Annotated in this window: 51 protein-coding genes and 1 riboswitch (2 of these 52 only partly in view); of the genes, 16 read left to right on the forward strand and 35 right to left on the reverse strand. The window is 65.7% G+C overall.

From position 1 onward, the window contains the following. From metE to OIU93_RS01815, 7 genes are all read right to left on the reverse strand, one after another. A protein-coding gene (gene metE, locus OIU93_RS01785) for a 5-methyltetrahydropteroyltriglutamate--homocysteine S-methyltransferase (RefSeq protein WP_264268331.1) crosses the window boundary here: on the reverse strand, positions 1–1,470 show its 5' portion. Its footprint begins 888 nt before the window's first position; only the first 1,470 of its 2,358 coding nucleotides appear in the window; the start codon lies at positions 1,468–1,470; its stop codon lies beyond the left edge, outside the window. Positions 1,471–1,524: 54 nt separating this feature from the next. Then, positions 1,525–2,451, reverse strand: a complete 927-nt coding sequence (locus OIU93_RS01790; protein WP_264268332.1) for a methylenetetrahydrofolate reductase — start codon at positions 2,449–2,451, stop codon at positions 1,525–1,527. A gap of 103 nt (positions 2,452–2,554) precedes the next feature. Beyond that, positions 2,555–2,671, reverse strand: a riboswitch (SAM riboswitch). Positions 2,672–3,057: 386 nt separating this feature from the next. Further along, positions 3,058–4,845 (reverse strand): ABC transporter permease subunit, encoded by a 1,788-nt coding sequence (locus tag OIU93_RS01795; RefSeq protein WP_264268333.1) that lies wholly within the window; start codon positions 4,843–4,845, stop codon positions 3,058–3,060. Next, a complete protein-coding gene (locus OIU93_RS01800) occupies positions 4,845–6,368 on the reverse strand; it encodes an ABC transporter substrate-binding protein (RefSeq protein WP_264268335.1) in 1,524 nt (507 codons plus the stop codon). The genes OIU93_RS01795 and OIU93_RS01800 overlap by 1 nt, the downstream gene beginning before the upstream one ends. 58 nt (positions 6,369–6,426) lie before the next feature. Next, positions 6,427–7,692, reverse strand: coding sequence for an MFS transporter (locus OIU93_RS01805; RefSeq protein WP_264268336.1), 1,266 nt, complete (start codon positions 7,690–7,692; stop codon positions 6,427–6,429). Next, entirely contained in the window at positions 7,689–8,480 is a 792-nt protein-coding gene (locus tag OIU93_RS01810) for an ABC transporter ATP-binding protein (RefSeq protein WP_264268337.1), read from the reverse strand. The genes OIU93_RS01805 and OIU93_RS01810 overlap by 4 nt, the downstream gene beginning before the upstream one ends. Beyond that, complete coding sequence (locus OIU93_RS01815; RefSeq protein ID WP_264268338.1) at positions 8,477–9,256, reverse strand: ABC transporter ATP-binding protein; 780 nt, start codon at positions 9,254–9,256, stop codon at positions 8,477–8,479. The genes OIU93_RS01810 and OIU93_RS01815 overlap by 4 nt, the downstream gene beginning before the upstream one ends. Before the next feature lie 356 nt (positions 9,257–9,612). Here OIU93_RS01815 and OIU93_RS01820 point away from each other — a divergent pair, with 356 nt between their 5' ends. After that, positions 9,613–11,145 carry a deoxyguanosinetriphosphate triphosphohydrolase family protein gene (locus OIU93_RS01820; RefSeq protein WP_264268339.1) on the forward strand — a complete coding sequence of 511 codons (1,533 nt, stop codon included), beginning with the start codon at positions 9,613–9,615 and terminating at the stop codon, positions 11,143–11,145. Positions 11,146–11,191: 46 nt separating this feature from the next. After that, entirely contained in the window at positions 11,192–12,136 is a 945-nt protein-coding gene (locus OIU93_RS01825; RefSeq protein ID WP_264268340.1) for a hypothetical protein, read from the forward strand. Positions 12,137–12,196: 60 nt separating this feature from the next. On the opposite strand, the gene OIU93_RS01830 is transcribed toward OIU93_RS01825, so the two are convergent. Both OIU93_RS01830 and OIU93_RS01835 read right to left on the reverse strand, forming a co-directional pair. Then, positions 12,197–14,419, reverse strand: coding sequence for an NADP-dependent isocitrate dehydrogenase (locus OIU93_RS01830; RefSeq protein WP_264268341.1), 2,223 nt, complete (start codon positions 14,417–14,419; stop codon positions 12,197–12,199). A gap of 220 nt (positions 14,420–14,639) precedes the next feature. Further along, positions 14,640–15,224, reverse strand: coding sequence for a TetR/AcrR family transcriptional regulator (locus tag OIU93_RS01835; RefSeq protein ID WP_264268342.1), 585 nt, complete (start codon positions 15,222–15,224; stop codon positions 14,640–14,642). A 156-nt stretch (positions 15,225–15,380) separates the two neighbouring features. Here OIU93_RS01835 and OIU93_RS01840 point away from each other — a divergent pair, with 156 nt between their 5' ends. After that, positions 15,381–16,841: an MDR family MFS transporter gene (locus tag OIU93_RS01840; protein ID WP_264268343.1), complete on the forward strand. Its 1,461-nt coding sequence runs from the start codon at positions 15,381–15,383 to the stop codon at positions 16,839–16,841. A gap of 767 nt (positions 16,842–17,608) precedes the next feature. Here OIU93_RS01840 and purH read toward each other — a convergent pair. Together purH and OIU93_RS01850 are read right to left on the reverse strand one after the other, a co-directional pair. Next, complete coding sequence (gene purH, locus OIU93_RS01845) at positions 17,609–19,276, reverse strand: bifunctional phosphoribosylaminoimidazolecarboxamide formyltransferase/IMP cyclohydrolase (RefSeq protein ID WP_264268344.1); 1,668 nt, start codon at positions 19,274–19,276, stop codon at positions 17,609–17,611. Between the two features lie 88 nt (positions 19,277–19,364). Then, the gene (locus OIU93_RS01850; protein ID WP_264268345.1) at positions 19,365–19,889 is read right to left on the reverse strand and encodes a hypothetical protein; all 525 of its coding nucleotides are present in this window, start codon (positions 19,887–19,889) and stop codon (positions 19,365–19,367) included. Positions 19,890–20,133: 244 nt separating this feature from the next. On the opposite strand from OIU93_RS01850, the gene OIU93_RS01855 reads away from it, so the two are divergent. Continuing rightward, positions 20,134–20,637 (forward strand): sigma-70 family RNA polymerase sigma factor, encoded by a 504-nt coding sequence (locus OIU93_RS01855; protein WP_264268617.1) that lies wholly within the window; start codon positions 20,134–20,136, stop codon positions 20,635–20,637. Continuing rightward, on the forward strand, positions 20,634–21,302 hold the full coding sequence (locus OIU93_RS01860; RefSeq protein ID WP_264268346.1) for a zf-HC2 domain-containing protein: 669 nt from the start codon (positions 20,634–20,636) through the stop codon (positions 21,300–21,302). The genes OIU93_RS01855 and OIU93_RS01860 overlap by 4 nt, the downstream gene beginning before the upstream one ends. On the opposite strand, the gene OIU93_RS01865 is transcribed toward OIU93_RS01860, so the two are convergent. Next, the gene (locus OIU93_RS01865) at positions 21,299–22,060 is read right to left on the reverse strand and encodes a DUF4303 domain-containing protein (RefSeq protein WP_264268347.1); all 762 of its coding nucleotides are present in this window, start codon (positions 22,058–22,060) and stop codon (positions 21,299–21,301) included. The two genes, OIU93_RS01860 and OIU93_RS01865, sit on opposite strands and share 4 nt — an antisense overlap. A 263-nt stretch (positions 22,061–22,323) precedes the next feature. Here OIU93_RS01865 and OIU93_RS01870 point away from each other — a divergent pair, with 263 nt between their 5' ends. Both OIU93_RS01870 and OIU93_RS01875 read left to right on the forward strand, forming a co-directional pair. Continuing rightward, complete coding sequence (locus tag OIU93_RS01870; protein ID WP_264268348.1) at positions 22,324–23,673, forward strand: MFS transporter; 1,350 nt, start codon at positions 22,324–22,326, stop codon at positions 23,671–23,673. Between the two features lie 273 nt (positions 23,674–23,946). Further along, positions 23,947–26,979: a glycoside hydrolase family 38 C-terminal domain-containing protein gene (locus OIU93_RS01875; RefSeq protein ID WP_264268349.1), complete on the forward strand. Its 3,033-nt coding sequence runs from the start codon at positions 23,947–23,949 to the stop codon at positions 26,977–26,979. Between the two features lie 16 nt (positions 26,980–26,995). Here the strand turns inward: OIU93_RS01875 and purN are convergent, their stop codons facing one another. From purN to OIU93_RS01900, 5 genes are read right to left on the reverse strand one after another with little or no spacing between them, the layout of a single operon-like run. Then, on the reverse strand, positions 26,996–27,565 hold the full coding sequence (gene purN / locus OIU93_RS01880) for a phosphoribosylglycinamide formyltransferase (protein WP_264268350.1): 570 nt from the start codon (positions 27,563–27,565) through the stop codon (positions 26,996–26,998). 10 nt (positions 27,566–27,575) lie between these two features. Continuing rightward, positions 27,576–29,315 (reverse strand): ABC transporter ATP-binding protein, encoded by a 1,740-nt coding sequence (locus OIU93_RS01885; RefSeq protein WP_264268351.1) that lies wholly within the window; start codon positions 29,313–29,315, stop codon positions 27,576–27,578. Then, positions 29,312–30,181 carry an ABC transporter permease gene (locus tag OIU93_RS01890; RefSeq protein ID WP_372342849.1) on the reverse strand — a complete coding sequence of 290 codons (870 nt, stop codon included), beginning with the start codon at positions 30,179–30,181 and terminating at the stop codon, positions 29,312–29,314. Before OIU93_RS01890 ends, OIU93_RS01885 begins: the two co-directional genes overlap by 4 nt. A gap of 20 nt (positions 30,182–30,201) precedes the next feature. Continuing rightward, positions 30,202–31,152 carry an ABC transporter permease gene (locus OIU93_RS01895; protein ID WP_264268352.1) on the reverse strand — a complete coding sequence of 317 codons (951 nt, stop codon included), beginning with the start codon at positions 31,150–31,152 and terminating at the stop codon, positions 30,202–30,204. Positions 31,153–31,169: 17 nt separating this feature from the next. Then, positions 31,170–32,696 (reverse strand): ABC transporter substrate-binding protein, encoded by a 1,527-nt coding sequence (locus tag OIU93_RS01900; RefSeq protein WP_264268353.1) that lies wholly within the window; start codon positions 32,694–32,696, stop codon positions 31,170–31,172. 144 nt (positions 32,697–32,840) lie between these two features. Here OIU93_RS01900 and OIU93_RS01905 point away from each other — a divergent pair, with 144 nt between their 5' ends. Continuing rightward, a complete protein-coding gene (locus OIU93_RS01905; protein ID WP_264268354.1) occupies positions 32,841–33,233 on the forward strand; it encodes a hypothetical protein in 393 nt (130 codons plus the stop codon). A gap of 11 nt (positions 33,234–33,244) precedes the next feature. Beyond that, entirely contained in the window at positions 33,245–33,784 is a 540-nt protein-coding gene (locus OIU93_RS01910; RefSeq protein WP_264268355.1) for a DinB family protein, read from the forward strand. Here OIU93_RS01910 and OIU93_RS01915 read toward each other — a convergent pair. From OIU93_RS01915 to OIU93_RS01935, 5 genes are all read right to left on the reverse strand, one after another. After that, positions 33,781–35,109, reverse strand: a complete 1,329-nt coding sequence (locus OIU93_RS01915; RefSeq protein WP_264268356.1) for a DUF6350 family protein — start codon at positions 35,107–35,109, stop codon at positions 33,781–33,783. The two genes, OIU93_RS01910 and OIU93_RS01915, sit on opposite strands and share 4 nt — an antisense overlap. A 64-nt stretch (positions 35,110–35,173) precedes the next feature. Beyond that, positions 35,174–35,920 (reverse strand): sulfite exporter TauE/SafE family protein, encoded by a 747-nt coding sequence (locus tag OIU93_RS01920; RefSeq protein ID WP_264268357.1) that lies wholly within the window; start codon positions 35,918–35,920, stop codon positions 35,174–35,176. 183 nt (positions 35,921–36,103) lie between these two features. Beyond that, positions 36,104–36,919 (reverse strand): aldolase/citrate lyase family protein, encoded by an 816-nt coding sequence (locus OIU93_RS01925; RefSeq protein ID WP_264268358.1) that lies wholly within the window; start codon positions 36,917–36,919, stop codon positions 36,104–36,106. Beyond that, positions 36,904–37,689, reverse strand: a complete 786-nt coding sequence (gene hpaH, locus OIU93_RS01930; RefSeq protein WP_264268359.1) for a 2-oxo-hept-4-ene-1,7-dioate hydratase — start codon at positions 37,687–37,689, stop codon at positions 36,904–36,906. Before hpaH ends, OIU93_RS01925 begins: the two co-directional genes overlap by 16 nt. Before the next feature lie 204 nt (positions 37,690–37,893). Next, positions 37,894–38,394, reverse strand: coding sequence for a DUF6328 family protein (locus OIU93_RS01935; protein WP_264268360.1), 501 nt, complete (start codon positions 38,392–38,394; stop codon positions 37,894–37,896). Positions 38,395–38,571: 177 nt separating this feature from the next. Between OIU93_RS01935 and OIU93_RS01940 the strand changes: the two genes are divergently transcribed. Beyond that, entirely contained in the window at positions 38,572–39,777 is a 1,206-nt protein-coding gene (locus OIU93_RS01940) for a MalY/PatB family protein (RefSeq protein WP_264268361.1), read from the forward strand. Between the two features lie 16 nt (positions 39,778–39,793). On the opposite strand, the gene OIU93_RS01945 is transcribed toward OIU93_RS01940, so the two are convergent. The 9 genes from OIU93_RS01945 to OIU93_RS01985 form a co-directional block, all read right to left on the reverse strand. Then, entirely contained in the window at positions 39,794–40,474 is a 681-nt protein-coding gene (locus OIU93_RS01945; protein WP_264268362.1) for a CE1759 family FMN reductase, read from the reverse strand. 64 nt (positions 40,475–40,538) lie between these two features. Next, positions 40,539–40,793, reverse strand: a complete 255-nt coding sequence (locus OIU93_RS01950; RefSeq protein WP_264268363.1) for a hypothetical protein — start codon at positions 40,791–40,793, stop codon at positions 40,539–40,541. Positions 40,794–40,981: 188 nt separating this feature from the next. Then, entirely contained in the window at positions 40,982–41,269 is a 288-nt protein-coding gene (locus OIU93_RS01955) for a hypothetical protein (RefSeq protein WP_264268364.1), read from the reverse strand. Between the two features lie 117 nt (positions 41,270–41,386). After that, positions 41,387–41,560: a hypothetical protein gene (locus tag OIU93_RS01960; RefSeq protein WP_264268365.1), complete on the reverse strand. Its 174-nt coding sequence runs from the start codon at positions 41,558–41,560 to the stop codon at positions 41,387–41,389. Positions 41,561–42,006: 446 nt separating this feature from the next. Further along, positions 42,007–43,566: a molybdopterin-dependent oxidoreductase gene (locus OIU93_RS01965; RefSeq protein WP_264268366.1), complete on the reverse strand. Its 1,560-nt coding sequence runs from the start codon at positions 43,564–43,566 to the stop codon at positions 42,007–42,009. A gap of 122 nt (positions 43,567–43,688) precedes the next feature. Further along, positions 43,689–44,531 carry an anti-sigma factor gene (locus OIU93_RS01970; protein ID WP_264268367.1) on the reverse strand — a complete coding sequence of 281 codons (843 nt, stop codon included), beginning with the start codon at positions 44,529–44,531 and terminating at the stop codon, positions 43,689–43,691. Beyond that, complete coding sequence (sigK, locus tag OIU93_RS01975) at positions 44,531–45,112, reverse strand: ECF RNA polymerase sigma factor SigK (protein WP_264268368.1); 582 nt, start codon at positions 45,110–45,112, stop codon at positions 44,531–44,533. The genes OIU93_RS01970 and sigK overlap by 1 nt, the downstream gene beginning before the upstream one ends. Before the next feature lie 181 nt (positions 45,113–45,293). After that, positions 45,294–45,980: a fasciclin domain-containing protein gene (locus tag OIU93_RS01980; protein WP_264268369.1), complete on the reverse strand. Its 687-nt coding sequence runs from the start codon at positions 45,978–45,980 to the stop codon at positions 45,294–45,296. A 240-nt stretch (positions 45,981–46,220) separates the two neighbouring features. Further along, the gene (locus OIU93_RS01985; RefSeq protein ID WP_264268370.1) at positions 46,221–46,358 is read right to left on the reverse strand and encodes a hypothetical protein; all 138 of its coding nucleotides are present in this window, start codon (positions 46,356–46,358) and stop codon (positions 46,221–46,223) included. A 191-nt stretch (positions 46,359–46,549) separates the two neighbouring features. On the opposite strand from OIU93_RS01985, the gene OIU93_RS01990 reads away from it, so the two are divergent. The 3 genes from OIU93_RS01990 to OIU93_RS02000 are packed head-to-tail and all read left to right on the forward strand — an operon-like array spanning position 46,550 to position 49,553. Then, positions 46,550–47,689: a type III polyketide synthase gene (locus OIU93_RS01990; RefSeq protein ID WP_264268371.1), complete on the forward strand. Its 1,140-nt coding sequence runs from the start codon at positions 46,550–46,552 to the stop codon at positions 47,687–47,689. An 11-nt stretch (positions 47,690–47,700) separates the two neighbouring features. Further along, positions 47,701–48,411 carry a methyltransferase domain-containing protein gene (locus OIU93_RS01995; RefSeq protein ID WP_264268372.1) on the forward strand — a complete coding sequence of 237 codons (711 nt, stop codon included), beginning with the start codon at positions 47,701–47,703 and terminating at the stop codon, positions 48,409–48,411. After that, a complete protein-coding gene (locus OIU93_RS02000; RefSeq protein WP_264268373.1) occupies positions 48,408–49,553 on the forward strand; it encodes an NAD(P)/FAD-dependent oxidoreductase in 1,146 nt (381 codons plus the stop codon). The genes OIU93_RS01995 and OIU93_RS02000 overlap by 4 nt, the downstream gene beginning before the upstream one ends. Before the next feature lie 70 nt (positions 49,554–49,623). Here the strand turns inward: OIU93_RS02000 and OIU93_RS02005 are convergent, their stop codons facing one another. Further along, positions 49,624–51,081: an MFS transporter gene (locus OIU93_RS02005; RefSeq protein WP_264268374.1), complete on the reverse strand. Its 1,458-nt coding sequence runs from the start codon at positions 51,079–51,081 to the stop codon at positions 49,624–49,626. Continuing rightward, positions 51,078–52,145 (reverse strand): MBL fold metallo-hydrolase, encoded by a 1,068-nt coding sequence (locus OIU93_RS02010; protein ID WP_264268375.1) that lies wholly within the window; start codon positions 52,143–52,145, stop codon positions 51,078–51,080. Before OIU93_RS02010 ends, OIU93_RS02005 begins: the two co-directional genes overlap by 4 nt. 216 nt (positions 52,146–52,361) lie before the next feature. Here OIU93_RS02010 and OIU93_RS02015 point away from each other — a divergent pair, with 216 nt between their 5' ends. Together OIU93_RS02015 and OIU93_RS02020 are read left to right on the forward strand one after the other, a co-directional pair. Continuing rightward, the gene (locus tag OIU93_RS02015) at positions 52,362–52,847 is read left to right on the forward strand and encodes a cupin domain-containing protein (protein ID WP_264268376.1); all 486 of its coding nucleotides are present in this window, start codon (positions 52,362–52,364) and stop codon (positions 52,845–52,847) included. A gap of 72 nt (positions 52,848–52,919) precedes the next feature. After that, complete coding sequence (locus OIU93_RS02020; RefSeq protein ID WP_264268377.1) at positions 52,920–53,687, forward strand: S9 family peptidase; 768 nt, start codon at positions 52,920–52,922, stop codon at positions 53,685–53,687. On the opposite strand, the gene OIU93_RS02025 is transcribed toward OIU93_RS02020, so the two are convergent. After that, positions 53,609–54,511 carry a PaaX family transcriptional regulator C-terminal domain-containing protein gene (locus tag OIU93_RS02025; protein ID WP_264268378.1) on the reverse strand — a complete coding sequence of 301 codons (903 nt, stop codon included), beginning with the start codon at positions 54,509–54,511 and terminating at the stop codon, positions 53,609–53,611. The two genes, OIU93_RS02020 and OIU93_RS02025, sit on opposite strands and share 79 nt — an antisense overlap. Positions 54,512–54,741: 230 nt before the next feature. On the opposite strand from OIU93_RS02025, the gene OIU93_RS02030 reads away from it, so the two are divergent. Then, the gene (locus OIU93_RS02030) at positions 54,742–55,701 is read left to right on the forward strand and encodes a ribonuclease HI (RefSeq protein WP_264268379.1); all 960 of its coding nucleotides are present in this window, start codon (positions 54,742–54,744) and stop codon (positions 55,699–55,701) included. Positions 55,702–55,720: 19 nt separating this feature from the next. On the opposite strand, the gene OIU93_RS02035 is transcribed toward OIU93_RS02030, so the two are convergent. After that, a protein-coding gene (locus OIU93_RS02035; RefSeq protein ID WP_264268380.1) for an HNH endonuclease family protein crosses the window boundary here: on the reverse strand, positions 55,721–56,366 show its 3' portion. The gene runs 260 nt beyond the window's last position; only the last 646 of its 906 coding nucleotides appear in the window; its start codon lies beyond the right edge, outside the window; its stop codon occupies positions 55,721–55,723.

Here is a 56,366-nt window from a genome sequence, read left to right on the forward strand (position 1 = left end):
GGCCTTGAGGAAGACGTCGTAGGCGGCGTCGTCGATGGTGCCGGCCTTGTGCGCGGCGCGGGCGGTGCGGACCTCGGAAGTCTGCGGGAACGAGCCGATGGTGGTGGTCGGCAGCGGCGGCAGCTCCAAGGCGCTTTCCTGGGCGGCTTTGCGGGTCTCGGCGACGGAACGGGAGAAATCGGCGGTGGTGAGGTTGGCCAGGCGCTCGCGCACCGAGGCCACGGTGGTCCCGGCGAATCCGGCGCGGTGCGCGATGGCCGATTCGGCGGCCGAGAGCTGGGCGGCGATCGCGGACTCGCCCTCGGCCAGGCCCTTGGCCAGGGTGATGACCTCGGCGACCTTCTGGTTGGCGAAGGCAAGCCAAGTGGGCAGGTGGGCCGGCAGGTTCGCTTCCTGGGCCACATCGTGCGGAACGTGTTGCAGCGAGGTGGCGGTGCCCACGGCCAGGGTGCCGCCTGCCTTTTCGACCTCGGCGCGCAGCGCGGCGAGCGTGCCCAGCGAGGCCGCCAGGTCGTTGCGCCAGATGTTGCGCGAGTCCACGATGCCCGCGACCAGGGTTGAGCCGGCCAGATCGCCCAGGAATTCGGCGGTGGGGACGGCACCGCGGACCAGGTCGGCGTGTACTGCATCGACACCGGCGCGGGCCAACAAGCCCTGCGTGGCGCCCGGGCGGGTGATGTCCCCGGCGGTGCCGTAGCCCAGGCTCACGAACAGTGCGGGACGCTCGGTGGCGGCGGCCAGCTTGGAGTAGACGGTCTCGGCGAGCGCGCCGGGGACGGCCAGGGCGGCGCCGCGGTCGGTGACCAGGGCCGGCTCGTCCAGCTGCGCCCACGGTGCGCCGGCGGCGGCCAGGGCGGCAAGGATCTCGCCGTAGGCGTTGACCACTTCGTCAATGCGCGAGAGCGGGTCGAAGCCGGCGGGAGCGCCGTCCTCTGCCTTGGCCAGCAGCAGGTAGCTGATCGGGCCGACCAGGGTGGGGCGGATGGTGTTGCCATTGGCCGCATGTGCCGCGAAGGACTCGAGAAGGACGGCGGCGTTGGCCTTGATCGGGGTGGCTTCGCCGATTTCCGGGACCAGGTAGTGGTAGTTGGTGTCGAACCACTTGGTCATTTCCAAAGGCGCACGGGATTCGTCGCCGCGGGCCAGCACGAAGGAGCCTGCGGTGTCGATGGCGCCGTGCTCGCCTGCCAGGTCCGCGAAGCGGGTGGGCAGGGCCGAGAGGGCGACGGTGGCGTCGAGCACCTGGTCGTAGTAGGCGAAGTCGCCGGGCAGCGAGGCGTCATCGGGCTTGAGCCCGAGACCGGTGAGCTTGGCCAGGTTGGCGTTCTGCAGTTGGCGGGCCGCGGCGTGCAGCGTCGCCTCGTCGGTGCGTGAGGCCCAGTGCGCTTCGAGGGCCTTCTTGAGCTCGCGGTTGGGTCCGATGCGCGGGTAGCCGAGGATGGATGCTGCCGGGAAGGATGGCTTCGTCATGATGGTTCTCCTGTTGTTCTGGCGTGGTGGAAAGTGGTGGAAAGGTGGGTGGGTCTAGACGGCGGCGCGGGTGGCCCAGGTGTTGCTGGCCTGCGCGCGGGTCCGCGGCAATTCGAGCTGCTCGATGACATCGAGGGAGCCGCGATGGTCGTTGAAGGTGTACAGGTGCACGCCCGGTGCTCCGTCGTCGAAGGCCCTCCGGGCCAGGGTGACGGCGGCGTCCACACCGATGCGGTGGCGCTCGGAATCCGAGCCGGCGGTTTCCAGCGCGTGGGCCAGGATCGGGTCCGGGGCAATCCCGGCCATCGAGGCCAGCCGGTTCAGGCGCCTGACCGAGTTCAGCGGGATGACGCCGGGGATGATCGGGATGGTGACCCCAGCGCGGCGGGCCGAATCCACGAGGTTGGTGTACTCATTGGCACGGAAGTAGACCTGGGTGATGGCGTAGTTGGCCCCGGAGCGCTCCTTGGCCAGCAACACCTCCACATCGTGTTCGAAGGATGGGGATTCGGGGTGCCGGATCGGGTAGGCGGCGACACCCACCCCCAGTCTTCCTCCGGCCAGGGCGGCCGAGTGGTCGGTCTCAACCTCGCGGATCAGCTCGATCAGGTAGCGGGCGAAGGGGAATTCGCCGCGCCAGTCCTCGGGGTCCGTCGGCAGGTCCCCGCGCAGCGCCAGCACCCCGCGGACCCCGAGGGAAACGAAGTGGCGGATCAGGTTCTGCAGGGATTCGCGGCTCTCCCCCACACAGGTCAGATGGGCCAGCGGGCGCAGGCGGGTGTTCTGGATCAAGTGCTCGATCAGTTCAAGGGACGCGTTCCGGCGTGCCGGGGACCCCGAATAGGTCACCGACACGTAGTCGGGATCCGTCGCCTCCAGGGCCCGGATGCTGTTGAAGATTCCCTCGGCGGCGTCGCGGTTCGCCGGAGGGTACAACTCGTAGGACAGTGACGGCGGTGCGGCTGTCGTTCCAATACTCATGCATGTCTCCTCGTCGATTCGAGGGAGGCATCAGGGATCGCCACAAAAGCCCCAGGGATCCGTCACGGACGTCCTGCGGCGATGATGAGTGAACGCTGAAGCGGCTCCATCGCTTCTGGCAGTAGCACCCTCGCCGATGGAGTCCCAGGGAAGGGAATCCATCGGATGATGGTTGCTGCGGCGTCAACGAGCCAGATCTCTCAGCCGCTCTTGATGGTTGATGTATTCATCTTGGAACAGGTTGGAGGGCACGTGCAAGGAGCGTGCCGGCACAGCCGTCACGAAGGGCAAAATCACTTCATGTGTCCATACGGCGTCATTTTCGCTGGTCTGCCGCGGTCACATTGTTACGGCCGTCCATTCGCGTTTTTCGGTGTATCGTCGGGGATTCCCGGCTCCGGCATGACGCCGCGGGACTTCCGTGAAGCCAATGTGACGCGAAGGAGTGGCGTGCTCGCGACCGGTTTCCGGTGCCGGGATTCGAGGGTGGGGGAATGGTTTTCACCCGTGGTGCCACGGTCTTGACGGACTGCCGGGGCGGAGTTGCGACCCCACCGCGATGACCCTGATCCCTTTTTCGTGAAGCCGCTCCCCCTGCGCAGGGGGTTACTCGCCGGACGAGGCAGTACTTTTGTGCCCTTCGCGGATCGGGGCATCGTTCCCGGGGTTGCCCTGGCGGCGAGTCCAGTTCAGGCCGGAGAACGACACCGCCAGGACAGAGGTAAGCACCAGGGCGGCGGCGGGAGCGGCGACCGTCCACGGCGCCCTTTCAACGTAGTTGATTCCCTCGGCCAGGATGAGCCCCCACTCGGGGGTGGGCTGCCGGGGCCCCAGCCCCAGGAATCCCAGCGAGGCCAGCGCCAGCGCGATCCCGGGAATCCGCAGCATGGCGTGCCTGAACACCGGACCAAGAATCGCCGGCAGGACATACCTGAACAGGATCCGAGCCGGGCCCACGCCCAGCACCGGGAGGATCTTCACGAACGGCCGGGCCCGCGCTTCCTGTCCCAGGGCCGCCGCGTGCGCCGCCAGCGGTGCCCAGCCCACCAATGCGACCGCGATCGCGGCGCCGAGCAGCGACGGGCCGGTGACCACCGCGACCATCAGGCCCACCAGGATCGGCGGGGCGGCGTTGGCGACCTCCACCGGACCGGTTGCCGCATGCGGAAACAGCCCGATGACCAGCCCCAGGACCAGGCAAACCAGCACCACCAGCAGGGAAGTCCCCAAGGTCGCCAGCGCACCATGCCCCACCCTGGCCAATAGGTCGCGTCCGCTGGCATCGGCTCCGAAGGGCAGGGCCAGGCTCGGGGCAGCCAGCCTCGCGTGCTCGGACGCGAACGGGTCGCGCAACAGTCCGGCTACGACCAAAAGCACCAGCGCCGAGGCCACCACCAGCGGCAGGAGCATCTCCCGCCGGCGGGTTAAGCGCATGGTCTCCGGCGCCGGAACCGTACCGGAGCGAAGTGCCCTGCCCAGCAACAGCAGGCGCACCGCAGCGCAGGCCGAACCCACGATGACGGCCAGCAGCAACAGCGCCAGCACCCCGGCTTGCAGCGCCGGAATGTCCTGGGCGCTGGCGGCGCCCAGGATGGCCCGGCCCAAACCGGGGATCGCGAAGACCTTTTCCACAGCCACTGCCCCGCCGGTCAACCCGATCAGGACCAGGCCGACTTGGCTGGTCACCGATGGCATGGCCCGGCGCAGCACGGCCGCGGTGAGCTGGCCGCGGCGCGCCCCGGAGAGCCGCCAGGTCGCCACCCACTTCTCCGCGAAGGCGGCGCTGATGGCTTCGGAGGCCAGGCGCCCGATCAGCCCGCCGGCGGGCAACCCGAGCGAAAGCGCCGGCAGCACCGCGTGGTGCAGCCCCTGCCAGCCGTAGGGCGGGAACCACCCTAGCAAGACGGCCCCGACAATCAGCAGCATGGCGGCCAACAGGAATTCCGGCAGCGCCGTGATTCCCGCCGCAACGGCCCCGGATCCGCTGCCCGGCTTTCCGGCCAGACCGCGCGCCACCGCAGGGACGCACAGCAGCACGGCCAGAACTGCCGCCACCGCCACCGCACATCCCATCAGGGTCAACGAGACGCCCAGGGCGGAGACAGTCCCGGGACCCACCGGGGTGTTGGTGATCCACGAGGTTCCCAGGTCGCCGTGGGCCACCCCGCCGGCCCAGGCCAGGAAGATCGCCACCGGGCCGCGGTCCAGGCCGAGCTCGTCGCGGATCATCGCCAGGGTTTCCGGTGTCGCTTCCCGATCCGCATAGCGGGCACGCAGGATCGTGTATTCGGGCTTGCTGCCCGATAGCCACGGCAGCAGGCCGATCACGACCGTCACCGCGGCAAGGGCCAGCAGGCGGGAAAGTGCGTTGATTGCCGGGGCCGTGCGCGCCATCAGTCGGCGATTTCCGTGCGGTTGGTGATCAGCGCACGTTCGCGGGGGTCGCGCTCAACATCGCGGACCCTGGCCGATTCGCCCTGGATAACGCGTTCGTGCAAAAGCGGCACTGCCGCGTCCTTGGAAAGGATCAGCGCCTCGGCGGCGGCAATGGCGGCCCGGCGTTCCCCGCCGGGTGCCACGGCCGCGGCCTTGGCCAGGGCCGCGTCGACCTCGGCATCGCAGAACTGCGAGATGTTGAACGATCCCTCGCAGGAGAAATCGCTGTACATGTAGGCCACAGGGTCCCCGGAATCCAGGACGGTGGCGCGGGAGAGGATGAATGCGTCGAACTTCCCGTCCAGGGCGTCGGCCTCGATGTGCTGGTATTCGCGCACATCCTGCTCCACGACGAAACCGGCGGCCTCGAGCTGCTGTTCCAGCGCGACGGCAACCTCAGGTAGTTCCGCCCGGTCGGTGAAGGTGCCCAGCGTGATCTTGGTTCCCTTCACGACTGCAGGCGCTGCACGGTTCCCCAGCACCTCGGCGTAGTTTTCGTTCGCGCGTTCGGCTGCCGCCCAGGGCAGGGCGGGGCCCAGCAACCCCTCGGCGATGTCGGCACGGCCCTCGTAGACCCGTTCGACCACGGTGGCCCGCTCGATGGCTTCCCGCGCCGCGGCCCGCACGGCCGGATCGGCAAAGGGGCCGGTGTCGTTGTTCAGGTAGAGGGTGTTGGTCCTGGGCATGGGAACCTCGTGGACCAGCGCGGGATCGATCTGGGCGACCTGTCCCACGGGGATGGTTTCCACGATGTCGGCGTTTCCGGTGCGCAGGGCCGCTGCGCGGGCGGTGCCGTCCGGGACGAATTGGACGTCCACCCCGGCGGCGGCGGCAGGTTCGCCCCAATAGCCATCAAAGCGGTCCAGGGTTGCGGAGCTGGTTCCGTCGAAGGAGGAAAGCACATACGGACCGGTGCCGGCCCCGGTCGGGACGACGACTCCGCCGGACTTGTAGGCCGAGGCCGCCAGGATGGACAGCTGCGGGCTGGAAAGCCGTTGCGGCAGCAGCGGGTCGGCAACCTCGGTGGTGACCACGACGGTGTCGGCGCCCTCGGCCTTGATGCCCAGCTCGACTCCGTCGAGGATGCGGGGCTTGGGGCTGGCATTCGCCGCGGTTTCCAGCGAAGCGGCGACCTGTTTGGCCGTTAGTGCGGTTCCGTCGTGGAATTCCACGCCCTGGCGCAGTTCGAAGGTCCAGGTCCTCTCATCCGTTTGCTCCCATGCGGTGGCCAGTGCGGGCTGGGCTTCTCCCACCTCGTCGAGGACCACCAGGGTCTCTGCCGCCTGCCAGCGGGAGAGCTTGAAGGCGTCGTCGCTCAGCGGGGTCAGTGCCGAACGCGGCGGTTGCATCATGGCCACTTTGATGCGGGTGTCGTCTGCGGCGGCGCCCGCGTCGCCCGCGGCGAAGCATCCGCTCAGGCCCAGTGCCAGGGTGGAGGCCAGCACTGCTGTCGCGGCTGCTTTTGGGCGTGGAAGAACCATGTCGGTCTTACCTGTCTTTCGTGGTTGGGTGGTGACTGGATTTCGGGAAAGAGGGCGGTCAATGCCCGGGCACAAAGCGGCGGATGGCCACTGCGGAGGTTGCGGCCAGCAAGGCCAGTGCCGCCCACGGGGCGGCCGCTGCCAGCGACGGCAGGTAGGCATGTTCATAGAGCGGACCCAATAGGACATTTCCAGCCAGCACGGCCAGCCCCCCGCACGTGGCGAGCAGGCCGTAGTACGCCCCGGCGGGATGTCCGTAGGCAAAGCCGGCGACCAGGCCCATGGCCGTGGGCGTCACGCACATGTGGCCCAGCGCCAGGGCCGTGACCATCAGTGCGGCGGGGGCGAGGGACGCGCCCTCCGGCGCCTCCCGTGTTGAAAGCACCGCCAAGAGCAAAAATCCCACGGCCTGCACGGAAAATCCGAGCGAGAGGGCCGTCTTGTCCCCGACGCGGCGCATGAACCCGGCAATGGGCCATTGCAGGACCACGGTCAGAAGCGAAACGTAGACAAAGACCCCGGCTAGTGCCCCGACTCCGGCGCCGCTGCGTTCAAGTTCCACCGGCAACCCGAGGTAGAGCTGGTTGTAGGCGAGCAGGTTCACCGCGTAGAACGAGGCAAACAGCACAAACCGGCGTTCACGCAGGCACGCCCAGGTGCCTGCCCCCTCCCGATTCCCGACCCGTGAAATCGCTGGTTGGCCCCCGGCGTCGGTTCCCGGAATCCAACGCAGGAAGACCAATGCCATGACGGCAAAGATCGCCGCGCCGGCCAGCAGCGCGGCATCGATGCCGACACCGAGCAGCAAGGCACCGAGCACCGGGCCTGCCACTGCGCCGATTTCACCGAAAATGACTAGCAGCGCAAAAAGCGTCGGCTTGGCGCCGGTGCCGGCGTTCCCCGTCTCCATGGACCGGGCCGTGCCCACCAGGCTTTCGAGCGCCGGCGAGAACAGGGCTCCACCGACTCCAGTGATGATGGCACCGGCCAGGAACGAGGGGAAGTCCGCGGCCCAGGCAAGCACCAGATAGCCGGCAACCCGCACCAGGGTGCCGGAAACCATGAGTCGCCTCGCCCCCCACCTATCGGCCAGCACCCCGCCGAAAAGGAACATCCCCTGTTGGGCGAAGGTCCGTGCCCCCAGCACTGCCCCGATCGCCAAGGCTCCCATGCCGAAGTCCCCGCGCATGCTCACAGCCAGGAAAGGGACAACGGAAAAGAATCCCACATTGAAAATCAGTTGGCTGGCCAGAAGCAACCCGGGAGCGGGCCCGGCGCCACGCACCCGGCCGCTCTCGCCGGCAAGGACGCGGGTGCCGCTCATGCGGCGCCCGTTCGGGTGCCCAGTTGCGGGATGGCTGCCAGCAGCTCCCGGGTTGCCGGGTGCCGGGCAGTGTGGAACATATCGAGGGTGTCGCCCTCCTCCACGATGCGCCCGGATTCCAGCACCACGGTGCGGGAACACAGCCGGGACACGGCGGAGAGGTCGTGGGACACAAACAGCAGTCCCATTCCGTCCTGCCGGACCAATTTCTCCAGCAGCCCCAGCACCGCATCGCGAAGCGGCAAATCCAGCCCACTGACGGGTTCGTCGGCCAACAGGATCGACGGCCCGGGAACCAGGGCCCGGGCGATGGCGACCCGCTGGTTCTGCCCGCCGGAGAGTTCGGCCGGCTTGCGTCCCAGCAGTCCGGGATCGAGTTCGACCCGTTCCAGGGCGCGACGGATCATTTGCCGGTGTTCCCCCTGGATGCGAAGTTGCCTCAGCGGCTCGAGCATCAGTTGTTGGACGCTCATGCGCGGGTCCAGGCTGCCGGCGGGGTTCTGCGGGACGTACTGCACGAGCCGCCGGTACCACCGCAGAGAGGAAACCGGACCGGGAACCAGCGGGTTGTCATTGAACTGGACGGATCCGGAGTCCACCTTTTCCAGGGCGAGCAGGCACCGCACAAGCGTTGACTTTCCGGAGCCCGAGCTGCCCACCAAGCCTACGGCTTGGCCTGCTTCGATGCCGAGGTTGATCCCGCGCAGCGCCCGGTGGCCCTGACGGCTCCTCGGCCACCGGCCAGGATAGCCGTGGACCAGATCCAGGGCCCGCAATCGGGCCGTCATGCGGCCGCCACCTCGAGCGGAGGAGCGAAGGATGAGCGGGCCGAATCGACCATGGCAGCGGTGTAGGGATGCCGTGGCCGGGCGATCAACTCCGGCATGTGGGCCTCCTCGATTTTCCGGCCGTCCTGCAGCACGACCGCGCGGCCGCATATTTGCTCGGCAGCGGCCAGGTCGTGGGTGATCAGCAGCAGGCCACCCGCGGTGGAAGGGACCCCCGCCAGGATCTCGAGCACCCTGGCCTGGTTGACGACGTCAAGAGCCGTGGTCGGCTCATCGGCCACCAGGATGTCGGCCCGGCAGGCAAGCGCCAAGGCGATGCATACTCGTTGCAGCTGTCCGCCCGACAATTCCCCGCTGTAGCTGCGCAGCATGCGGTCCGCGTCGGCCAGTCCCACCGAGGCCAGCAGCTCACGGGAAATTTCACGCGACTCGCGTCCCGAGAGCCCCGCGTTGCGCAGTGGCATGGCCAGCTGGCGGCCCACGCGCACCAGCGGGTTGAGTGCTGTGGCCGGGTTCTGGTGGATCGCGGCGAATTCCCGCCCTGCGAGCCTTCGGCCCCGGAGGGGAATTTCCTTGCCGTTGACGCGCAGCATTCCCGTGGCGTTCATCCCGGCCGGGAGCTGCCCCAGCAAGGCCGCCGCCGTGAGGGACTTGCCGGATCCGGAGGCCCCCAGCAATGCCAGTTTCTCCCCGGGTTCGATGCTGAAGTCCAGCCCCGCGACCAGGGGTTTCCCGTGCAGGGAGATGGTGAGGCCTTGGACGAGGAGGGCAGACATAGGATGGGGACTTTCGTGTGGCGGTTCGGCTGGCAAACACTATTGCAACTAACAATCATTCTCGTTAAGAGTTCGATCGAATATTACCCCATGCAGGACACGGCTTCCGAAACGACCACTCACGGAACTCCCAAGCGGGGGCTTTTCGTCCGGGAGCCTGGCGTCGCAGGTTCGTTGCGTCCACGAACAAGAAATTGCTTCGCGCACGGTGACAAGACGGCGCCAGCACGGCACTGCCCCGCCCAAGAAGATGATGGGGTGCAGCGGCGGATGGCGCCGTGCGGCCACGTTCCGCGGATTCCGGTGCCGCGTCGCAGGGTTCCTGCGCCCCGGATTCCACTAGGCTGGTGCGCACCATGGACTACAGGAATACCACCCACCAGACCGGCGGCCGGGAACGGGCGATTGGCGAAGATTCGCGGCCCGGGGAAGACGAATTCCGCGTCGACATCGAGCGCATCCGCTTCTCCCCTTATTTCTCGCGGCTCTCGGCGGTCACCCAGGTGATCCCGCAGGCCGGCGCCGGCACCGTGGTGCACAACCGGCTCACCCACTCGCTGAAGGTCTCCGCGGTGGCACGCTCCATTGCCATCGGGTTGCGCAATGTCGACGAGCCCACGCGCACGCTGGTGGCCGATCTCGGCGGCTGCGATCCCGTCGTGGTGCAGGCGGCCGCTGCCGCCCACGACCTGGGCCACCCGCCCTTTGGGCATCTGGGCGAACAGGAACTGGACCGGGCGGCCCGTCAGATCCTCGGGTTGCCCGACGGGTTTGAGGGCAACGCCCAAAGTTTCCGCATCCTCACCGCGCTGGACAGCTGCGACGCGAGCCCGCGCGGGCTGAACCTGACCCGTGCTGTGCGTGCGGCGGTGCTGAAGTACCCCTGGACCCGCAACGAATGGCGTTCCCTGCCGGCTCGGTCCCCGGAACTTCTGCCGCGCGGCGTGGGCCTCGGCGATGGAAACGCCGCCTTGAAATACTCGGCCTACGACATCGAGGCCGCCGAGATGCGTGACGTTCTTTCCGTTTTCCCGCAGATCGCCGAGCACCAACAGACCCTGGAATGCTCGGTCATGGACATCGCCGATGACATCGCCTACGCGGTGCACGACCTGGATGACTTTTATCGTGCAGGGGTGCTGCAGTATTCCCCGGTGTCCGCCGAGCTGCGGCACTGGCTTGATTCCGGCGCCGAGTTGGCCAGGCTCGATGTGTGCGAACTGGACCAGCGCCTGCCCGGCCACGGGCTCGAGCGCACTTGGCGGCGGGTTGCCGCCAAAGACCCGTGGATAGCCAATGCCGACGCCTTCCGCGCCTCGGTGCAGCGCGTTGGCCATGACCTGGTCGAAGGGCTGCTGTCCCTGCCCTATGACGGCGGACTTGACGCCGACCGCGCAGTCACCGCCTTCACCCGGCGCTGGATCGACAGGCTCCAGGCCTCGATCGCGGTGGAGAAGGACCCCGTGATTCGCAGCGGGCACGTCCGCTTGGCTGACGAGGCCTGGCACGACGTGGTGGTGCTCAAGTTCGTGCACGAGCGCTTTGTTCTGGAACGCTCCGACCTGGCGCTATACCAGCGCGGACAGACCCGCATCATCAGGTCGCTGGCCGAGGGCCTGGCCGCGTGGCTGGATGATCCACAGGATGCAGCCCGCGCACCGCGCAGGCTGCTGGACTCCGTCGAGGCGGCAACCGGCGAATACCGCCAGCTCTATTCCGAGACCTCCGGACCGCTTCCGGATTCCTCACGCAGGGAGATCGAGCGGCTGGGACGGGCCCGGGCCATCGTCGACTACATTGCCTCGTTCACCGACGCGCAGGCCGCCTCCGTCAATGCCCTGCTCACCGGCACCTCGGAGAGCATCTGGGAAGTCGGACGCGGGTTGTAGATGCGTGACAGCCGTTCAATCGCGGAAGGCGGGAGAAAAATGGTGGATGTTTTCTCCCGCCTTCGACACTGATGAAAGAGGTTCCATGGACTGCGTGATGCCGTTGCGGATCTTGGAAGCCGTGAGGCTGCTGCACCGCATGGGCTATGGCGGGCTGAGATTCAATCCCGGGCTCAGCGCCTCGGGCATGTTCTGGCGCATCGCACTGTTTTCCCAGGATTCACTGGATGTAAGCGGGGATGCCACTGAGCCAATCGGGGATGAACAGTGCCTGCGCTATTCAAATGGCGAAGGATACGAATTCAATGCACGTCAGTTCCCCGAAGACGTCGGCCATGTCACGGTCGCCGAGGAAATCCTCGCCGCATTGCCCAAACTGCAGCGAAGCGATCCGCGGAATGCCAATGATCGGGCGTACACGGAATGGTTTGCACGTCTCCTTCCGTTGGTGAAGAGCACATCCGGCCTGCCGATTGCCTACTGGGACTCCTATGGAGAGGACAAGGGCTGGAAGCTGGCATGGCCCGTTGACCGGTATGTGGAGTCACCGCCCGACAACCAGGCAATTCCCACACCGAAAAAAGACGAGCACTATGTCCTTGGGCTATGCGACGAGATCTTGGGCGAAGGACATGTCAGCCAGATGACGTTCGGATGGTTGCGTGGCGATCCTTCGCTGGCCACCGGCAAGCGCTCGAAGCTCCCGGTCGACGGCTTTTGGCGTACGCACGGGATCGTCGTGGAATTCCACGAGCGCCAACACAGCGAACCTGTTCCGTTCTTCGATGACAAGATCACGGCAACGGGAATGACCCGCGGCGAACAGCGCAAACTCTATGACCGTCGCAAAGCTGAACTTATCCCCCAAAACGGGTCGATATTGATAGTGATCGAGCAGAGTGATTTCCCACTGCAGAAAAACAAGATCGCCCGCGACCATGACCGGGACCTGCGCATCGTCAGGCGCCGTCTCTCCGCATTCCTACGCTGAATGCACGAATGCCGCCTAACCACTTTGCAGTGGTTACGCGGCATTCGTTTCCCAGTGAGACTACTTCTTGAGCAGTTCCAGTGCGGTGTTCAACGTCGTGGACGGACGCATGATGGCTGCGACCTTCTCCTCGACCGGGCGGTAGTAGCCACCCAGGTCGACAGGGGCACCCTGCACGGCGGCGAGCTCGGCCACGATGGCTTCCTCGTTGCCGCCCAGTGCCTCGGAGACGGCCTTGAAGGCAGCTGCCAGCTCGGTGTCCTTGGTCTGTGCCGCCAGTTCCTCTGCCCAGTACTTGGCCAGGTAGAAGTGGCTGCCGCGGTTGTCCAGCTCGCCGGCCTTGCGCTTGGGCGACTTGTTCTCCAGCAGGAAGGTGCCGGTTGCGGCATCCAGGGTGTCTGCCAGGATCTGCGCGCGAGCGTTGTCCGAGGTGTTGGCCAGGTGCTCGAAGGAGACGGCCAGGGCCAGGAACTCGCCCAGGGAATCCCAGCGCAGGTGGTTTTCGTTCACCAGCTGCTGCACGTGCTTCGGGGCCGAGCCGCCGGCACCGGTCTCGAACAGTCCGCCACCGGCGATCAGCGGCACGATGGAAAGCATCTTGGCGCTGGTGCCCAGTTCGAGGATCGGGAACAGGTCGGTGAGGTAGTCGCGCAGCACGTTGCCGGAAACCGAGATGGTGTCCTCGCCGCGGCGTATGCGATCGATGCTGTACTTGGTGGCATCGACCGGCGAGAGGATCTCGATGGTCAGGCCCTCGGTGTCGTGGTCCTTCAGGTACTCGTTGACCTTGGAGATCAGCACGGCGTCGTGCGCGCGGGTCTCGTCCAGCCAGAACACGGCAGGGGTGGCCGAGGCGCGGGCGCGGTTGACGGCCAGCTTGACCCAGTCGCGCACCGGCACGTCCTTGGTCTGGCAGGCGCGCCAGATGTCACCCGGGAAGACCTGGTGTTCGATGAGCACGCCGCCGGTGGCGTCCAGGATCTGGACGTGGCCGGCTGACTTGATCTCGAAGGTCTTGTCGTGGGAGCCGTATTCCTCGGCAGCCTGGGCCATCAGGCCGACGTTCGGGACGGTGCCCATGGTGGTCGGATCGTAGGCACCGTTGGCGCGGCAGTCGTCGATGACGACCTGGTAGATGCCCGAGTAGGAGGAGTCCGGCAGAACTGCCAGGGTGTCGCGTTCCTTGCCCTCTGCATCCCACATGTGGCCCGAGGTGCGGATCATGGCGGGCATGGAGGCATCGACGATGACGTCCGAGGGTACGTGCAGGTTGGTGATGCCCTTATCGGAGTCCACCATGGCTACTGCGGGGCCCTCTTCGAGGCCCTTGGCGATCAGTGCCTCGACGCCGGCGCGCACCTCGTCGGAGAGCTCGTCGAGCCCGCCGAGGATGGCGGCAAGGCCGTTGTTCGGGTTCAGGCCTGCTGCTTCAAGCTGCTCGCCGTAGGTCTCGAACAGCTCGGAGAAGTAGGCCTTGACGACATGGCCGAAGATGATCGGGTCCGAGACCTTCATCATGGTGGCCTTCAGGTGTGCGGAGAACAGCACGTCTTCGGCCTTGGCACGGGCAACCGCGTCCTTGAGGAACTTGTTCAGCGACGCGGCGTGCATGACGGTGCCGTCGATGATTTCGTCCTTCAGCACCGGCAGGGCCTTCTTCAGGACCTTGACGTTGCCGTCTTCGCCGACGAAGCGGATCGAGAGGTTCTGGGGGTTGTCGATGACAACGGACTTCTCGTTGGCACGGAAGTCATCCTCGGTCATGGTGGCGACGTTGGTCTTGGAGTCAGCGGACCAGGCACCCATGGTGTGCGGGTTCTTGCGGGCGTAGTTCTTCACGCTCAACGGTGCGCGGCGGTCGGAGTTGCCCTCGCGCAGCACCGGGTTCACGGCGGAACCCTTGATCTTGTCGTAGCTTGCGCGAATTTCGGTTTCCTCGTCCGAGGACGGGTTGTCCGGGTAGTCCGGAAGCGCATAGCCGGCGGCCTGCAGTTCGGCAATGGCTGCCTTGAGCTGCGGGATGGAGGCCGAAATGTTCGGCAGCTTGATGATGTTTGCATCCGGGCTCTTGGCCAGGGCGCCGAGCTCGGCCAATGCGTCGGGAATCTGCTGCTCTGCAGTGAGGTGGTCGCCAAAGGCGGAAATGATGCGGCCGGCCAACGAGATGTCGCGCGTCTCGATCTCTACACCCGCGGTCGAGGCGTATGCTTCGACAATCGGCAGGAACGAGTGGGTTGCCAGCATCGGAGCTTCGTCGGTGTGGGTATAAATAATCTTGGCCATAGGTGCGGCGTCTCCCTGAACGGTCTTCTCGGATATGAATGGTCCGACTTGATCTCAACAGCCCTAACTTACCCGATTTACTGCGCCCGGACACTTTTTGTGGCGAGACTCCCCTTCTCCCCCGGACCCTTTTCACCCCGAAAAGCCGGGCCAATCGGGACCGCGGCGGCACACCCGCGTTAAGTTAACCCCTCATAACTGAACCGCGGACACCCCTCCCTCAGGTGCCTGGGAACAGCTTCCCCAGCTCACGTACGGTTTCATCGAAGAGCGCCAGCGGATCGGAGTCCACCCCGTCGAATTCCTGGCGAGCGAATGATTGCCAGGCCACCCGCCAAGCGGCCGTCACCACCTCGGCAACCAAGAGCGCCTGGATCGGCCGCAGCGGGCCCCGTTGCGCCAACGACGCACTAAGCCCCTCGACAAGGTTTCGCTCCTGGCGCGTGGCAACCCGCATCATCTCCGGTTCCTGGACCATCAGTCGGGAAATCCTGCGGAAGTCGCTCTCTGCAACCTCCAGGGCGAAGAGCTCGCGGCACACGGCCAACAGGTCACCCAGGATCCCGGCGGCATTGCCATGCCGGCTTTCGCAGGCCACCAGGGCGTCGATCAGGCCCTGCTGGCCGGGCATGAGGGCATGTTCCTTGGAAGAGTAGTAGCGAAAGACGGTGCGCTCGGAAATGCCCACGCGTGCGGCGATGTCGCCGATCGTGGTGGCATCCATCCCCTTCTCTTCCACGAGGTCCAGCGTGGCACCCTGGATCTCGCGCAGCATTTGGGCGCGATGCTCTTCACGGATACCCATGGCTCAGCTCTTTTCTTGAATCGGAGGCGCTCCCGGATAGGCGCGGGGCTCACCACACTATATTTCATGTCACACTATGACAGAATTTGCTTACCAAAGCTGTCAGACCATGACATGATTTTATTCGTTCAAATCTTACAGAAGAGGTAGCTTCCGATGGCTCTGTCCACAGAAGACACGATTTCCCCGCCTGCAGCTCCTGCGCGGCAGGCTCCGCCCACCCTGCCCACCAAGCAACTCGTCGGCATCATCGGCTCCCTCGCGCTCGCCGCGTTCCTGATGATCCTGAACGAAACGGTGCTCAGCGTCGCCCTCCCGGCGATCATGGTGGACCTTTCCGTGTCGGCAGCCGCCGGCCAGTGGCTGACCACCGGTTTCCTGCTGACAATGTCCGTGGTCATCCCGACCACAGGCTATCTGTTGCAGCGCTTCAGCTCCCGGAGCCTATTCATTTTCGCGCTGTCCAGCTTTCTGGTCGGCACCTTGCTCGCGGTCTTCGCGCCAAGCTTCGCGGTGCTGTTGGTCGCCCGCATCATCCAGGCCATCGGCACCGCCATTGTGCTTCCGTTGCTGATGACCACCACCCTGATGCTGGTGCCCGTGCACAAGCGCGGCGCCATCATGGGCCTGAACTCGATCGTCATCTCCGTCGGTCCCGCCATTGGACCGACGGTTTCCGGCGCAATCGTCAACGCCTTCACCTGGCACTACATCTTCATCCTGATGGCACCGCTGGCTGTGGTCATCCTGGTACTGGGGATCATCTTCATCAAGCTCCCGTCCCACGCCCGCAAGATTCCGCTCGATGTCCTTTCGGTCGTGCTTTCCGCGCTTGCCTTCGGCTTCCTGGTCTACGGCATCTCCAGCCTTGAGCACGCCGCCGACAACCTGCTCGTCACCGTCGCTTCCTTCGCCATCGGACTGGTCTCCCTGGCTTTGTTCATCAAGCGCCAGGTTCGGCTGACCCGCGTCGGCAAGGAGCTGCTGAACCTCACTCCCTTCAAGACCCGGACCTTCACCTTCTCGGTGGTGATGATCATGATCGCGATGGGCACCCTGCTGGGCACCATCGTGATGGTCCCGATCATCCTTGAATCCGGTGCCGGCTTCACCACCCTGTCCATCGGCATGATGCTGCTCCCCGGCGGTCTGGCCCAGGCGGTCGTTGCACCGATCTTCGGGCGCATCTACGACCGTTTCGGTCCCCGCCCGGTCCTCATTCCGGGTGCCGCCATGCTGGCGCTGGGCCAGTGGATGTACGTCACCGTGGATTCCGAGACCGCGCTGTGGATGTTCATGGTCAACCACATCGTCTTCTCCATCGGCCTGGCCCTGCTGATGACCGGTCTGATGTCATCGGCCCTGGCCACCGTTGAGCCTCGCCTCTACGGCCATGGCTCGGCCATTTTCACCACCGGCCAGCAGCTCGGCGGTGCCATCGGCACCACCATTTTCGTGACCGTCATGTCGCTGCTCGCCGGTTCCAAGATGGAAGCAGGTTCGGATCTGGCCCACGCGCTGTTCTCCGGCGCGCACGTTGCCTTCATCGTCGGCGCCGTCCTGGCCACCGTTGGCCTGGTGATCTCCCCCTTCGTCAAGGTGGACAAGCAGCGATAGCGGCAGCATCGACCAAAGAGGCTGAACTCAGGCCCCGGGCGAATCAATCGTCCGGGGCCTCGGCACACCCCGGATCTTCGCGTCCTCTTTCCGTATCGGCACGGGACGCCGACCGGGGATCTTGAACGGATCACCATGGTGGGCGCATTGGGCCGGGGCATGCCCGGGTGACGGAGTCACGTACCACAGAGCTTCAGGCTTCCTACAATGCTGAAACGATCCAGATCACCAAGGCAATGGCCACCAGAACTCCCACGATTGTCCATACAAGGCCGCTTCCACGCATGTCCTTCACTTCCATTCTCTTGGTTGGTACCTCTCATCATCGGCTTACGAAACCCGCATATCAAGGTTTTGCACTGTGGTGCGCATGGCGCTCAACCTGATTTCACCGACGCCGTGGATCGCTCGTTTTCCCCACCATCGCATGACTCGATCTGCTCTCTTGGCGCGGTGCTGCGGGCTGTGCGGATGGGGATAACCTCGACCCCGTGACCGAATCCGCCGACCGGGTTCGGTGATGCATGGCAAGTTCCTGATCGACTGCCAGAACCGATGTGCTCGGACAGGTGAACAATGAGACCAAGTACCTGCCGGCAAACCAGGCAAACGGCGTGGAGACCAGCTCGGGAAATCGAAGGGGGAATTTGTTTTCGGGACCATATGTCTTCCGGTTTCCCCGCATCCAAACGACGGCTTAAACGGAAAGCTGCCGCCGGCGTTTGCCCCTGAAGGCGAAACGCCGGCGGCAGCCGGATCACTTGTTCCTAGTGGAAGAAGTGGCGTGCTCCGGTGAAGTACATGGTGATGCCCGCTGCGTTTGCTGCAGCAATGACCTCTTCATCACGGACCGAACCGCCGGGCTGCACCACTGCGCGCACACCGGCGTCCAGCAGGATCTGCAGGCCGTCGGCGAACGGGAAGAACGCATCCGAGGCTGCAACGGCGCCCTTGGCACGCTGTGCCGAGACGCCCTCGGCGCCCGAGGCCCCGCCCGCGGCATCCACGGTGGACTCGACGGTGACGCCCAGGGTGTTGGCGCGCTCGACCGCAAGCTTGCAGGAATCCACGCGGTTGACCTGGCCCATGCCGATGCCCACGGCGGCGCCGTTGTTGGCCAGCAGGATGGCGTTGGACTTCGCGGCACGCACAGCGGTCCAGGCGAAGGCCAAATCGGCCAGGGTGGCCTCGTCGGCAGCCTCGCCGGCCGCAAGGGTCCAGTTCGCCGGGTCGTCGCCGTCGGCGTCGACCTTGTCGGACACCTGGACCAGCACGCCGCCGGAAACCTGGCGGATTTCGGCCGGGTAGCGGCCGTAGCCCTCGGGCAGTGCCAGCAAGCGGATGTTCTTCTTCTTGGAGAGGATCTCCACGGCTTCGGGTTCGAAGGCCGGAGCGATGACGACCTCGGTGAAGATGTCCTTGACCGTGTTGGCCATGCCCGCGGTCACGGTGCGGTTTGCGGCAATGACGCCGCCGAAGGCCGAAAGCGGATCGGTGGCGTGCGCCTTGGCGTGCGCGTCGGCGATCGGGTCCGCGGCATCGGCGGAGGCCACTGCGACGCCGCAGGGGTTGGCGTGCTTGATGACCGCAACTGCCGGTGCATCGAAGTCGAAGGCGGCGCGCAGCGCTGCATCGGCGTCGACGTAGTTGTTGTAGCTCATGGCCTTGCCGTGCAGCTGGTCAGCCTGGGCGATGCCCGCCGGGGCAGCCTTGTCCACGTAGAGGGCTGCCTGCTGGTGCGGGTTTTCGCCGTAGCGCAGGACCTCTGAGCGTTCCAGGGCCAGGCCCGAGTACGCGGGCCAGTCGATGACTCCGTCGCCGTCCTCGTCGAGGAACTGTGCCGCGGTCCACGAGGCGACAGCGGTGTCATAGGCGGCGGTGTGTGCAAAGGCCTTGGCGGCCAAGCGCTGGCGGGACTTCAGATCGAAGCCGCCGGCCGCGGCCGCCGCAATGACGGCGCCGTAGGCGGCGGGGTCCACGACGATGGACACGGCGGCGTGGTTCTTGGCCGCCGAGCGCACCATGGCAGGGCCCCCAATGTCGATCTGCTCCACGACGTCGTCCATGGCGGCGCCGGAGCGCACGGTGTCGACGAATGGGTAGAGGTTCACCACTACCAAGTCGAAGGCCTCGATCTGCATGTCTTCGAGGGTCTTCATGTGCTCCGGGACGCGGCGGTCGGCCAGGATGCCGCCGTGCACGCGCGGGTGCAGGGTCTTGACGCGGCCGTCAAGCATCTCCGGCGAGCCGGTGACTTCCTCGACCTCGGAGACCGGGATCCCCGCGGCCGCAATGCGCTTGGCGGTGGAGCCGGTGGAAACCAGTGCGACGCCTGCCGCATGCAGGCCCGCTGCCAGCTCCTCCAATCCGCTCTTGTCGTAGACGGAAATCAGTGCCCGGCGAATCGGGACGCGATCAAGGACGGTCTGGCTCACAAAAGTCTCCCAGGGTGCGGTTTGAGGGGGGTGCTATGCCCCATCTTATCCCGCACCCAGTTGGGGGACTTCTTGTGTGGCGCGGTGGTTACTTGATCATCTCCCCCGCGGGAGTGACTACGTACCAGACGTCGTTCAGGCCCTGGCCCAATACATCGCCCGGCTTGGTGTCCTTGGCGAAGTAGTACAGCGGCATGCCGTTGAGCGTGAGGTGCTTCTCACCCTCGGGGCTGTCGATGGTCCCGACTTCGCCGGTGACGCCCTCCACCACGGGGGTGTCTCCGCTGGCCACCGCGATCGGCCAAGCGACCAGGCAGTCGCCGGTGCACGCGCTGGTGGTGGTGTCCTTCTTGTCCTTGGTGAAGTAGTAGAGGCTCATCCCTTCACCGTCCACGACAATGGTGCCCAGGCTGGATTCGCCGGTCATCAGGTCGGGCGTTGAAGCCGCAGGGCTCGAAGCCGCGGCACTGGTCTCGGCCGGCGCCGTCGTTGCCGCCGTGCCCGGGGCTGCCGGAGAGTCGTCGTCGCCGGAAGCACAGCCGGAAAGCAGCAATGCGGCACCCAGCAGGACCGCAGCTGAAGACGCGAACGTCTTGTGATGAATACGGTTCATGATGCAATTCCTTACACTCGAAGGGCGAAACGGCACCCCGATTCCACGGGGCCAGAGCGCCCCGGGGAACATTCGGGCAGAACCGAGAGGGAACTCTTACCAGCTAAGACGCATCGACCGGGGACAAGGTTCATGCTTTTCAGAACTTTTTTTGCGCATACTTGAATCATGGTTGAACCGTTTGCAGTTCCGATGCGTCTCAGTTGGTGACCCGATGTTTCCGAAACGACTCACTGGAGCCCATGTGCCACTCGATGCGCAAGTGGTGTCGGACATCTACCGCGACCACGGAGACGCCCTGCGACGCTTCGTCCTGCGTGTAGCCAACGACCGGGACGAGGCCGACGACGTCGTGCAGGAAACCGTGCTCAAGGTGTGGAAGACCGCACCGGAGCTGACCGGTTCGCTGCGCAGCTACCTGTTTGCCACCGCCCGCAACGTGATCATCGACAGACACCGCCGGGCCGCGGCGCGGATTTCCGCCACCGCGCTCGGCGAGCAGGATCCCGAAGGCCCGGGCGTGCCTGTGGGCATGGAAGCTGTTTTGGACAGAATTCTCATGGAGGAGGCTTTGCTGCGTTTGACCCTCGAACACCGGCAGGTGGTGATCCACATGCATTATCTGGGCTCCACCGTGGCCCAAACGGCATCGAGCCTGGGGATCCCCCAGGGCACGGTGAAATCACGGGCGTACTACGCCATGCGGGCCCTGCGCGGGATCCTGGCGGAAATGGGAGTGGAACAGTGAACGAGCACATGAACCTGGGTGCCTACGTGCTGGGCGGACTCGACGCCGACGAGACACGGACCTTCGAGGCGCATCTTGCCGGCTGTGGGCAGTGCCGCCAGGAACTCTCCCTCTTCGCCCCGGTGTCGACGAGGCTTGGCGCTTTGGACGCGCAAGACGCCCGCGCCTTGCTGTTCGGGGACCACGCCATCCCGGAGGAAGGCCCCGGAGCTAGTCTCCTGGACCGGTTGCGGGAGAGGCGGCGAACCCGGCGGATCCTGTTGGGGTCGGCGGCAGCGGCGGCTGTCGCTGCATCAGTTGCCGGAGGCGTCTTCCTGGCACCCGTGCTGCGACCGGCACCGGCCCCGGATGCCACCTACGAGGTGGTCTCGGCAGCGGGACCGCGCGTGGACCTGGGACTCAATGCCAAGGCCTGGGGCACCGAGCTCCAATTCAGGGGAACCGAGTTGCCCACCAGCGGGACGCTGTCCTTGTGGGTGGTGGACGAATCGGGGGAAGTCGACCGTGCCAGCTCCTGGAACGCCACCAAGACGGGCACTGCCCGCGTGAGCGGCGCGGTGCCCACCGAAATGGGGAGAATTTCTGCGATCCAGCTGCGCGACGTGGACTCCAGGATCCTCGCGGAGCTCAAGCTTCCCGGGGATCCTTCGAGCCTGTCGAGCTAATGCGCGAGTTCCGGGAAGTGCTTGGCCAGCTGGGATTCAGTGAGGCACCTGCGCAGGAGCGCATCGCCGTGCTCCTCGTCGGAGAGGTAGACCACCACATCCGAGTTTCGACCCACGGCCAGGGCGGAGCGCAGTGACTCGGTGACGCGGATGAGCATTTCGTAGTACAGGCGGTTGGTCCGTTCCCATCCGTGGTCCTTGGCCACGTCGGTCAACGCCTGGCTCCACAGCGCCGTGGCCGATTCGTCAAAGAGCTCGATGGGGCTCCACTGCCAATCCGAGGGGTTCCACTTTGAGGAATAGTAGCCCTGTTCGGCATCGGAGGTCAGGGCGTCGAATTCCTTGAGGACCGCGTCAATGTCTTCGTCGTCGTCATCCTCGTCCACGTAAACGTCGTCATCCTCGTCGTCATCGTCCGAGTCATCGTCATCGGTGTCGTCGTTGTCATGCAGATGGACGTCCCGGTCGGACCCGTCATCGTCGGCATCGGGCCGTTCTTCGAAGTCTTCGGCTTCGTCCTCGTCCTCGAAGTCCTCGGCATCCGGTTCCTCGACGTTGACGCTGAGGGCACGGGTCAGGGCTTCTTCGGAGTTCAGTGCGAGCACAGGCAAATCGATGTGGTCGGTTTCGTCGGCGCTCACCCCGTCGAGGGCAATGGCATAGAACACTTCGTCCGGGTGACGGTCAATTATTTCCTCCGCCTGGCGAAGAGCCGACACCCGTATCGCCTCTTCGAGAGCGGTCCAATCTACTCCCATATCCAGAGCCTACCCCGGGTTGCCCCGCACCGGAACAGCCCCGGCACAAGGGGCTTCGCCGAATTTTCCCGGGCCGAAAAGATACCGATCCACGAAACGCCAAGCCACAAAATGTCAAGGGCTATTCTGTGGTTTGCCGATTCAGCGCGTAGCGTTGTTGCTGGCGCCGGAGCACGTTTTCCGCCGGTGCCGCAATTGCCACATTGTTGCCGCGGTTGGACCCGTCCCGCGCCAGACCGCTCCTGTCCGAAAGCCAAGCACAGATGAACAATTACTTGAAGCTACCCACCGGCGAGTCGGTCGTCCAGAACCTCCCGTGGAAGTGGGGCGTGCAAGGGAAGATCTTCATCATTGGCGGGCTCGGGTTCATGTTCGACGCCTGGGATGTCACGCTCAATGGCGCCTTGATCCCCCTGGTCGCCGCGGAGTGGGGTCTGGACAGGACCACCGCGGCGCTGCTGGGCACCGGAAACCTGCTGGGCATGGCCCTGGGCGCCTTCCTCTGGGGCACCATCGCGGACAAGATCGGCCGTAAAAAGGCCTTTACCTGGACATTGTTAATCTTCTCGATCTTCACCGTTGCCGGCGCCCTGGCCCCGAGCTTTGCGTGGTTTGTGGCCTTCCGCTTCATCGCCGGGGTGGGACTGGGCGGCTGCATCCCGGTGGACTACGCTCTGGTGGGTGAATTCACGCCCGCCAAGCAACGCGGCCGGGTGCTCACGGCCATGGACGGCTGGTGGCCGGTGGGCGCAGCCCTCTCATTCTTCATTTCCGGTTGGGTCCAGGCGACCACCGGAAACTGGCGGCTCATCCTGGCAGTCATGGTGCTCCCTGCATTGATGGTCTTCTGGGTCCGCCGCAGCGTTCCGGAGTCCCCGCTCTATTTGGTCCGCAAGGGCCAGCGGGATGAGGCAGCGAAGGTCATTGACGACTTGGTCGCCCGCACCGGGGTACCTGCACAGTCCTACACCCTTCCGGAACCGGAGGCCGCCCCTCGATTGTCCCCCGGTTCCTGGCTTGAGCAGCTCGTGAAGATCTGGCGTTTCAGCCCACGGATCACCCTGGTTTCGTGGTCGCTGTTCCTAACCATCCTGCTGGTCTACTACCTGGCCCTGACGTGGATGCCGTCGATCCTGGCGGACACGGGCATGGTGCAGTCCACCGCGTTCTTCATGACGTCGGTGATGGCCCTGATGGGCCTGATCGGCGTGGTCATTGCCGCGCTGTTGGTGGAACGGGTCGGCCGCAAGTGGTTGCTGGGCATCACCGGTCCGTTGTCAGCCCTCATCCTGGTCATGGTCGCGGTGACACTCAATGCACCCGCGTTGGCGCTGCTCTGGTTGCTGGTCTTTGGTGTAGTCGTACAGATCGCCATCCCGGTGCTGTACGCCTACGTGTCCGAGCTTTACCCGACCGAGCTGCGCGGGTCGGGCTTCGGCTGGGCATCTTCGTTCAGCCGCCTGGGCGCCGGATTCGGACCGCTGGTCTTCGCCTCATTGTGGCCGGTGGTTGGACTGGGCAATTTGTTCATGGCGGCAGGGGTCCTGGTGCTGGGCGCTGTCATCCTGATGGCATTCTTCGCCCCCGAGACCAAGGGCCGGGCCCTGCAGTAGATTCCGAGCCACTGCCCTGCAGTGGATTCCGAACCACCCCTGTGGCCCCTGGGCCTGCCCAGAGCGCCCGGTATGCTGCCGGAGCTATCGGTTAGTCTGGATTCATAGGTCAACCCCCGAATTTTCTTGGAGTCTGCGGCATCACCGCCAAGATGAGGCCGCAGGACGTCGGAGCCCGCAGTCTCAATCGGGCTGCGAAGCGCCGGCCAATGCCCCACACCGCTTTTTCCGAGCAAGGATTCATCAAGGGCCAAAGCCCGGCGAAAGGCATCCATGCATGATGACATTCCGTTGACCCTTGGACGCGTCAATCGAGTCCTCGAGGAACGCATTCGCCCGGCCATCCACCCGGTTTTGATCCCGCTTGACGTTGGCTGGTTTGAGCTTCCGGGCGAGCCCATCGCGCCGGCGGACGCCTTGGGCCTGGAGTACACCGATTACCAGGTCGGCACTCCCTGGGGCGCAGCATGGGGAACCACCTGGTTCCGCCTGCGCGGAACGGTTCCCTCCTCCTGGGCCGGCAAGCGCGTCGAGGCCCTGGTCGACCTTGGCTTCGACCAGACCCTGACGGGCTTCCAGTGCGAGGGGCTGGTCTACCGCGGGAACGGCACCACCGTGAAAGCGATCAATCCGCGCAACCAGTGGATCCCCGTCGCGGATCCCGCCGCGGGCGAAGAGTCCGTCGAGTACTTCCTCGAAGCCGCAGCCAACCCGGTGCTGCTTGGCCACCACCCGTTCCAGCCCACCGCCGAAGGCGATATCCGGAGCTCGTCCTCGCGCAAGATCTACGCCACCGGTCGCATGGACCTGGCGATCTTCGAGCCGGAGGTCCACGAGCTTGCCCTGGACCTTGAGGTGCTGCTCGAGCTCCAGGCCGAATTGCCCCAGGGTCCGCGCCGGATGCGCATCCTGCAGGCCATGGACAACGCGCTGGATGGGCTCGACCTGCAGCGCATCACCGAAACCGCGCCGGATGCCCGCACCGAACTGGTGGAAGTGCTTTCCAGTCGCGCCGATGAGAGCGCCCACCACATTTCCGCGGTGGGACACTCCCACATCGATTCGGCCTGGTTGTGGCCGGTGCGCGAGACCATCCGCAAAGTCGCCCGCACCTGCTCCTCCATGGTGGAAATGCTCGGCATGGACAAGGATTTCCTCTACGGCATGTCCAGCGCGCAGCAGTACGCCTGGCTCAAGGAACACCGCCCGGAGGTCTACGACAAGGTCAAGGAAGCAGTGGCATCCGGCCGTTTCCTTCCCCTGGGCGGCATGTGGGTCGAGTCCGACACCGTCATGCCTTCCGGCGAGTCCCTGGTGCGCCAGTTCCACTACGGCCAGAAGTTCTTCCGCGAGGAATTCGGCGTCACCTGCGCCGGCGTGTGGCTGCCGGACTCCTTCGGCTACTCCCCTGCCCTGCCGCAGCTGATGCGCCGTGCCGGCTTCGAGTGGTTCTTCACCCAGAAGATCTCCTGGAACCAGCAGAACACGTTCCCGCACCACAGCTTCCTCTGGGAAGGTATCGATGGCTCGCGCGTGTTCAGCCACTTCCCGCCCATGGACACCTACAACGCGCAGCTTTCGGGCGAAGAGGTGGCCCGTGCCGCGCGCCAGTTCCGCGAGTCCCGCCACGCGACCGGATCGATAGCCCCGGTGGGTTGGGGAGACGGCGGCGGCGGCACCACCCGCGAGATGACCGGCAAGGCACGCCGCCTTGCCGACCTCGAGGGAAGCCCCACCGTGAGGTGGGAGCACCCCGACGCGTTCTTCGCCCGCGCCAAGGCCGAGTTGGAGAACCCTCCGGTGTGGGTGGGCGAGCTCTACCTGGAGCTACACCGTGCAACGCTTACCTCCCAGCACCGGACCAAAGAGGGCAACCGGCGCACCGAACTGCTGCTGGTGGAGGCCGAGCTGTGGTCGGCAACAGCAGCCGTGTCCTCCCGCTTTGCATACCCGTATGCCGAAATCGACGCATTGTGGAAGCAGATTCTGCTCCACCAGTTCCACGACATCCTGCCGGGCACCTCCATCGCGTGGGTCCACCGCGAGGTCGTGGCCGAGTACGCCACGGTGACCCAGCGCGCCGAAGCCATCATTGCCGCGGCACAGGCAGCGCTGGTGGGCACCGGCGACACCGCGATCACCCTCAACGCGGCTCCGTTCACCCGCTCGGGCGTGCGCCCCGGCGCCGGGGCGGCAGTTGCCGATCTGGCGCCCGTCACCGACACCGTGACGGCCACCGAGACCGCGGAGGGCTTCGTGCTCTCCAACGACCTGGTCTCCGTCGCGATTTCGCGCGAGGGACTGATCACCTCCGCCATAGACCACCTCAGCGGCCGCGAGACCATCGCCGCCGGCAAGGAAGCGAACCTGTTGCAGATGCACCAGGACTTCCCGAACAAGTGGGACGCCTGGGACGTGGAAAAGTACTACCGCAACCAGGTCACCGACCTGCGCGAACTGGATGCGATCAGCCTGTCCACGGATGCCGACGGCACCGCGCGCGTGGTCGTTGAGCGCAGTTTTTCCGCCTCGACCCTGCGCCAGGATTTGACCCTGGCACCGGGTTCGCGGGTACTGCAGATCGAGCAGGCCACTGACTGGCACGAGACAGAGAAGTTCCTGAAGGTCGCCTTCCCACTCGACATCCGCGCGGAGCACACCATCGCCGAAACCCAGTTCGGCTACCAAAAGCGCGTCACCCACGTGAACACCAGCTGGGAGGCCGCGAAGTTCGAGACCTCGATGCACCGCTTCGTGCTGGCCGAGGAGCCCGGCTTCGGCGCGGCGCTCATCAACGATTCCATCTACGGTTTCGATGTCACCCGGGATTCCACCGAGGCGGGGGTGACGACCAATGTGCGGCTCTCGCTGCTGCGCGCCCCGCGCTTCCCCGATCCGGAAACCGACCAGGGCCTCCAGAGCCACCGCTACGGCCTTGTTATCGGCGCCGACATCGCCTCCGCGACCGAGACCGGTGCGCTGCTGAACAGCGCCGAAAGCACGATCACCGGCGCCCACGGGTTCGATCCCTTGGTCTCCGTCGAGGGCACGGGCATCGTGCTCTCCAGCGTGAAGCTGGCGGGTGACCGCTCGGGCGATTTGGTCGTGCGCGTCTATGAATCCCTGGGGCGCCGAGCCGCCGGCACCGTGAACGTGCACCGGCCGGTGGAGTGTGCCTCGGTGACCACCCTGCTGGAGGATCCGATCGAAGGTCCCGGCGGGATGGCCGAACACACCGACGGCTCGGTCGCCATCGCACTGACGGCCTTCGAGGTGCGCACCTTGCGCTTCCGGCTCGGCGGCTAGCCCCCGTCCGGAGTGGCTACGCCTTCGCGGCCAGATCCGCCAGCGTGGCGATGAGCAGGCGGCGCTCGATCACCTTGATGCGCTCGTGCAAGGTTTCCTCGGTGTCGTCGTCCTGGATGGCCACGGCTTCCTGGCGCAGGATGGGTCCGGTGTCCACCCCGGCGTCGGCGATGTGCACGGTGCAGCCGGTGACCTTGACCCCGTAGGCCAGCGCGTCGCGGACCCCGTGGGCGCCCGGGAAGGAGGGCAACAGGGCCGGGTGGGTGTTGATGTAGGTGCCGTCGAAGGCGTTGATGAACTCTTCGCCGACAATGCGCATGAAGCCCGAGGACACCACGTAGTCGGGTTTGTAGGACAAGCATTTTTCGGTCAGTGCGTGGTTCCAGTCGGAGCGCTCGGCGAAGTCCTTGAAGTTCACCACGAAGGTCTCGATGCCGGCAGCGGCCGAGCGCTCGACGCCGAAGGTGCCGTGCTTGTCGGCGCCGACCGCCGCGATGTCCACATTTTCCAGCGACCCGTCGGCGACGGCGTCGATGACTGACTGGAGGTTGGACCCGGTGCCGGAGACAAGAACTACGATGCGCATGGGTACAAGTTTAGTGGGGCGCCGCCAGTTCCTCTGACAGGTCAAGGGAGCTGGCAATGAGTTGTGCCGTGTAGGGGTGCGCGGGGTTGTTGTAGATCTGCTCGGTGTCCCCTGCTTCGACGATGCGCCCGTCCTTCATCACGATCACCCGCTCGCAGAGGTGGCGCACCACCGAGAGGTCGTGGGAGACCAGCAGCAGCGTCAGCGCGTACTCGTCGACCAGGTCCGCAACCAGGTTCAGCACCTGCGCGCGCACCGAGACATCAAGCGCCGAGACCGGCTCGTCGGCCACCAGGATCCGCGGCCGGTTCACCAGGGCGCGGGCGATGGAAATGCGCTGGCGCTGCCCGCCGGAGAACTGGTGCGGGTAGCGCCCGGCCGATTCGGCTTCCAGGCCCACCAGCCCGAGCATCCGGTGCACCTCGGCCAGCCGGCCGGCCGCGTCCAGTTTCCGCCCCGGCACCAACAGCGGTTCGGCGATGATGTCAGCCACCCGCATCCGCGGGTCCAGCGAGCCCAGCGGATCCTGGAAGACGATCTGCAGCGCACTGCGCAGGGAGGCCAGGTCCGCCTCGCGGGCTCCGGCGACAGGGGTCCCGGCGACGGTGGCCTGGCCGCTGGTGGGTTGGTCAAGCCCCGCAAGAATGCGCAGCAGCGTGGACTTGCCCGAGCCGGACTCCCCCACGATGCCCACCCGTTCCCCGGCCGCCACGGTGAAGCTGACATCGGCCAGGGCATTGACCACGGGGCGCGGGCCGAAGGCCGTGGTGCGGGCACGGTGGTAGGTGCGGCCCAGCCCCGTCGCGGTGATCAGTGCGGGAGCGGCCGTGGGGTCGGCGAGGGCTGGGTGCGGGTCCGGAGCCGACGCCGGCGGTGCCTCGCGCAGCGCCGGCGGCACGTAGCTTGCCGCGGTGTCCACGGTGAACAGGCGTCCGCGCGCATCGGTGGCCGACAGGTCGCTCGCCGCCAACAGTGCGCGGGTGTAGGGATGCTCGGGTGCGGAGAAAATCCGGTCAATCTCCCCGGATTCGACCAGGTGCCCCTTGTTGAGCACCAGCACCCGGGTGCATACGTTCGCCACCACGGCCAGGTCGTGGGTGATGAACAGCAGCCCGGTGCCGCGCTCGCGCACCTGGGCGGAGATGAGCTCGAGCACCTGGGACTGCACCGTGACATCCAACGCCGTGGTCGGCTCGTCGGCCAGCAGCAGCTGCGGGTCGTTGGCCAGGGCCATGGCGACCATGACGCGTTGGCGCTGCCCGCCGGAGAGCTGGTGCGGGTAGGCGCCGGCCGCCTGGGAGGGATCCGGGATCTTCACCGAGGCCAAGAGTTCGACGGCGCGCCGGCGGGCGGCGGCGCGGTTCGGCACCGTGCGGTGCTGGAGCATCACCTCGGCGACCTGGGCGCCGATTTTCATCAGCGGGTTAAGCGCAGAAAGCGGCTCCTGGAAGACCATCGAGATCTCATCCCCGCGCAACCCCTGCATCGATCTGTCGTCCGCGGTGAGCAGGTTGGGTGCGAACCCGTGCAGGTGCGCGGCACCGGAAACGGTGAGCTCCTCCGGCAGCAGGCCCAGCAGCGCCGTGGCGGTCAGCGACTTGCCGGACCCGGACTCGCCGATCAGCCCGATGCGCTCGCCGGCGACCATGGAGAAGGACAGCGAGGAGACCAGTGCCCGGCTGCCGGCGGAAACGGACAGGTCGGTGACCTCCAGCAGGTTCCCGGTTCCCGGTTCGAGGTGCCCGCTCATGCCTTGCCCCGTCCCAGTTTGGGGTCCAGGGCATCGCGCAGCCCGTCCCCGAGCAGGTTGAAGCCCATCACCGCCACCGCAATCGCCGCCCCCGGCCACAGCGCCATCAGCGGGAACGTGCCCCAGTATTGCTGGGACTCCTGCAGCATCCTGCCCCAGGAGGGAACCGGCGGGGGCGTGCCCAGGCCCAGGAAGGACAGCGCGGCCTCCGCCAGCACGGCCAGGGCGAAGGTCACCGAGCACTGGATCAGCAGCATCCCGGTGATGTTGGGCAGCACGTGGCGCCTGGCGATGCGCAGGGGGCGCTGCGCGGCGGCGCGGGCAGCCAGCACGTATTCTGCGTTCATCACCTGCAGCGTCCCGGCCCGGGCCACCCGGGCGAAGCCGGGCACGGAGGCCAGGCCGATCGCCGCCATCGCCGAGACGGTGGAGGCGCCGTAGATCGCGGCGAACATGATGGCCAACAGCAGGGCGGGAAAGGCCAGCAGGATGTCGGAGGCACGCATGGTGATTTCCTCCACGGCCCCGCGTCGCATGCCTGCCCAGATGCCCAGCGGGGTGCCGATGAGCACCGCGATACCCACCGAGACCACTCCGACCAGCAGCGTGATGCGCGCGCCCACCAGGATCCGCGAGAGCAGGTCACGGCCCAGGTTGTCGGTGCCCAGCCAGTGTTCGGCGCTTGGCCCCTGCAGCCGCACCGGCGGGTTGGCCTGCAGCGGGTCAAAGGGAGTGAAAACCAGCGAGAGCAGTGCGGTGGCGGCGATCAGCACCACGATCCCCCCGCCGATGAGCAGCGCGGGGACGGGACGGGGCCGCACGGGTCCCGGCTTCATGGTCTCGGGCGACACGGGTGCTGGCAGCATGGGTTCGGGCTCCGGGGTTCTCATCGGACTGCGGCGCGGATGCGCGGGTCAAGGACGGTGTAGAGCACGTCCACCAGCAGGTTGACGACCAACGTGATGGCCACCAGGACCATCACCACCGACTGGACCGTCAAAAGGTCGCGGTTGCCCACCGCGGAGAGCAGCATCGAGCCCAAGCCCGGGATCACGAAGACCCGTTCGATGACCACCGCCCCGATGATCAGCGCGGAGAACTGGACGCCGGTGACGGTGAGCACCGGGATCGCTGCATTGCGCAGCCCGTGCCGCCCCAGCGCGCGCAGCGGGGACAGGCCCTTGGCCCGCGCGGTGCGCAGGTAGTCCTCGTGCATCACCTCGAGCACCGCGGATCTTACGTAGCGCACCAGGATCGCGGACTGCACCCCGGCCAGCGCCATGACCGGAAGCACCAGCCGGGAGAGGAACCCGGCGAAGTCGGTGCCGGGTGCCACCCACCCGTTGGCGGGAAGCCAGCCCAGGCGCAGTGCGAAGAAGGAGACCAGCACGATGCCCAGCAGGAAGCTGGGGATCGCGATGCCCAGCTGGCTGAGCGCGGAGATCAGCGCGCCGGAAGGCTTCGAATGCCGCACTGCGGCAATGGTGCCGGCGGGGATCGCGATGGCCAGCGCGAGCGCCATGGCAGCGGCGACCAGGATCAGGGAGACCTGCACCTTGTCGGCCACCAGCGGGGAGATGTCGGCCCGGGTCACGTAGGACACCCCGAAGTCCCCGCGCCAGAGCCCGGAGAACCAGTCCCAGTACTGCACGGGCAGCGGCCTGTCGGTCCCGAACTGGCGGGCCAGGGAGGCGACAATTTCCGGGGAGGCGTTTTGTCCGGCGGCGATGACCGCCGGGTCCCCGGGCAGCACGCGCATCAGGGCGAAGACCAGTATCGTGGCGGCCAGCAGCGACAGCAGGAAGCGGGCCAGGTTCCCCGCAATGCGCACCAGCATCCCTCGACCGCCCCCGCCTAGGACCAGGCGATGGTGGAGAGGTTCAGCGCCTCGGTGACCGAGTTGGCGCCCAGGCCGGTGATCCCTGCCTTGGCCACCGACACGTTCGGGAAGATGAACAGCGTGTCCACCGCCGCGTCGTCCACGATGGTGCGCACCACGTTCTTCATGCCCGCCACGTAGTTTGCCTCGTCTGCCGCATCCGCGGCGGCGGCCTCGTCCTTGATCTTCGAGTTGTCATAGCCGATGTAGTAGTCGGGGTTGTTGAACATGGTCAGCACGTCGCGGGCCTCCACGGCCAGCACCACCGACATCTGGTAGTCGTGGCGGTTGAACACCGTATCCAGCCAGACGGCGGGGAATTCGGCGCTGCGGATCCGCGCGTCGATCCCCACGTCGCGCAGCTGGGACTGGACGATTTCCGAGACGGCAGTGGCGTAGGGACGGGTGGGCACCGTGAAATCGATCTTCAGGTTCTCGGCGCCGGCCTCCTTCAGCAGGGCACGGGCCTTGTCCGGGTCGAAGGGATAGCGGTTGTTGAGGTCCTCGTAGTACGGGTCGGTGGGCGGCACCGGCCCGCCGACCAGGGTGCCCAGGCCGTTCCAGGCGGTGTCGCGCACCGACTTGCGGTCGATGGCGTAAAGCACCGCCTGGCGCACCCGCTTGTCGTCAAAGGGCTTGGCCTTGTTGTTCATCGACAGGATGATCTCGCCGTTGGAGGTGCCCTCGATGACCTGATAAGCGGGATTGGCCTGGAAGGAGGACAGCAGCTCGGGGGCCTGCATGTTGTAGATGATATCGACGTCGCCGGAGGACAGCGCGTTGGTGGTGGCAATCGCATCGGCGAAGTAGCGCAAGGTGACATGTCCGATGGCCGGGGCCGGACCCCGGTAATCGGGGCGGGCCGACAGCGTGATCGATTCCCCGCGCGCCCAGGACTCGAGCTGGTACGGGCCGGTGCCCACCGGGGTGTTTGCCAGGTCCTCGACTCCGGAGGGGTCGAACATGGCGCCCACCAGCGTGGTCATCGAATACAGCCAGGCTTGCGAGGGACGGGCAAGGTTCACCGTGACCGAGGTCGGGGAATTGACCACGACTGTGTCCACCACGTCCATCTTGGACTTCAGCCCGTTGAGCCAGGCGTCGGATTTGACGCGCTCGATGGAGAACTTCACGTCGGAGGCGTCGAAGGCGGCGCCATTGGAGAACGTGGCGCCTTCCACCAGGGTGAAGGTGTAGGACTTGTTGTCGGCACTGGTTTCCCAGCCGGTGGCAAGTTGCGGGATGATGGCGCCGGTCTGGTCAACGCCCACCAGCCCCTCGTACACGTTGGACATCATGGCCTGCGGGATCGCGGCCCCGGCGGTGGTGGTGAAGTCCAGGTTCACCGGTTCGCCGGTCAGCGCGACCACCAGCCTGTCTGGATCGGCCGGCGCCCCGCCGGTGGATCCCGCGTTGCAGGCAGAGAGCAGGAGCATCGTGCCAAGCATGGCGGCGAGCATTGCGACGGTCTTTCTGCGTCGGCTCGATTGCGTTGCCTGCATCGTTGAATCAATCCTTCGGTACCTGGGCGTGGGCCTGCCGCGGTGCGGAAAAAGCACCCGTGACTAACCATTATCGTACGCAAGTGCACCAGAGGGCGACCTAATCCATGTAACGAACGCGGCTTCGGGGCTAGTGTGGGTTTCATGGCTGGCAACACCCCACGGGATGCACCGGATGCCGCGCGCCCGCTGCGCGGCTGGGTTGCTGCCACCCTGGTTGCCATGGCGTGCACACTGGCGGGTTGGTACCTGCCGTTGCCGTTCAGGCTCGCGGGCCTGCCGTTCGCCGTGGCCGGATTCGTTTTGGGCCTGGTGACCAGCCTGAAGGCCTTTGGCAATCCCGCGGCGGGCGCGCTCAGGCTGGTGGTGCCGGTGGCGACGGTGGCCTGTGGACTGATTGCCCTGCTGCTGGCCGGGCAACTGGTGTTCCTCGGGCCCTCGTTGCAGTATCAGCAGTGCCGCACCGACGCGCTGACCCTGCGCTCCGAGACCGCCTGCACCCAGGATTTCAGGAACGAGTTGGACCCGGCGAGATGAGGAGTTTCCCCATGGACGAGCAACCCACCCCCGACACCAAGGACTGGACCGTCGTGCTGAGCGAAGTGTGCGACGAATGCGGGATCGATGTGCGGGCACTGCACCCCGGGCAGGTCGCGGCGCTGTTGCGCGACTCCGTCCCGCGTTTCACAGCCGCCCTGGCTGCACCGGATGCGCTGGTGCGCAAGGACCCGGGCGTGTGGAGCACGCACGAGTATTGCGCGCACGTGGGCGAGATGCTCCAGGTGATGAACGGCCGGTTGGCCATGATGCTGGAAACCGACTCCCCGACGTTTCCGGACTGGGACCAGGACGCGGCGGCGGTGCGCGGTGCCTACGCGCAGATCCCATCGGCCGAGGTGGCCCGGGGATTGGAGGAGGCCGCGTCCCTCTTTGCCGCCGCGCTGGATTCGCTGTCCGACGCGCAGCTGACGCGAATGGGGACCCGGTCCAATGGGGCGGTGTTCACCACTGGCACGTTGGCCCAATATGCCTGGCACGACACGGCCCACCACCTGCACCACGACCTGGGCGTCGCGCGTCCGCTCTAGCCGTCGAGCACCGGATCGTGCTCGAGCAGCGGGGACACCAGGTACCCGATCGCGGTGCCCAGGGCCACCTGGGCGGCCAGCAGCACGGCCGTGAGCAGGATGTCCGGCCCCACCTCGGTGAAGCGCCCGATGCCCAGCGACCCGCCGGCCAGCCACGAGCCGACCAGGGACAGGGCGCCGGCAAAGCTGCCGACGAACAGGCCCAGGGCCACGGTGGACAGGCCCAGGGATAACCAGCGGGAACGGATCCGCAGCGACACCCAGTCGTCCAGGTGGTTCTCGCCCACGCGCAGGAAATACCAGCCCGCCATGAACCCGGCGAACACCGGAAGCGCCATGAACGCCCAGGCGTAGTCAAGGTCCCCGGAGGGAAGTGCGGCCAGAACCGGCACCGCGGGCAGCGGACCCACGGTGGTTTCCAGGGTGGACAGCGTGCTGCCCACGCCCAGGGTGATCCCGCCGCCGGTGATCCACGCCAGGGTCCACAGCGCCAGGTTGGGCATGATCCCCAGCTGGCCCAGCGTCAGCACGGCCGATCCAATGGGACCGGGCCGCAACTGTTGGTAGACGTTCGAGACATCCACCCAGTGCACCGCCAGGTTGACGGCCAGCAGCAGGGAGGCCAGGGCAAAGGCGAGCAGGTAGGCCAGGGTTCCGCCGCAGAGCACCGCCCACACGTAGGATCCCGCCCAGCGCGAATGCTGGGATGCCTTGGAGATCCAGGCCGCGGCGTCGAAGCCGATCAACCGGCCCCAGGAACCTGCCTCGCGGCGGGCGCCGATGATGACCCCGGCCCCGGCAGGGACCAGCGGAATGAGCGTGGCCGCCAGGAGCGAGACGGTGGCCTCTTCGTTGTTGACCAGGAAACCGGTGAACAGGCCGCAGAGCAGGTAGACGCCCAGCGCCCCGAGGATGCCCTGCCACAACGAGTCGGTGTAGGAAGCCCGGGCAATGCGGCGCCCTGCCCGCCAGCACAGGCCAAACGGGATGAGCGTGAGACCCAGCGGGATGAAGTTCAGCACGCCGGACCCCTGGGTGGGGTCGGCACCGGTGCCCACCTGCAGGAGGTGCAGCGGGACGGCATGGATCAGCAACCAGATTTGTCCGCCCATCTGCAGCACCGACTCGATGTCGCGCTTGGCAAAACCGCCGCTGAACCACACGGCGAACCACGGGATGACCACCAAGAAGGCCGAAAACAGGGCGGCCTGCATGAACTCGAAGGCTCCCTGCAGGAATAGCGGCATGGGCCAGCCGGTGCTCAGCCGCTGGCGCGCCGCGTTCAATGCCGCCGCGGCGTGCGGTTGCTTTTTCTTCTCACTCATCGCTTCCAATCGTGCCACCGATGTGCCGCCGCTGCCCTGATTGACGCGATTGGGCGGCCTTGGGCTACAGGGCGCGCAGACCGCTGACCAAAGCGGTGATGGCTCCAAAGAAGGCGAAACACAACACGAAGAAACGCGCATGCCTGTCCGAGACCACGCGCTGGACCTGCTCGCCGATGAGCACGCCCGCCCAGATGAACACGGCGACCCCGATCCAGGCCCACAGCGGCAGCGGGGGAAGTTGGTCGGGCGTGGTGATGAACTTCATGCCGATGGTGACCAGCCCTGTCACCACGAAGAAGGGCTGGAGGGTGGCGGCGAAGGGACGTTGCGGCCAGCGGGCCAGCACCGCGTAGGCACTCACCGCAGGTCCCCCGACCCCTGCCAGCGAGTTGGTGAGTCCGGAGAGGAACCCGGCGCTGCCCTTGGGGACCTGGCCGGAAACCGTGACATTGGCTCGCACCAGGATCAGGGAGAGCAACAGTGCCGCCAACACCACGGCACCGACCACGATCGACAGCGGGGCCGCCGGCAGCCCTCCGGCGAGCAAGGCGCCGGCCACCGAGCCGAAGACGCTGAAGGAGCACAGCCAGCGGAACATCGACCAGTCGATGTCCTTCCATACCCGCGGCATGATGAGCGCCGAGGAGAGCACCCCGCAGATGTTCACCAGGAACACCCCCTGGTGTGCGCCCAGGGCAATGACCAGGAACGGGGAAACAAGCATCGCGAAACCGAGCCCCGCCACGCGCTGCGCGATGGCACCGACGACAACCATGCCAAGCACCAGAAAAATAAGGGAAAGGTCCATTCAAGCGAGCCTATCGCCTATTCGGCATAGGTCATTCCGAGGTCGACAGGCGGCGGTGTGCCGGGCGATCCCGCGCAGGCACCGCCGACTGCCGCCGGCAGCGCGGCGGAGACACAAAAGCGCGGCTTCCGAAAGGAAGGAAGGAATCCTCCGGAAGCCGCGTGCTGCCCGTGGGCTCGGAACTCAGTAGCTGGCGGGAGCCCCGGCCTGGCGTTCGGCGCCGGAGACGAACTTGGCTGCCAGTGCCTCGCTGCCGCGGGCCAACAGTGCCACGTCGGCACCGACACCCACGTAGTGCGCGCCGAGCTCGATGTAGCGCTTGGCGGGCGCTTCGGCGAAAGCGTTGACGCCGACGTACTTGCCTGCCGCCTTGCCCGCGGCGATGGCCGTCTCCACGGCGGCGACGACGTCAGGGTGGTCCTGCTGCCCGATCACGCCCATCGAGGCGGCCAGGTCGGAGGGGCCGATGAAGATGCCGTCGACGCCCTCGGTGGCCACGATCTCCTCGACGTTGGCCACCGCCTCGGCCGATTCGATCTGCACCATCAGCGTCAGGGACTCGCTCGCGCGCGTCAGGTAGTCGGGGATGCGGTTCCAGCGGGCCGAACGCGCCAGCGCCGAACCTACCCCGCGCACGCCCATGGGCGGGTAGTGGCAGGCGGCCACTGCGGCACGGGCGTCGTCGGCATTGTTGACCATGGGGATGATCAGCGACTGCACGCCCAGGTCCAGGTACTGCTTGATGAGAACGGTGTCGTTGACCGGCGGGCGGACCACCGGCACGACGGGGTATCCGCGCACGGCCTGCAGCTGTCCCAAGATGGACTCAAGACCGTTGGGCGAGTGCTCGGCGTCGATGAAGATCCAGTCGAAGCCGGCACCGGCGCAGATCTCCGCGACCAGCGGGGAGCCGGAGCACACCCAAATGCCTGCCAGCGCGTGGTCGGCCTGGCGCAGTGCGTCCTTGAGGGACGGGTCGGGTTCTACGAGAAATGGCATGTCACGGTTCCCATTCGTCCGTAGTCGGCAAAGACGGTGTCGCCCTTGTCCACCCACATGGGGCGGGTGAAGGAACCGGCCAGGATGATCTCCCCCGCGTTGAGCTTGTCGCCGTGGGCGGCGATCTTGTTCGCCAGCCAATAGACGCCGGCGGCCGGATGGTTCAACACGCCGGCGGCGACGCCGGTCTCCTCGACGACCTGGTTCTTGAACAGGATGCCCGAGACCCAGCGCAGGTCGATGTCCGAGGGCTTCATCGGGTTCCCGCCGATGACCATGGCGCCCATGGCCGCGTTGTCGGAGATGGTGTCGACAATGGTGCGGCCCTCCATCTCAATGCGCGAATCCAGGATTTCCAGCGCGGGAATGACGTATTCGGTCGCGTTGAGCACATCGAAGATGTTGGCGTTGGGTCCCTCGACGTCCTTGTTGAGCTTGAAGGCCAGTTCCATTTCGACGCGCGGGTGGGTGTACTTGTCCCACTCGATGGTGCAGCCCGAGTCCAGCACCATGTCATCGAAGATGATGCCGTAGTCCGGCTCGGTGATGCCCGTGGCCATTTGCATGGCGCGGGAGGTCAGTCCGATCTTGCGGCCCGCAAGGATGCGGCCGTTGGCCTCGGAGCGCTGGCGCCAGAGGTTCTGGACCCGGTAGGAGTCCTCCACCGTCATTTCGGGGAAGCGGGCGGTCAGGCGCTTGACCGGCACGCGGTCGTGGCCCGCCTGCACGAGTTCATCGGCTATCCGGGTGATGGTCTCATCGTTGAGCATGCTGGCCTGGGCCCCTTCTGAAGTTCTGGATGCACGTCCCGTGGTCACCCGACCACATCTTGTGGTCACAGGCTCACACCTTGAACATGGTAGCCAATACGTCACCGGGGTCACATTCAGGCGTCCTTTGTGTCCGTGCCGCCCTGAAGTGCCCAAGGCATTCCTGCGGCTGGCGGGCCGCGGCCGAACCGCCCATGCCGTGCGCTACTCGATGCCGGGGGCCGGCGGGAGCGGGATCGACGACGTTGGCTTAATGATCCGTGGCAGGACCACCAACAGGAAAACCACCGCAAGCATGACGAGTCCGCCAATGAGGGCACCCAATGCCCAGCCATACAGGACCTGGACCACGAACCACACGCACCCGGCCACCAGGACCCCCACGCCGATGACCACCAACTTCGAAATGACGTGGCCCATGTGCACGGTGGTGATCTTGACGCGTTGGCCAAAGAGGTGCCGGTGCACGGCAACCGGCGTAACCAGCAGGACGATCAGCAGCGCGGAGAACACCAGCAGGACCAAATAGAATCTCCTGTCCGCCTGCTCCAGCGACGTGAACCCCGCTTGGAAGGGCAAGACCACCAGGAATGCGGCAAGGATCTGCGCACCGGTCTGCATGACGCGCAGCTCCTGCATGAGCTCGTTCCAGTTCCGGTCCAGCCGCTCCTCGACACTCTCATTGCGCTCATTGCGCCCGTCCATTGCGCTCCCTTCCGGCAACCACCCACAGACCGAGGCTTGGGGGGAACCCAAGGAATTCGGGTCGGATCCTGCTGACATCCTGCTTCACTAGCCAACCTACCGAAGAACAAGCGACTTGGGCAGAAGAAATAAAAAACGGCAGGGTCTTTCGTTCCCGAAGGAGTCTAAGCTGGCTAAATGAGTGCCCACCCCTTCGACCTTTTGACCGTCGACCAATTGCGTCGGACCGGATCGCTGAAGTGGTCCGAGTACCGCGGATCGCTTGGTGCATGGGTCGCCGAAATGGATTTCGGGACGGCCCCGGGCGTCATCGCGGCGGCACAGGAAACGTTGGTCAACGGCCTGATCGGCTACGCACCGACCCAATTGGTCCACGACATGCAGCAGGCCACGGCCGGATGGCTGGAGAACAGGTTCGAGTGGAAGATCGACCCCGACCAGGTGCGGCCCATGGGCTCCGTGATGACGGCGCTTGACGCCGCCATCATGCATTTTTCCCCGAGGCACCGTCCCGACGCTCCCCTGGTCCTTTTGACCCCCGCGTACATGCCCTTCATCTCCACCGCGGAGCGTTTTGGGCGGGATTCCATCGAAGTGGCCATGGTTCCCACGCAAAGCGGATGGGAGATCGACTGGAACGCCCTGAAGCAGGCATTGGCAGGCGGCGCCCTGCTGGTCCTGGTGAATCCGCACAACCCGATCGGAAAGGTCTATTCGCGCGAGGAGCTGCTCGCGATTTCCGAGCTGGTCGAAACCTCCGGATCGAGGGTCTTCGTGGACGAGGTCCATTCGCCGCTTGTTTTTGACGGCGCGTCCCACGTTCCCTATGCCACCGTTTCGCCCGCGGCCGCGGCGCACTCCGTCACGTCGGTTGCAGCCACGAAGGCCTTCAACCTCCCGGGACTCAAGTGCGCCCAGCTGGTCCTGACCAACGACGCCGACCGAATCGCCTGGGAGCGGGTGGGCGGGGTAGCCGAACACGGCGCAGCCAATGTGGGGCTGGCGGCGACAACGGCTGCCTACCGCACCGGCACGGGCTGGCTCGACGGGGTCATCGGCTACCTTGACGAGTCGCGAATGCTGCTCTTGGACATCATCCAGGAACACCTGCCCCAGGTCCGCTACCTTCCCCCGCAGGGGACCTACCTCGCGTGGCTGGATGTTTCCCGGCTCGCCCTGGACCCGGGGCCCGCCCAGTTCTTCCTCAAGGAAGCCCAGGTCGCTTTGATCAACGGCACTGCCTGCGGCAGCGGCGGCAAGGGCTTCGTACGGCTGAACTTTGCCACCCCGCGGCCGGTGCTGGGCGGAATGATCCACCGCATGGGGGCCGCGGTCGACGGTTGCGACAACAAGGACGTCACCGACCCGGAGTTTGCTCAGTAACCTTGGGCGGCTCCAACTAGCCCTTCTGGATGTTGGCCAGCAGCTGCTCGAACGGCAGCGAGGTCATGTTGTCCCGCGGATTTGCGGTTTCGCTCACGCGTGGTGCGATGGAACGGGTGTCGCCCAGGTCCTGGGTCCGTGCTGCGGTCCCGTTGGGTCCGGCAATGGCTTGGGCCAGCTCGGTCCCGGCGCGGCGCTCGCGTTCGGCCAGCGCACCGTGGCCCTGGTCCGCTCCCCAGTCCTCGGGTGAGGCAAAGATGGCCGTGGGCATGATCCGCGCCCGCAGGTAGGCGAAGATCGGACGCATTGCGTAGTCGACCACCAAGTTGTGCCGTGCACTTCCACCCGTGGCGGCCAGGATCATGGGCTTGTCATCAAGCGAGGTGGGATCCAGTACATCGATGAACGACTTGAAGAGCCCGGAGACCGAGGCGGTGAAGACCGGAGAGACAGCGATCAGTCCGGCGGCGTTGCGTACCGCTTCGATGGCCTCGGCCAGGCGCGGCGGTGCGTAGCCGGTGAGCAGGTTGTTGGTGATGTCAGCGGCGTAGTCGCGCAGCTCAAGCACCGTCAGGTCGGCCTGGATGCCCATCGCCGCAAGTTCCTTGACGGCGGATTCGCCGAGCTGGCGTCCCAGCAGGCCGGAGGTTGACGGTGTGCCCAGTCCGCCGGAGATGACTACGATGTTTTGGCTCATGATGTGTGTGGCTCCCTCTCGTGAAATACATGTCTTTGCATGTAAAACCACGAGGGTCGTGAATTCATTCCCGGCCGGCCTCTTCTTTTTTGGGAACGTTTTCGTCGGTCGCCGCCGTCGGCATGCAGATACCGCCAAGGCAACGTCCGCGGATGGCCCCAACCAGGCAGTAGGCGGCAATTGCGCCTGCGCCGAATGCAGCGATCGGTGCGTCGGACCGGAGCGAAATACCCATGACTGCAAGCACCACGGCGACGGTCATCCAGATCACGCGATACAGCATGAAGCCTCCCTGGTTCATCTCGGTGGCAACGGCCAAAATGCCGGGTTCACCATGACTTCAACGGTACCGCGGGAATAGGCGCCATGCAGAAGACGAAGGAAACACCTTTGGCCGGAACGCACTGCCGAACCAACGAATATCGCCTTGCCGGCCGGACACACGAAGGCCACCGTCTGCCCTGGGGGCGGCGAGACGATGGCCCTCGTGATTTCACCCGTTTTGCGTTAGGCAGCCGGGTGTTTGTGCTCGGTATCGCCTAGTCCGAAGGCTTCGGGGCCGCGAACCATGCGGAAGGCTCCAAGAAGCGCGACCAAGACACCGATGATGAAACCAATCCACAGCGGACTGATCACGGTACCCAGCGTGATGCCGCCGGCGACGATGAATACCAAGAAGAGCAGGGCCGCGAGTCCGCCGCCGATCAACAATCCGTTGGCGTGGTGCGTCCCGGGAACCCTCAGCCTTGACTGGGGTTCCTCGCGTGGTGCCGGAATGTGTGCATCCTGTGTCATGACATTTCACTCCTGTCATCTTCTCTGGAACAGGCCTCCATGTTGTTGTGAAGTGTGCACCGTCCAAGCCGTTTGCCGGCTTGTCGAGGCACATGTTCTTGGCTTGGTCGCCTGTGGCTAGCCTGCGTCGTAGCGTTCCCTGTCCTCTGGCGACATCGGCCTCTGCGCGTCGTTGCCCGAGCCATCGGGCAGTTCGTCCGCGGATCGTTTCGCGGCGCCCTTGGTCGTGGATGATCCGGTGACTTTTCCGTCGGATTCTTGCGCCGGCGTGGCGTTGGTTTCCTCGTTCATCGTGTGCTCCTCAGTCCTCGAAACTGGAACATGGATGGTTCTCTTGGAGTATGCGGTAGCCGAGCGGACCACCGGTCAATGTCGGCACGATACCCCCAACGGAAGTTTGGGGTTCATCGACAACGTCGTGCACGTCGGCTGTTTCCGCTGATCGCGATGCGAAGGCGAAGGCGAAGGCGACGGTGTCATGCACCGTGAACAGAGCCGTCTGGCCTATGCCAGATATCACCTACGGCGTTTCCGCCGCCGGCACCGATTCCTTGCCGTATCCATGCGTTCACCCGCATCCCATTGCCCATCGGTTCGGCTGGTTCCAGCAAACCGACTTACTTCGAGAATACGCCGGGTATCTATGGATTTCCAGCCTTTCAAGTGGTATCGGGAGCCGACCCGAACCGGCCAAGGTTTGGACGGCTCCGTGCACACCAGACCAGGCGACCGCGGGGCTATTCAACCGAGAACTGGACCCGCTGCCAGCCACTGGCGCCGTCAGGGACCGGGTCGGCCTTTTCGCTGGTTTGCATTTCCCCTTGCCCGTCGAAGGCCCTAACGCTGACCGTGTGGTTTCCCGATGAACCCCCGTCCCATTCGTAGCGCCATTGCCGCCAGGTGTCCACGGAAGCCTCGGCGCCCAATTCCGTGTCCATCCAGTCGCCATCATCGATCTGCACTTGTACCTTCGAGATTCCCTTGGTCTGCGCCCAGGCGGTTCCTCCCATGACAACCGTTCCCGCCGGAACGCTTGCGAAGGACCTCGGCACATCCACCCGGGAGGAAAGCTTGATGGGACCGTGATCCGACCAGCCTCGCGTGGTCCAGTATGCGACCTTGTCTTCGAAGCGAGTGACTTCCAGGTCGACAATCCATTTCGTGGCGGAGACGTAGCCGTAGAGACCGGGCACCACCATGCGGACCGGGAATCCGTGCTCCAGCGGCAAGGGCTCGCCGTTCATGCCGATGGCCAGCAGGGCCATGCGGTCGTCGGTGAGAACCTCGAGCGGCGTGGAGGCACTGAACCCGTCGATCGATGTCGAGAGGACCATGTCCGCGCCGTCCTTGGGCACCGCACGCTCCAGGAGCCGGCGCAACGGATACCCCAGCCACTTGGCGTTGCCCACCAGCTGGCCGCCGACCGGGTTCGATACGCAGGTCAGCGTCAGATAGCTTTCCACGAGGTCCTCGGCCAGAAGCTCCTCGAAGCTCATGGTGAATTCCTTTTCCACCATGCCGTGGACCCGCAGCGACCATTCAGTCGGGTTGATGCGCGGCACGGTAAGAGCGGTGTCGATCCGATAGAAGTCCTTGTTCGGCGTGATGAACTTCGGCATGCCTGACAATTCGACCTGCGCGTTGGCCGGTGGCGCCTGTGCCAGCACCTTGGCCGCGGGTAGCCCGAGGGCCGAACGGGCGGAATCGGCTACGTTGCGTGCGGTGGCCAGGGATTTTCCGACGCCCGTGGCGATTGCCGCGCCAACCAGGGAAAGTGCAGTGCCCAGCAGGAAGTTCCTGCGCGAGGCCCCGGGTGCCGGCACCTCTTCGGGTGTCGAAGGCCGGGCCTTCCCGGCGAGCGCCGAGAGCCACCGCAGGGTGGCCAGGCCCGCGACCGCACCCAAGATGATGGGAGTCAGGTCCACGAGTCCGGTGGCCGGCCTTGAAAGCACGGCTCCGCCGATTGCCACGGCGAGGACCACGATGCAACCGGCCGCCAGGGCAAAGCTGCGCCTGGCGATCATTCCGACCAATACCGCGGCGATGGCGGCAATCACCCCCATGGAGATGAAAAGTGCCAGTTTGTCATTGGTGCCGAACGTGGCAATGGCAAAATCCTTGAGCCATGGCGGTGTCAGGTCGATGAACACCGATCCCATCGCCACCAGGGGTGCCGATGATGTGGCGAAGAAGGCCGACACAAATTGAGCCACGGAAAAAAGCACGGCAGCCGACGCGAAGCCCGCGAGCCCGAAGGCGCCCAGGTCCCGCAGCCTCGTTGCTGTTAACTTGTTCATGAGTTCACCCACCCGTACGTTGTGATGCTTCCTCCCCGCGACTGCGGGGAACAACTAACCACTACGTATTCGGAACGGTACCACCGGCGGATTGGAAGGCGGCCGCGTAATCTTTCAGGCGCCTAGAGTTCCTGGACGAGGATCGGTTCGGTCGTTGGCGCCGGGGAGCCGGAAGCCGGTTCCACGGTGATGCCGAAGTGTGTCACGCCCTCCATCGCCCCGGAAACCATGACCATGCCATCGGCCTTGGTACCGTCGACCATTCCGGCAGGTACCGCACCGGTGCCGGAGATGAGCCACAGTTCGTACCCCTTGTCGCTGGGCAGGGCGGGCAATCCGGCGGTGGTCACCGCCATCTTGCCCTCGGAGGCCGAGTAGGCCAAGGTAACCGTGGCACCGTCGTCCAGTTGCTGGCTCTTGGACTGGACATCGGCGGCGGTCAGGATGCGGGTCAGTTCGTTTTGCTGCGTGCTGAGAGCAGCCAGCTGTTCCTCCAGCTTTTGCTGCTCCGCATTTTGGTTGACCACCACGCCGCTGAGCACGCCGGATGCCACCAGCAGCACTCCGGCCGCCAAGGCGAACATCCGTTGGTTGCTCTTGGCAGCTGCGGGCGTGCGCTGCGGGGCCGGCTCCGGCGACCGCTCCGATGCGCGGTCCTTCCCTGCTGCCTCTGCGGCGGGACCCGAAGCTTCCGGGGCTCCGTGGCCAGGAATTTCTCGCTCGGCGTCGACCGGCGGCAATTGCGGGGTGTTCCGGATGGCGGACATGACATTGGCCTTGAGCCTGGCCGGGGGCGCGACGGGTTCGGCCAACTGGCCAAGAAGTGCCGCCGTTTCCTGCAGTGCATCCAATTCGTCACGGACCTCCGGGGAGGATTCTGCATGACGGATCAGCTCGTCGCGTTCATCGTCGCCCAATGCGTTCAGGGCGAAGCTGCCGGTCAGCTCGTTCTTGTGCTTGTCCATTACGCCACTCCCATCAGGTCTCGAAGTTTGTTCATTCCGTCGCGTATTCGTGTTTTCGCGGTTCCCACCGGGATCTTGAGCAATTCGGCCACCTCGATGTGCGTGTAGCCCCCAAAATAGGCCAGTTGAATGGCATCGCGCTGCGTCTCGCTGAGCCGTTCCAGGGCCTGGATGACTCGTCGGCTTTCATCGTGCTGGATGGCCGTTTCTTCAACGTCATCGTAGCTCGCCTGGAATTCCTTGATGCCTTGGCGCAGGTCGCGGTCCTTGCTCGCTTGGCTGGCCCGGACCCGGTCGACGGCCCGGCGGTGCGCCAGGGTCAGCAGCCAGGTGATCGCCTTTCCACGGGCCGAGTCGTAGCGTGAGGCCTGCTGCCAGGCTTCGACAAATACCTCTTGCGTGACTTCCTCGCTTTGAGCCTGGTCCTTCAGGATGCGTCGGACCAGACCGAAGACCTGGGGCGAGAGACGGTCATAGAGTTCTTCAAAAGCGCTCTCATTGCCTGCCGCAATCCGGAGCATCAGTTCTTCGGTGGTTGGGGCCCAAGTCTGTTCCGTGCCACCTGGTAGATGTGAACTCATGCGATAAAGCGTCTCATGCATTCCAAACCCGTCCTTCATCCTTTCTGGTGCGGCGGCCGAAAAATATTTTTTCGGCCTGCCGGAACCACCGGTCGACGCCTATCGACCGCAGGGGGCCGGTGAGTGATGGAAGGGACCATCAGACACCAACCCCCTGGTGGGTTGCCCTGCCGTGCCTCGGCTACTTCTTGGCCGGGGGCATCAGCACGGTGTCGACGAGATAGACGGTTGCGTTGGCGGTCTGGACGCCGCCGCAAACCACCGCGGCGCCGTTGACCATGAGCTCGTCACCGCTGCCGGTGACCTCCAGGTCCCCGCCCTGGACAGTCGTGTGGCTGCCGGGGATGTCGCTCGGTGCGATCTGGCCGGGGATCACGTGGTAGGTCAGGATGCTGCTCAGGGTGTCTGCGTCCGCGACGGCTGCGTTGAGGTCCTTTTCCGGGATGGCTGCGAAGGCCTCGTCTACCGGGGCGAAGACAGTGAACTCGGCACCGTTGAGGGTGTCAACCAAATCGACCTTGGGGTTGAGCTTGCCTGACACCGCTGCGGTAAGGGTCTTGAGCAGCGGGTTGTTGGAGGCGGCCACTGCGACCGGGTCCTTGGCCATGCCGGCAACCGAGCCTTCTCCGCTGGGCACTGCCTCGGCATATGCCGCGCAACCCGAGCCCACGAGGTTTGCTGCCGGGTCCATCGCCGCTTCGCTGGCCATTGCCGAGCTGCTCGGTGCCGCCGACGAACTGGACGGGGCGGCCGAAGAGGCAGGTGCAGCGGTTTCGCCGCCGGTGCCCGCCGAGCAAGCGGTCAGGCCAACGGTGGCAACTGCAATCAGTCCGAGTGCTGAGGCAAACTTGCTGTTCATGCGCTTCATGTCATGCTCCTTGCTTGGCGTCGACCCTTGGTCTCCGCGCCTTCCCGACCACTGTTGGTTCGGGCTGTCATGGAGCATTCGGTGCCGTACGGCAAACGGATTGGAATCATGTCAAAAAAGTTTTTTCCCCCCGCGCCACTACCCGCAGCGGGCTCCCATCTACAGGTGGACATGGAAGAAGCGGAGAAGATGTCTGTTCTTCTCCGCTTCCGGTAAAACTATCTCCAATCATCAAGTTGCTCAGTGTTTCTTGATGTGGGTGACCTGCTCGGTCTCTGTCGCAGGTGCGTTCTTCGAGCGCTTCTCCGCGCGTCGCGCCTTGATCGACTTGCCGGCAGGCTTCTTGTGTTCATGTCTATGTGGTGATTTGTCTGGCATCAATTACCTCTCACCCTGGGGCGGGATCACTTACGACCGCGACTGGTCTCCCCACACACAGACGATACTCCTGAGCGCGCAAGGATGCCAGCACTTTTTGGGGGTCCCGTTTTCCCTGGCCTTCCCCGGGCGACACCTCTGCCGCGACGTGCCCCTTTACCCCAACGGCATCGGGCCATAGGCTCGGTTTCATGCCGGTGATGATGAGAACCATCCAAACAGCAGTTCCGCCAACCATCCTGTACCAGGACAAGGTACGGGACGTTTTTGCCGCCCAACCCGGCCTGACCCGATTGGGCCAGCGCCTGATCAATACGTCCTTTGACTCCGCCCAGATTTCGACCCGCCATACTGCGGTCACCGAATTCACCACCGAGACGGTGGCCGAGAACCCCCTCTTCTTCGACGCGGAGTCGGGGCTGCTGCTGCGACCCAGCACCAAGGAACGCAACGAGGTCTTTGCCGCCACGGCGCCCGGACTCTACATCGAATCTGCACAAAAGGCCCTGGATGCCTGCCCCGATCTTGCACCCGGCGACATCACCCACGTCATCACGGTCTCCTGCACCGGCTTCTACAACCCCGGGCCCGACTACCAATTGGTCAGGGCACTGGGCCTGAGCCCGGCAACCCAGCGATACCACCTGGGATTCATGGGATGCTACGCCGCCTTCCCGGCCCTGCGCGCCGCCAAGAGCTTTTGCGAGGCCGACCCCAACGCCGTGGTCCTGGTGGTCTGCGCAGAGCTGTGTTCCATCCACGTGCGCAGCTCGAACGACCCCGACACCATCATGGGCTCCGCGCTCTTTGCCGACGGGGCCGCCGCCGCCATCGTCACCGCCCGCCAGCACTCCGGGTCCGGCCTGCGGTTGGACCACTTCGAGACGGTGCTGACCCCGGTAGGCGAGGAGGCCATGGCCTGGAACATCGGGGACGAGGGCTTTGAAATGGTCTTGGGAACCTACGTCCCGCACATCATCGACGACCACATCGTTGGCGCCTTGGAACCGCTGCTGGCCCGGGACCCGACGCTGGGCGATGCCTATGCCGACATCCCGCACTGGGGCATCCACCCCGGTGGACGCGCCATCCTTGACCGCGTGCAGAAGCGCCTGCAGTTGGGCGACGACCAATTGGTGCCGGCGCGGCGGATCCTCAACGACTACGGGAACATGTCCAGTTCCACGGTGCTGTTCGTGCTCAAGGACATCATGGACGAGAACATTTCCCGGGCATCGTCATCCGGCGAGCGCGTGTGCTCCATGGCCTTTGGCCCCGGTCTCACCGTCGAGACGTCCCTGATGACCCTGGTTTCGGGGAGGCAGGGCTAGGCGCCCCGGACATGCAACGGGACATTGCCGCATTCGAGGAAATGGACAGCCCTGATGCCGATCCGCTGATGCTGGAGCGGACCTACGCGCAGTTCCCGCTGGTGAACCGATGCGTCTCAGGGTGGCGGAGCGTGTACCTGGGGCTCGTTCGACCGGCGCTTCCGCGCAACCGCACCGCCACCATCCTGGACATCGGCTGCGGCGGCGGCGACATTGCACTGGCGCTCCTGCGCTGGGCACGGGCCGACGGGCTGAGCCTCAAGGTGACGGGCATCGACCCGGACCCGCGCGCCCACGATTTTGCCTCCCGGGCGGCTGCCGCTGCCGGCTTCGGCCCCGAGGAGCTCGAATTCCGGCGGGCGGCCAGCGCGGAACTGGTGGCTGAGGGACTGGTGTTCGACGTGGTCATCTCCAACCACGTCCTGCACCACCTGGATCCGCCGGCGCTGTCAGGCGTCCTTGCCGACAGCCAGGTGCTTGCCCGCTCGCTGGCGATCCACAGCGACATCCGGCGCCGGCGCAGCGCCCTGCTGCTTTTCGGGCTGGCCACCCTGCCCCTGGCCGGCACCTCGTTCATTCGGCGCGACGGCCTCACCTCCATCCGGCGCAGTTTCACCCGCGACGAACTCGCCCGGGTGCTGCCGCGCGGATGGCACGCGCACGCCGCCGGGATGTACCGGAACCTGGCCATCTGGCACGGGGAACCACCGGCCGGCCGATGATCGACGTCCTGATAGTCGGGGCCGGCCCCAGCGGGATGGCGCTGGCGATCCTGCTGCGCCAGGGCGGACACAGCGTGCGCGTGCTCGAGTCCCGGACCGGGGTCGGGGAACACTCGCGGGCCATCGGGATCCATCCGCCGGGACTCGCGGTCCTGGATGGGCTCGGGGTGGGACCGGCTGCCGTGGAGGCCGGGGTGCGGATCACCCGCGGGGTCGGCATCTCCCGCGGACGGGTCGTGGCGGAACTGGGGTTCGGCTCCATCCCGGCCGGTCACCGGTTCGTGTTGTCGTTGCCGCAAAACCGGACGGTCGGGCTGTTGCGCGACCGTCTGCGGGAGCTGGATCCCTCGGCGCTGCTGGCCGGGCACGAATTCACCTCGTACACCGCGCACCCGGGGTTCCACGTTGTTGAGGCCGCGGCCGCCGGCGGACCCACCCGATTCGAATGCCGCTTCCTCATCGGCGCCGACGGCACGCGGTCGGCCGTGCGGCGGGCGGCGCTGGTCCCGTTCCGCGGCAGGGACCTGCCCGATCGCTACCTCATGGGCGACTACCCGGACGGCACCGACTTCGGCCCGGTGGCGGCCCTGTTCCTGCACGAGCACGGGATCACCGAGTCGTTCCCCCTCCCGGGGAACCGGAGGCGCTGGGTTTCCCGGCTCCGGGATGAGCGATCGCCCTCGCTGCCCGAACTCATTGCGCGGCGGACCGGGCACCGGGTGGAGGCCGGCGAAAACTCCATGCTCAGCGAATTCGGGACCGCGAATTTCGCGGTGGGATCCATGAACCACGGGGACCTGGTCCTGATCGGGGATGCTGCCCACGAAGTCAGCCCCATCGGGGGCCAGGGCATGACGCTGGGCCTGCTCGATGCCGCAACACTGGCCCCCATCCTGGGGGCGGCGCTGGGCGGGGAGCAGCCCCGGGACCGGCTCGAGGAGCAACTCGCGGGCTTTTCCCGCCGGCGTCTGGCCGCTGCCCGGGGGGCCGGGCGGCAGGCGCACGTGAACATGGCGCTGGGGCGCCCGCTGTGGGGCCCCGCCGTGGGGTCGCGCGATGCGCTGGCCCATGTGCTCTTCGAGTCGGAGCGGTTTTCGGCCGCCGTTGCCGCCACGTTCACCATGACCGGCAAGGGCTGCTGAAAACGCGCGGGGCGTGGGGGGAAGAACGATTCTTCCCCCCACGCCCCGCGGTTGCTTGGTGCCTTTGCGGTTATCCGTTGAAGGCGAACCGGGTCTGCAGGCGTTCGGCGGTGCGGTCCGGGTTCAGCAGCAGGACGCAGATGACACCCACGACGACCAGGTAGATCCCGATCATGGAGAATGACGAGTTCATGCCCTGGGCCAGCAACGAGGCCATTTCCGCGCTGTCGCGCACGCCCTTGGGGCCCGGAATGTATCCGGCGCGGTCCATGAGCGATCCGACCATGGCCGGGGCAATGACGCCGCCGACCGAGGCCAGCCCGGTCAGCGTGGCCATGATGGCCGCGCGCTGCTTGGAGGCGACACAGAACGCGATGGCGGTGGGGGCCAGCGGGTAGATCATCGCCAATCCGGCGCCAAGAGTCAGCGCCGTCACCGCTGCGTAGCCGTGCAGGTGCGGCAGCACGGTGAAGCAGATGCCCGAGACCAGCAGCGAAGCGCCGAACAGGGCGCCCATGGCCCAGCGCACCGTGACGCCGCGGCGCATCAGGTACCGCGAGGTGTATCCCAGCACCAGCAGCGCCAGGGCCCCGATGACCCACGGGAAGGTCGAGACCAGCCCGATCATCTCGGGCGAGAGGGCAACCACCGAGCCGAGGTACTTCGGCGACCATGTGGTCAGGAAGCCCTGGGCCCAGAAGCAGCCGGCGCCGGCCAGGACGGCAGCAATGAACATTCTCGAGCCCAGCACCCGGCGGATGGGCACCAGCTTGAGGAGGTCGGCACGTTCGGTGATGCTTGCGCCCGGCTTTGCGACGGCCGGCTGCTCCCGGGGCACCGCGGCCTCCGGGACCTTCGCCGGTTCCGCCTCGGTGGCGGCCTTCTTCCCGGTGATGTGGCTGTAGGGTCCGTCCCGCCCCACGAGGAACCAGACGACGCTCCAGAGCAGGCCCACTATGCCCAGGAACCCGAAGGCCCAACGCCAGCCGAGTGCCGGGTGCGCGATGATGCCGGCCAGGATGGGGGCCGCGATGATGGGTCCGAGCGTGGAGCCAATGGCAATGATGCTGGAGGGGAAGCCGCGCTCCTTGGCCGGGAACCAGCCGTGGACGTGCTGCAGGGAAATGGGGGTTGCCGGGCCCTCGGCCCCGCCGAGCAGGATGCGGGTGACCAGGAGGACCGCCGCGCCGCCCCCGAACAGCATCGGGAACTGCAGCACGGCCCAGCTGATGCCCATGGTCAGCAGGATCCAGCGGGTGGAGACCTTGCCGGCCAGGAAGCCCACGGCCACCGCTGCGATGGCGAAGAGGAAGAAGAATGCGCTGCCGATGAGTCCGAACTGGCCCGCGGTGAGGCCCAGTTCCTTGATGGCCGAGTCGGCGACGAGGCCCAGCACCGCCTTGTCGGCGAAGTTGATGATTTGGAAGACGACCAGCAAGGACGTGACAATCCATGCCCGGCGATTCATTTTCCCGTATTTGACGGCCGCACGAAGGGTGTGCGGCTGGACGTGCTCCGAGGTGCTCATGCGCCTGCTCCGATGATTTCCAGTCCTGCGGTTTCAACACTATTGGTTCCGGGATCCCGGGGGAAGAAGACGTCGTTGTCTTCGGCAATGTGCACGGTGCCGGCGAAGTCCCGGCGGACCGCCTCGCCCATGGCCACCAGGTCGGCGGTGCCCGGGGTGTTGGGCACGATGTGGTGGAGCACCAGGGTCTTGACACCGGCCGCGGCGGCGACCTTGCCGACCTCGGCGAAGGGGGTGTGCGATTCGCGCAGGTGGACCTCGATCCCCTCGCGGGTGGGACCGTCGGGGAAGGTCGCCAGGATGGAGGGCAGGTCGATGACCTCGTGCAGCAGCAGGTCCGCGCCGCGGGCGAGCCTGATGCAGTTTTCCGAGTAGGCGGTGTCCCCGGAGATGACCACCGAGGCGTGGCGCGAGTCGATGCGGAAGCCGAAGGCCGGGAAGCACAGGCGGTGGTCGACCAGGATCGCGGAGATGACCACCAGCTCGTCGCGGTATACCTCGAACGGTTCCATCACCGGGTGCCGGTTGGCCACCGGGTCGGCGCCCGCGGCCGCGGGGATCTCGATGTCGTGTCCGCGCACCCATTCGTGCGGCTCTCCGCGGCCCTCGTCGGCCATGCGGATGGCGATGTCCGAAGCGAAGACAGTGTCGAGCAATGCGTCAACGATCTGCGTGGTTGAGGTCATTTCGCGATTGCCCACGCGGGCGTCGATGTCCCGCGCATGCTCTTCATCGAGGGCCGGGATGCGGGCTGGCTTTCCGGGGCCGAAGACCTCGATGGGTGCCGCGAAGGACTCCCCCGGCACCTGCCAGCCGGTGACCAGGAAGGAACCCAGGTCGTAGATGTGGTCGGAGTGGTGGTGGGTGAGGAAGATGCCGCGCAACTGGCCCCATTCGCAATGCGAGCGGTAGTTGCGGATGCTGCCCATGCCGCAGTCGAAGACGTAGGTGGCATCGTCGACCCGGACCGCGGTGCTGGTGCCGGCCCGGGAACTTGAGACGATCGGTCCACCTCCCGTCCCCAAGGTGTGCACACTCATGCCGCTGAAATTTTTTGTACTCACGCTGGCGCCTCGCTTCGTTGGGAAGGGCTGTCGGTTCTTGGCCCGGTCTGTGGTTGGTTCTAGTACGCCGCGGCAATTTGACCTTGCAGCGGTGCACGCCCCCAAGCGTGATCCACATCATATGCACTAGAACTGGCGATCGCAATACCTATTGCATATGGCCATGGTTTTCTGCCATGCTGGGTCGACCAAGGAAACATGCGACAAGGAGCTGCAATGGAAATCCAACAGGGCCAGGAAATCGTTCTCGGCGATCTGCCCAAGGGCATCACCCTCGCCAGCGAGGCCATGGGCAACAAGACCTGGAACGTGCTGGGGCACACCTATCTATCCAAGGTGGAAAGCTCTTCGTCCTTCGCCTGGCTGTCCCTTGACCCGGCCGGCACCGGCGTTCCCCCGCACGTGCACCCCACGCAGGACGAGCACATCTACATCATGGAGGGCGTGTACACGCTCTACCTCGACGGCGAGTGGACCACCGCGGGCCCGGGCGACACCGTGCGCATGCCCATGGGGCTGCCGCATGCCTATTACAACAAGCACGAAACCCCCGGCAAGTCCCTCTTCTGGGTCAGCCCGGCGGGCCAGCTCTCCACCCTCTTCGACGAGCTGCACAATCTCACCGATCCCGAGGAAGTCGTCCGCCTCTCGGCCCTGCGCGACGTCAACTTCCTGCCGCCGGGAGCCGTTCCGGGCGCCTAGGCGTCCGCTACAGTCGAGGGCAGTGCGGAACCCGCACTGCCCTCCCATCGTTTGCGCCAAGGAGTACATGACATGACCAGCACGCCCCCGCTATCCGGGATCCTGTCCTACGGCCCCGACGAGGCCCAGCACCTTGTGCTTTCACGGCCCGAGCCCGGAACCCGGCCACTCGGCATCGCAGTCCTCATCCACGGGGGTTATTGGCGCTCACATCTCTTCGCCTCGCTGATGGACCCACTGGCCGCTTCGCTGCGGGCCGAAGGCTGGATCACGGCCAACGTGGAATACCGCCGCGGCGCCACCGGCCGGTGGCCGGCCCCGCTGGAGGACACCACGGAAGCGCTGGAACGCATCGCCGTGTTGAAGCAGGCCGAGGGCATCGGCGGCCCGTTGCTCACGGTCGGCCATTCGGTGGGCGGGCAACTGGCGCTGCTCACGGCCCGACTCGCGGATGGGGTTGTGGCCCTGGCACCGGTCACCGATGCGGAACGGACCTATTTGGAGAACCTGGGAGACAACGCGGCGGCCGAATATTTCGGGGCCACCCCGGACCAGGCCCCCGAGATCTACCGCTCCGCCTCGCCGGTGCACCAGCCGCTTGGCACCACGCCAACGGTGATCCTGCATGGGGCAAATGACGACCGCGTGCCGATCGTACATTCGAACGCGTTCATGGCCGCCGCGGGGTCACAGGGTTCCCCGGTGGAGCTACGCGAATTCAGGACCCTGGGCCACCTCGAAGCCATTGACCCGCTGGCCGTTCACTGGGCCGGGGCGCTGTCCTGGATGGCCGAGGCATCGGGCCCCACGCCCCGAGCGGCCAAGAGCGAATATGCGTAGGACTTCGCGATAGGGGCCAGCAGCGCATCGATGGCCCAGAACGTGTGTTTGGCAGCGGGCGCCTTCCAACCCTCGGGAAGGAATTCCAAGGGCAGGTTGGGGTCCCGGTAGGGGAAGCGCCGCCACAGCGTTAGCAAGGGCACGTAGAAGGCAAAGGCCTCCCTGGCCAAGCCGGCGGCGGGATCGCCGCCGGTGCCGGCTTCGAGCCGCGCAGACCATTCCTCCTTGGCCGCTCCGTAAAGCCCAAGGAAATCGCGGTACTGCTCGTCCAGCTCCTGCAGGTCCCACCATTGGGGCACCTTCGCCTTGATGTCCTGCTGGCTCAGGTAGTCTGCGCTGAAGTATTCGACGTATTGGTCAAGTCCCCGGTCCTTCAGCCGCCGCATTGCCTGCGGCAGGACGTTGCTTGGTGCGATGGCAACTCCCGCGCCCACCGCGCCGAAGCCGAGGCTGTTCAGTTCGGTCCGCAGCTCATAGCGGCGGTTGCGTTCGGCTTCCGGCACGGAAAAGATGACCAACGACCAAGGGTCGTTGGGGTGCGAGCGTTCCGGGGCGTAAATCCGCTGGTCGCCCTCGTCGAAGGCATCGAGAACGTCCGCTGAGAGGCGGTAGCTGGCCGTGTTGCCGTCCCGGCGGCTCACGAGCACGCCGTTGCGCTTGAGCCGGGATACCGTCGAGCGCACAGCGGGCGGCTCGATACCCAGGGCGCCGAGCATGTCGACCAACACAGCCACCGGAAAGGTGCCCCCCGTCGATCGGCCATAGAGCCCATAGAGAGTGACGATCAGCTGCTGGTGCTGCAGCTTCGACTGCCGTGTTTCCATGCCGGTGCGAACCCGCTTCTCGTAAAGTACCTCGTTGCCATACCCATCCTAGACACACCGCGGGACAGCGCCCGGCCACGCGGGGACGGCCAAGGGATTTCACCGTCCCGACAGGCGGCTTTCGGGACGATCACCGGTTCCCTATCCCCACGGACAGGTATTTTAGGTAGCTTTGGGGAATCGGGTATTCGCACGCGAAACCAGCCCAGCGCCGAATCGAGGAGGAGACCATGCAGGCACCACGCCCCACGCCTCCATCCGCGCGGTTCATTCCCGCGGTCCAGTCGGTCACCGAGCGCTCAGGGGTCACCGTTGAGGTCCGGCACCACAACCAGATCCTTTTTTGGGCAGTGGTTCGCACCACCGCGTTCCAGGTTGTCGGGCAACGGTGCGGAGTCTTGCCCGTCCATGAATCAGGGCAGCGGCTCGGCGTATTGGTAACGCATCTCGACAAGGCCATTCGCGCGGTGCGCCGCAATGCGTCCGAACCCGTGTATTGTGACAACGCGTTGCTGAACGGACATATTCGACTTCCCGAGGCATTGGCGCAGCTGGGGTTCATGGTTTCGGAGCAGTTCCGTCCACTGGCCGGAGCGAAGGCGGCCACGGCCCTGCTTCAGGAACGCATCGAGGACTACTACTCCGAGTTGACGATCACCACCGACGCCTCACGCAGTTGGCACAGCCCGTTGATGGGCCATGGCTGGATCCTGGATTACGGCCGCGGCACGCCACCCATGATCAACGCCTTCGCCGCCACGGGTAAGGAAATCCTGCAGGGCGAACTCAATTCCATCCATTACGCCCTGCTGGATGCCAGCAGGTACCGTGACGACTTGTTCGCCGGATCGGTTCGCTTTCGCATCCGTTCGGATTCGCTCATGGCCATTGACCTGCTCCACAATCCCCAAAGCCACGCCCGCGCGAAGTCCACTGAGGCGAGGACGATCGTGCACAAAATCCATGAGCTGCTCTCGCGTTCCAAGGTCAGCTATGACTGGGTCAAGGCGCATTCGGGTGATCCCATGAACGAACTTGCCGACAGATTGGCGCTGGTGGCCAGGCGATGTTCTGCGGCGAACATTTCCTCCGTTGAGCGGCAACGCCTGCTGTTGCAGATCGCCGATGAAGGGGTCGACCTTGGCAAGGTGATGCCCTTGCGCACCGGGAGGTTCTTCCAGGTCCAATAGCCGGGCCTCACCCGATTGTTTAGCGCCAGCGCAGGCGGGTGTCGGAATCGCTGCTCTTGCAGGTATAGCTCTTCCCGGTATTCTTGCCAAGTCCCCTAGTGCCTTCGTCGTCCTGTGCACAGTATGCCCCGGGTGATACCTGCTTGGGATTGGGCGCCGTGGTCGAGGGCTTCTTCGCTGGTGCCGCACTGGTCCCAGGCGCGACGGTTGGCGCCTTGGCAAGCGGTTTGAGCGGGGTCGCCGCGGCGGCCTGTTGCTTCGGGCAGGTTGAGAGCACGCGCTCCATGGCGTTCTTTTCGGACGCGGTCACAGACAGCATGTACTTCTTCTTGACGCTGATCTGCGTTGCCACGTACCGACAGCGGAAAGACTTGTTGGCCGGCAACCACTCTGCGGCATTGGCATCGCCCTTGGAACGATTGGCCGATGCTTGCGAGGCCATGAGGTTCAACGGATCGTTGGCGAGACCCTGGCGTTGGTCCTGGGACAGCTGTACACCGCCTGACACCCATGCGTTCTTCAACGCCACCACGTGGTCGATGTCAACGGACCCGCTGTTCACCTTCCACTTAATGGTGGTCCCGGTGTACACGTCAGCCAACGTGCCGGAGGCGAGTTGGCATTTCTTCGCGTCCTTGAACTTTACAGACGACAAGTCGCGCTTG

The organism is Paeniglutamicibacter sp. ZC-3 (assembly GCF_025847175.2).
Taxonomy (GTDB): Bacteria; Actinomycetota; Actinomycetes; order Actinomycetales; family Micrococcaceae; genus Paeniglutamicibacter; species Paeniglutamicibacter sulfureus.

Excerpts from the sequence above, each read along its gene's own strand:
- OIU93_RS01790 (WP_264268332.1), bottom strand. The coding sequence starts at position 2,451 with ATGAGTATTGGAACGACAGCCGCACCGCCGTCACTGTCCTACGAGTTG.
- OIU93_RS01795 (WP_264268333.1), bottom strand. The coding sequence starts at position 4,845 with ATGGCGCGCACGGCCCCGGCAATCAACGCACTTTCCCGCCTGCTGGCC.
- OIU93_RS01800 (WP_264268335.1), bottom strand. The coding sequence starts at position 6,368 with ATGGTTCTTCCACGCCCAAAAGCAGCCGCGACAGCAGTGCTGGCCTCC.
- OIU93_RS01805 (WP_264268336.1), bottom strand. The coding sequence starts at position 7,692 with ATGAGCGGCACCCGCGTCCTTGCCGGCGAGAGCGGCCGGGTGCGTGGC.
- OIU93_RS01810 (WP_264268337.1), bottom strand. The coding sequence starts at position 8,480 with ATGACGGCCCGATTGCGGGCCCTGGATCTGGTCCACGGCTATCCTGGC.
- OIU93_RS01815 (WP_264268338.1), bottom strand. The coding sequence starts at position 9,256 with ATGTCTGCCCTCCTCGTCCAAGGCCTCACCATCTCCCTGCACGGGAAA.
- OIU93_RS01820 (WP_264268339.1), top strand. The coding sequence starts at position 9,613 with ATGGACTACAGGAATACCACCCACCAGACCGGCGGCCGGGAACGGGCG.
- OIU93_RS01825 (WP_264268340.1), top strand. The coding sequence starts at position 11,192 with ATGTTTTCTCCCGCCTTCGACACTGATGAAAGAGGTTCCATGGACTGC.
- OIU93_RS01830 (WP_264268341.1), bottom strand. The coding sequence starts at position 14,419 with ATGGCCAAGATTATTTATACCCACACCGACGAAGCTCCGATGCTGGCA.
- OIU93_RS01835 (WP_264268342.1), bottom strand. The coding sequence starts at position 15,224 with ATGGGTATCCGTGAAGAGCATCGCGCCCAAATGCTGCGCGAGATCCAG.
- OIU93_RS01840 (WP_264268343.1), top strand. The coding sequence starts at position 15,381 with ATGGCTCTGTCCACAGAAGACACGATTTCCCCGCCTGCAGCTCCTGCG.
- OIU93_RS01850 (WP_264268345.1), bottom strand. The coding sequence starts at position 19,889 with ATGAACCGTATTCATCACAAGACGTTCGCGTCTTCAGCTGCGGTCCTG.
- OIU93_RS01865 (WP_264268347.1), bottom strand. The coding sequence starts at position 22,060 with ATGGGAGTAGATTGGACCGCTCTCGAAGAGGCGATACGGGTGTCGGCT.
- OIU93_RS01870 (WP_264268348.1), top strand. The coding sequence starts at position 22,324 with ATGAACAATTACTTGAAGCTACCCACCGGCGAGTCGGTCGTCCAGAAC.
- OIU93_RS01875 (WP_264268349.1), top strand. The coding sequence starts at position 23,947 with ATGCATGATGACATTCCGTTGACCCTTGGACGCGTCAATCGAGTCCTC.
- purN (WP_264268350.1), bottom strand. The coding sequence starts at position 27,565 with ATGCGCATCGTAGTTCTTGTCTCCGGCACCGGGTCCAACCTCCAGTCA.
- OIU93_RS01885 (WP_264268351.1), bottom strand. The coding sequence starts at position 29,315 with ATGAGCGGGCACCTCGAACCGGGAACCGGGAACCTGCTGGAGGTCACC.
- OIU93_RS01890 (WP_372342849.1), bottom strand. The coding sequence starts at position 30,181 with ATGCTGCCAGCACCCGTGTCGCCCGAGACCATGAAGCCGGGACCCGTG.
- OIU93_RS01895 (WP_264268352.1), bottom strand. The coding sequence starts at position 31,152 with ATGCTGGTGCGCATTGCGGGGAACCTGGCCCGCTTCCTGCTGTCGCTG.
- OIU93_RS01900 (WP_264268353.1), bottom strand. The coding sequence starts at position 32,696 with ATGCAGGCAACGCAATCGAGCCGACGCAGAAAGACCGTCGCAATGCTC.
- OIU93_RS01905 (WP_264268354.1), top strand. The coding sequence starts at position 32,841 with ATGGCTGGCAACACCCCACGGGATGCACCGGATGCCGCGCGCCCGCTG.
- OIU93_RS01910 (WP_264268355.1), top strand. The coding sequence starts at position 33,245 with ATGGACGAGCAACCCACCCCCGACACCAAGGACTGGACCGTCGTGCTG.
- OIU93_RS01915 (WP_264268356.1), bottom strand. The coding sequence starts at position 35,109 with ATGAGTGAGAAGAAAAAGCAACCGCACGCCGCGGCGGCATTGAACGCG.
- OIU93_RS01920 (WP_264268357.1), bottom strand. The coding sequence starts at position 35,920 with ATGGACCTTTCCCTTATTTTTCTGGTGCTTGGCATGGTTGTCGTCGGT.
- OIU93_RS01925 (WP_264268358.1), bottom strand. The coding sequence starts at position 36,919 with ATGCCATTTCTCGTAGAACCCGACCCGTCCCTCAAGGACGCACTGCGC.
- hpaH (WP_264268359.1), bottom strand. The coding sequence starts at position 37,689 with ATGCTCAACGATGAGACCATCACCCGGATAGCCGATGAACTCGTGCAG.
- OIU93_RS01935 (WP_264268360.1), bottom strand. The coding sequence starts at position 38,394 with ATGGACGGGCGCAATGAGCGCAATGAGAGTGTCGAGGAGCGGCTGGAC.
- OIU93_RS01940 (WP_264268361.1), top strand. The coding sequence starts at position 38,572 with ATGAGTGCCCACCCCTTCGACCTTTTGACCGTCGACCAATTGCGTCGG.
- OIU93_RS01945 (WP_264268362.1), bottom strand. The coding sequence starts at position 40,474 with ATGAGCCAAAACATCGTAGTCATCTCCGGCGGACTGGGCACACCGTCA.
- OIU93_RS01955 (WP_264268364.1), bottom strand. The coding sequence starts at position 41,269 with ATGACACAGGATGCACACATTCCGGCACCACGCGAGGAACCCCAGTCA.
- OIU93_RS01960 (WP_264268365.1), bottom strand. The coding sequence starts at position 41,560 with ATGAACGAGGAAACCAACGCCACGCCGGCGCAAGAATCCGACGGAAAA.
- OIU93_RS01965 (WP_264268366.1), bottom strand. The coding sequence starts at position 43,566 with ATGAACAAGTTAACAGCAACGAGGCTGCGGGACCTGGGCGCCTTCGGG.
- OIU93_RS01970 (WP_264268367.1), bottom strand. The coding sequence starts at position 44,531 with ATGGACAAGCACAAGAACGAGCTGACCGGCAGCTTCGCCCTGAACGCA.
- sigK (WP_264268368.1), bottom strand. The coding sequence starts at position 45,112 with ATGAGTTCACATCTACCAGGTGGCACGGAACAGACTTGGGCCCCAACC.
- OIU93_RS01980 (WP_264268369.1), bottom strand. The coding sequence starts at position 45,980 with ATGAAGCGCATGAACAGCAAGTTTGCCTCAGCACTCGGACTGATTGCA.
- OIU93_RS01985 (WP_264268370.1), bottom strand. The coding sequence starts at position 46,358 with ATGCCAGACAAATCACCACATAGACATGAACACAAGAAGCCTGCCGGC.
- OIU93_RS01990 (WP_264268371.1), top strand. The coding sequence starts at position 46,550 with ATGCCGGTGATGATGAGAACCATCCAAACAGCAGTTCCGCCAACCATC.
- OIU93_RS01995 (WP_264268372.1), top strand. The coding sequence starts at position 47,701 with ATGCAACGGGACATTGCCGCATTCGAGGAAATGGACAGCCCTGATGCC.
- OIU93_RS02000 (WP_264268373.1), top strand. The coding sequence starts at position 48,408 with ATGATCGACGTCCTGATAGTCGGGGCCGGCCCCAGCGGGATGGCGCTG.
- OIU93_RS02005 (WP_264268374.1), bottom strand. The coding sequence starts at position 51,081 with ATGAGCACCTCGGAGCACGTCCAGCCGCACACCCTTCGTGCGGCCGTC.
- OIU93_RS02015 (WP_264268376.1), top strand. The coding sequence starts at position 52,362 with ATGGAAATCCAACAGGGCCAGGAAATCGTTCTCGGCGATCTGCCCAAG.
- OIU93_RS02020 (WP_264268377.1), top strand. The coding sequence starts at position 52,920 with ATGACCAGCACGCCCCCGCTATCCGGGATCCTGTCCTACGGCCCCGAC.
- OIU93_RS02025 (WP_264268378.1), bottom strand. The coding sequence starts at position 54,511 with ATGGAAACACGGCAGTCGAAGCTGCAGCACCAGCAGCTGATCGTCACT.
- OIU93_RS02030 (WP_264268379.1), top strand. The coding sequence starts at position 54,742 with ATGCAGGCACCACGCCCCACGCCTCCATCCGCGCGGTTCATTCCCGCG.